The sequence below is a fragment of the Micromonospora sp. NPDC003241 genome, assembly GCF_053589795.1.
Map to the genome: position 1 here is coordinate 1 of NZ_JBSFSO010000027.1, position 57671 is coordinate 57671.

Sequence of the window (57671 nt, forward strand, 5' to 3'; positions counted from 1 at the left end):
CGGTGCCGCCCCGGAGGGCGTCCGGGTGGCACCGGGCGAACGCGGCGCCGCACCGACCATCACCGCCGCATGTGCCCCGGCCGGTGGGCCGGGGGCGGACGACGGGCGCTACTTGCTGACGCCGGCGGTGAGGCCGGACTGCACCTGGCGCTGGAAGACGATATACACGATCAACACCGGCAGCATCGCCATCGTCACCCCGGCGAACAGGCCGGACCAGTCGGAGCGGTAGCCCTGGTTGACCGAGAGCTCGATCAGGCCCTGGGAGATGACCTGGTTCTTCGGCTCACCGGCCACCGACTGCATGAGCAGGGTCGGCAGGTACCACTGGTTCCACTGGCCGAGCACGTTGAAGATGCCGATGCTGATCAGGCCGGGCTTGGCCATCGGCAGCATCACGCTGAAGAACAGCCGGCTGTGCGAGGCCCCGTCGACCATGCCCGCCTCCGCGATCGCGTTGGGCAGCGTCCGGAAGAACGAGTGCATGAAGAAGACGGTGAACGCCAGCGACCACGCCACGTAGACCAGGATCAGCATCAGGTGCTTGTTCGGGCCGAGGAACGGCAGCACCACACCGGTGTTGTAGACGCCCTTGAACAGCGGCACCGCGGCGAGGTAGATCGGCAGGGTCAGGCCGGACAGGAACATGTAGTAGATCAGCCGGTTGCCGGGGAACTCGTAGCGGGCGAGCACGTAGGCGGCCATCGAGCCGAGCAGCATGGTGAGGAAGACGCTGCCGGTCAACACCAGCACGGTGTTGAGGAAGAACTCGCCGATGTGGCCCTCGGTCCAGGCCCGGGCGAAGTTGTCCCACTGCAACTGCTCGGGGATGAGCGACAGCGGCTTGCGGATCACCTCCGAGTCGGTCTTGAGCGCCGACATCACCACCCACAGCAGCGGGTAGACCACCATGATCGCCCAGACGGCGAGGAACAGGTGCGAGAAGCCGTTGAAGAACCGTGCCCCGGCACGACCGCCACCGACGGCGGCGCGTTCGGCCGGCGTACGCCCCGGCGGCGGGGCCTGGTCGGGCCCGGCCTGGCCACCCGGGGTGTGGGTCACCGTGCTCATCGTCCAGGTCTCCTCAGTACTCGATCCGCTCACGACGGGTGATCCGGAGCTGGAGCGCGGCCAGCAGGATCGTGAAGATCGCCAGCGCCACGCCCATCGCGCAGGCGTAGCCGAACTGGCCCTTCTGGAAGGCGGTGAAGTTCAGCACCGACGCGAAGATCTCGCTGGCGTGGTTGGGCCCGCCCTGGCTGGGGGTCATCACGAAGACCAGGGCGTACATGTCCAGGGCGATGAAGCCCAGGTAGACCCAGGCCACCGAGACGGTGTCCCGCAGCAGCGGCAGGGTGATCCGGAAGAAGGTGTGGAAGCGTCCCGCGCCGTCGAGGATGGCCGCCTCGTAGACGTCCTTCGGGATCGACTGCATGGCCGCCGAGAACAGCACCATGTAGAAACCGGCGCCGCTCCAGACCGCGATCAGCAACAGCCACCACAACACCGCCGGTACGCCGAGGAAGGGCTCCGGGTCGTACATGAAGGTGATCGGGTCTTCCTCGCTGACCAGCCCGATCTTCATCAGGAGGCCGTTGATCAGGCCCTGGCTGTCGGCGCGGTAGATCTGCTGCCACATCACCGCGATGACGACCAGGGAGAGCACCTGGGGGAAGAAGAAGATCACTTTGTAGAACCCGGAGCCGAAGACGCCCCGGATGCCGGCCTTGTCCTCGCGTCCGCCCACGTTGAGCAGGAACGCGAGGAACAGGGCCAGCGCGATGGTGAACAGCGGCACGGTGATCAGGAAGAAGACGTTGTGCCAGAACGCCTTCCTGATCAGCTCGTCGGAGAACAGCCGGATGTAGTTGTCCAGCCCGACGAACTGCTGCCTGTCGGAGTAGCCTCCCCAGTCGGTCAGCGAGTACCCGGCAGCCTGCAGGAATGGCCACACCACGTAGAAGACGTAGAGGCCGACCGGCAGTGCCAGGAAACCCGTGACGAAACGGCCAACACCGTGCCGCATGTCTCTCACTTCCTCGTTCGGTTGGGTCCGGCGGGTGTCACGCGTCGCGGGTCTGCTTGGTGATGGACGAGTCCTTGGCGACCTTGTCGGCGGCGGCCTGCATCTTGTCGACGAACTGCGCGGCGGTGAGCCGGCCGGCCATCAGCTCCTGGGAGAGGTTCTGGCTCTCCTTGTCCAGGTCCGCGTAGAAGTTCCAGAACTTGATCGAGACCAGGTCCTTCGGCGCGTTCTTCATCAGTTCGTTGGCGCTGGCCAGCGCCGAGTCCTGGACGTTGTCGCCGGAGCCGGCGGTGGAGGCGAGCGACTTGGTCAGCTCGGCGAACTTCGCCGAACCGGCCTTGGAGAGCACCGCCCGCAGGAACTCCTTGGCAGCCGCCTTGTTCGGGGCCTTGCTCGGCACCACGATGCCCTCGCCCGCACCGGCGTAGACGTCGTTGGGCGCCTTGTCGGTGGCGCCCAGGCCCCAGTAGTCGGAGATCTTCATCTCGAAGCCCGGCGGGATGGTCGCCGCCATCTCGTTCTTGAGCCAGGTGCCGACCTGGATGAAGGCCGCCTTGCCGTCGAGCCAGGCCTGCTGCGACTGGGTGTGGTCGAGCTTGCCCGGGAGCACCAGCTTGTCCTTGACCAGCTTCTCCCACACCTCCAGGGCCGGCAGGATGCCGTCGGCGCGCCAGGCGTTCTCCTTGAGGTTGTCGATGTCGATGACCGCCTGCTTGCCGGCCGACTTCCAGACCGTGGCCATCAGGGCCCAACGCGGGTAGTAGCCGTGCACGGCGTCGTAGACGTACGGCGACAAGCCCTTGGCCTTGATCTTGGGGGCGAGGGCGAAGAACTCGTCGAAGGTCTTCGGCGGTGCCCAGCCCTCCCGGTCGAACAGAGCCGAGTTGTACCAGTTGCCCCAGACCGTGTAGGCGATGTTCACCACGTAGAACTTGCCCTGGAAGGTGCCGTCGGCGACGGTGCCGGGCAGCAGGGTGTCGGCGACGGTGCCCCCACCCTCCCAGGCCGGGGCGGCGAGCAGGTCGTCCAGCGGCTCGATGGCGCCCTCGTTGACCAGGGTGCTGATGTCCATCATGTCCGCGCCCGAGTTCATCACGACGTCGCTGGGCTGCGTCGCCATCTTGGGCTGCTCTTCGGTCTTGATCTTCTGGGTGGAGCTCATGTTGACGGTGATGTTCGGGTGCTTGGCGTTGAAGATCGCCTGGTCTTCCTTCGCCCAGGCGTCACCCAGCCCACCGTTGAAGATGACCACCTTCACGGCGCTGTCGGCCTGCACGCCGAAGGGGTTGTCGGTGCTCTTCTCCCCGGCGTTGTCGGTGTTCTCGCTGGGCGTGCTGCCCGCGCAGGCGCTGAGCAGACCCGCGGCCGGGGTCACCAGGAGGCCCGCGGCGGCCGCGCGGCGCAGCAGGGTCCGGCGGTTCAGATCGGGGGAAACGGTCATCTCTGACTCTCCTTGTGGTGTCGGGTCAGGCGGTACGCCGGAGACGTCCGGCGTACCGCGACTCGAGGGCGAGGTTGTGCTCGTCCCCACCGGGGACGTTGGCGGAGAGGTAGATAGGGGGTGCCTCTCCGGCCTGGTGGAACCGTCGTACGACCTCTGCGGTCAGCAGCTGCGCCAGCAGCGCCGAGGTGACCGAGGAGACCGCACAGACCGCGCCGCCGCCCTCGAGCGGCAGCAGTGCGTCGCCGTACGGCGCGCCGTTGTCCAGCACGACGTCGGCGAGATCGACGAGCCGCCGGCCGGACGGGTGGCGCGGGGCGACCCGTCCGGTGTGCTCGACCGAGGTGACCGCGATCAACGGGTGACCGCGACCGGTGACCAACAGGGCCAGTTCGACCACCGAGCCGTTGATGCCGGACTGGGACGCCACCACGAACACGTCCTGCGGCTGCGGCGCGGCGATCTCGTAGAGCTGGTGGGCGATGGCCGGGTCGCGCTCCAGCTTCGGGTCGGCGAGCACGTCACGCGGGGCGTCGCCGTGCAGCACCAGGTCGTGCAGGGTGATCCGGTTGGTGGGCACCAGCCCGCCGGCCCGGGCCACCAACTCGGCGGCGAACGCCTCGGAGTGCCCGGCGCCGAACGCCTGGAGCACCCCGCCGTCGCGCAGGCTGGCGGCGATCAGGTCGGCGGCGCGGCCGAGCGGCTCGTGCCCCCCGTCGACGAGACGGTCGAGGACGGGGCGGACGGCGTCCGCGTACCCCTGGGCGCTGATCATGCGCTGGCTCCCCTCGCGGCCTTGTGTCCGTCGACGGCCTGGGCGGTACGCCGGAAGGCCGCGTGTGCGCGGTCGTGGGTGCGCTGGGCGACCGCGATGTAGAGCAGGTCGAGGACGACCAGTTGCGGATGCCGGGCCGACAGCGCGTCCGGGCGGAACGTGGTGGCGTGACTGGCGGTCAGCAGCACGATGTCGGCCAGTTCGGCCAGCGGCGAGCGACGGAACCCGGTCAGCGCGATCGTGGTCGCGCCCCGGCTGCCGCCCTCGGCCACCATCTCGATGGCCTCCCGGGTCTGGCCGCTGTGCGAGATGCCCAGCGCGACGTCGCCCGGGCGCAGCAGTGCGGCGGAGGCGAGCCCGGAGTGCACGTCGTTCCACGCCCAGGCGGCCACCCCGATGCGGTGCAGGCTGAACTGCATCTCCTCGCCGACCAGGGCACTGCCGCTGGCGCCGAAGATGTTGACCCGGCTGGCCCCGGCGATGGCGTTCGCGGCCCGTTCCACCTCGTCGAGGTCGAGCAGCGCGGCGGTGTCGTGCATGGCCCGGGTGTCGGCCGCCATGATCTGTTCCAGGACCCGGTCCAGCGGGTCGCTGGGCTGGATCTCGCGTCCGATGTCGACGGTCCACCCGGCCGACCGGGCCCGGCCGGTCTCGGCCGCGATGCCCAGCCGCAGGTCGGCGTAGCCGTCGAAGCCCATCGCCCGGCAGAACCGGGTGACCGTGGCCGGTGAGGTGCCGCTGCGCTCGGCCAACTCGACGATGGTGGCCCGCGCCGCCGCCTCCGGGTCGCTGAGGACGTGCTCGGCGACCCGGCGCAGCGCGCCGGTCAGCTCGTCGGACCCGCTGCGCACCCGAGCGAGTATCCCGCCCGAGGCGACGCCGAGGGCGCTCCGCCGGTCAACCCGGTCGGCGTCGGCCACCGCGGTGCCCGCGGAGGTGTCCGCCTCGTGATCAACCATGGGACGCCTTTCGGAAAAGACTGTTAACTGATAGTGGTAAAAGTTCTTACTGAAGCCACCTCCGTGTCAAGACCGTGGGCGAAGTTTTCAAACTGTTACCTGGCGCACCGTCCGGGGCCCGATCCCCGTCTTGCTCTGGAGAGGCGCCGCGACCAGCATGAACGCAGATCGATCAAGGAGGTGGGCGCCGATGTCCGACACCGTCGTGATCGGCCTCGATATCGGCGGCACGTCCACCCGGGCACTCGTCGTGACCCTCGACGGCGCCCGCCTCGGCACCGGTCGAGCCGGCGGCGGCAACCCCACGAGCCACGGCGCCACCCGTGCCGCCGGGGAACTCCTGACCGCCCTCCGCGCGGCACTCGCCGGCATCGACCCGACCCGGGTACGCGCCGGCGCCATCGGGCTCGCCGGAGCGGGCCGCCTCCGGGCCGACCCGACCGGACTCGCCGCCTTCGCCGACGCCTGGCGGGCCGCCGGGCTCCACTGCCCGTACGCGGTGCACGGCGACGCCCTCATCGCGTACGCCTCGGGCACCGCCGCACCCCGGGGCACCGTTCTCGTCGCCGGCACCGGCGCCATCGCCGCCGAGGTCCGCGACCTGCGCCTGGACCGCGTCGCCGACGGGCACGGCTGGCTGCTCGGCGACGCCGGTTCCGGCTTCTGGCTCGGCCGAGCGGCGGTACGCCGGCTGCTCACCGCTTTGGACAGCGGCACCGACCCGGGCGACCTCGGCCGACGGGTGCTCACCGAACTGACCGGCTCCGCCGAGATCGCACCCCGCCCCCGGGACACCGTCGACGCGCTCGTGCAGGTCGTCACCCGCCGCCCACCGGTGGAGCTGTCCCGACTCGCCCCGCTGGTGCTCGACGCCGCCGCCTCCGGCGAGCCCACCGGGGTCGCGCTGCTGGACGCGGCCGGCACTCACCTCGCCGACACGGTCAGCCGGGTCCGACCGGCCGACGACACCGGCGTCCTGGTGCTCGGCGGCGGACTGCTGACCGGCGACACCCCGTTGGCCGCCGCCGTCCACGCCGAGGCCCGGCGACGCTGGCCGCACGCCCCGGTCCGACCGGCCGGGGACGGCGCCGCCGCAGCCGCCTGGCTGGCCGCCCGCGAACTGCCCGAGGTGACCGACCCGACCGCCCTGCACGCCCGCCTGGTCCCCCCACCCACCTGACCCACCCGCCCCCGACCACCTCGGCCAACGGCCACGCCACGACGCTCGCATGTGCACTCGCACTCGCGGCAACACTTCAGGACATCGACCGATGACATTGCCGAATGTGGCAGTCGAGCACTCCCGAAAGCAGCCGGTCCACCTTCCTCAACCGCCTTTGCTCTGCGTCAACCCGCGCAACGGAATCAGCGCGGATTTGTTGCGTCGGTTGACGCAGAGCAAAGGGCTGGGAGGACCCCATGCGCGGCGGGCCGTCGGGTGCCGTCCTCGGTTCCACGCGTCGGGGCGGACTACCGCGGCTGCGGCGGAGCGCCGACGAGCCGCGCGATCAGGCCGTCACCGATCCGGGTGACCGGCGGTCGGTGGTTGCGTCCTGTCGCGTACACCGAGGACCTCGTTGACGAAGTCGTCCTTGTTGCGGGCGTAGGCCGCGAGGTCAGCGCCGTGAGCCTGCGCGAGATCGCGCTTGAGTCGCTCGTACCGGGACCGGTAGTCCGCGCGTCCCCGCAGCGCATCGCGGAACGCGATCCGTCGCCGCCACAGCAGCGAGGTCGGTTCGGTGAGGTGGAGCTGATGAGTGCGCTCCCACCAGTTGTCGGTCGCCGGCTTGAAGAAATAGTGCGCTTCCTCCGGGCGGTGCACACCATTGCGGTAGCCGAGTGCGGTCACCACTTCGATGGCGGCAACCGCCTCTGAGAGGCTGCGGACCGGCGCCAACATGTCGATGATCGGTTTCGCCGCCAGGCCGGCAATCGACGTCGAGCCGATGTGCTCGACCGGCGCCACCAGCCACCGCTTCAGAACGGTTTCGAGGGCGACCCGCTCCTGCCCGAACAGCACCGCCCAGTGCGGGTCGTACGGGCTGAGGGTGACCGGAGTGCCGTCCACGGATCTCATCGTCCCATTCTCGGCGGCTCCGCCCGGACGGCGGTCAGCCGCCCCGGACAGCGGTCAGCCGCCCGTGGCGCGTCCCGGGCGCATACCCTCGGACCATGCGCCGCCTGGCCCGACTCGCCGCACGGACGCCGGCAGACCGCGAGCGCTACCTCGACCTGCTGCGGGCCTTGGCGATCATCATGGTCGTCCTCGGACACTGGGCGGTCGCGACGATCGGCTACGACGAGCACGGGCAGCCCGACGGCCATTCCGCCCTGCCCGCGATCCCGTGGGCCTATCCGCTGACCTGGGCGGTCCAGGTGATGCCGGTGTTCTTCCTGGTCGGCGGCTACGCCAACGCCGCCTCGCTGACCGCACACCGCAGCCGTGGCGGCGACGCGGCCGGATGGCTGCTCGGGCGCAGCGCCCGCCTGCTGCGTCCGACCAGCGCGTTGGTGCTGGTGTTGGCCGGGAGCGCGCTGGCGGCCCGGCTGGTCGGGGTCGAGCCGAGCATGGTCCGCACCGTCGTCTGGTTCGCCACGATCCCGCTGTGGTTCCTCGCCGCCTATCTCGTGGTGGTGCCGCTGACCCCGCTCATGTACGCGCTGCACCGCTGTTTCGGACTGGCTGTACCGGTCGCGTTGGCGCTGCTCGTGGCCGCCGGGGACGTCGGGCGGGCGATCGGCTACGAGACGGCGGCCCTGCCCAACTACCTGCTCGGCTGGTTGGCCGTGCACCAGGTCGGCTTCGCCTGGTACGACGCCCGCCGGGGGCACTGCGACCCGACCGGTGCGGTCCGGTGGACCCGCTGCCTGCCGATGTCCCGCCGTGCCGCCCTGGTCCTGGCCGTCGCCGGTCTGGGCGTCGCGGTGCTGCTCACCAGCGTGGGCCCGTACCCGGTCAGCATGATCAACCTGCCGGGACAGCGACTGGACAACGCGGCCCCGCCGAGCGTGGCGTTGCTGGCCGTGGCCACGGCCCAGCTCGGGCTGATCCTGCTGCTGCGCGAGCGGGCCGAACGGTGGCTGCACCGCAGCCGACCCTGGCAGATCGTGATCGCCGTCAACTCGGTCGTGCTCACCGTCTTCCTGTGGCACCTGAGCGCGGTGATCCTGCTGGTCGGCGCGCTGGACCGGCTGGGTGTCCTGCCCACCCCGCCGGCCGGGTCGGCGGCCTGGCTGGCCTGGCGGCTGCCCTGGGTACTGCTGCTCACCGTGGTGCTCGCCGCGCTGGTCGCGGTCTTCGGCCCGATCGAGGCCCGCACCGGCCGATCCACCGCGAGCCGCCGGGACGGGCCCGCCGCCCCGGAGCGACCCGACGCCGCCCGCCCGCCGGACAACGGGCGGCCGACCCGCCGGTGGGCGGCCGTGCGGGGCGTGCTGGCCGTCGCCGGTTTCGCCGCCGTCGGGTACGCCCTGGTGGCCAACAGCGCCACCGCCAAGACCGCGCCCGAGCCGCTCGGGCTGCCGGCCGCCGCCCTGGTCGCCTACCTGGCCGGCGCGGGTGTCCTGCGCCTGCTCAGGTCTGGGTGGGGAAGCCGAGGTTGACCCCGCCGTGGCGGGGGTCCAGCCACCTGCTGGTGACCACCTTGCCCCGGGTGAAGAACGCCACCCCGTCGGCGCCGTGCGCGTGCAGGTCACCGAAGAGGGACGCCTTCCAGCCGCCGAACGAGTAGTACGCCATCGGCACCGGGATCGGCACGTTGACACCGACCATGCCCGCCTCCACCTCGTGCTGGTAGCGGCGGGCCGCACCGCCGTCGTTGGTGAAGATCGCCGTGCCGTTGCCGTACGGGCTGGCGTTGACCAGGGCCACCGCCTCGTCGTACGAGCCCACGCGCAACACCGAGAGCACCGGACCGAAGATCTCGTCGGTGTAGATCGACATGTCCGGGGTGACCCGGTCGAACAGCGTCGGACCCAGCCAGAAGCCGTCCGGGTCACCGTCGGGCGTCACGTCCCGGCCGTCCACCACCGCCACCGCGCCGGCCGCCACCCCCGCCTCGACGTAGGACCGGACCCGGTCCGCGTGCGCCGCGGTGACCAGCGGACCCATGTCGCAGCCACGCCGCCCGTCACCGGTGCGCAGCCCGGCCATCCGCTCCGCGATCCGGGCCACCAGGTCGTCGGCGACCGGCTCCACCGCGACCAGCGCCGAGATCGCCATGCACCGCTCCCCCGCCGACCCGAACCCGGCGTTGACCGCCGCATCGGCGGCCAGGTCCAGATCCCCGTCGGGCAGCACCACCATGTGGTTCTTCGCACCGCCGAGCGCCTGCACCCGCTTACCGGCCGTGGTGCCGCGCTGGTAGACGTGCCGGGCCACCGGGGTGGAACCGACGAAGGACACCGCCCTGACCGTCGGGTGGTCCAGCAGCGCGTCGACGGCCTCGGCGTCGCCGTTGACCACGTTCAGCACCCCGTCGGGCAGGCCCGCCTCGGCGAACCACTCCGCCAGCAGCAGCGCCGCACTCGGGTCCTTCTCGCTCGGCTTGAGCACCACGGCGTTACCGGCGGCGACCGCCACCGGCACGAACCACAGCGGCACCATCACCGGGAAGTTGAACGGGCTGATCACCGCGACCACCCCGAGCGGCTGCCGCAGACTGTACGAGTCGACCTCGGTGGAGACGTTCTCGCTGAAACCGCCGCGCAGCGCCGACGGGATGCCGCAGGCGTACTCGATGACCTCCAGACCGCGCTGCACCTCCCCGGCGGCGTCGGCGAGCACCTTGCCGTGCTCGGCGGTGATCACGTCGGCGAGCCGGTCCCGGCGGGCGTTGACCAGCTCCCGGAAGGCGAACAGCACCGCCGTCCGCTTCGCCAACGACGCGTCGCGCCAGGTCCGCGCGGCGCGCTCGGCCGCCTCGACCGCGACCGCCACGTCCGCGACGGAGGCCAGCTCCACCTCTGCGGTACGCCGACCGGTGGCCGGGTCGAAGACGTCCCCGCGCCGGGGCGAGGCGCCACCCACCCGCTTGCCGTCCACGAAGTGCCCGATCAGGTTCAGGGCACCGCCTTCCGTTCGCGACTGCGGGGCTCGCAGAACCGGCTCACTCCTCGCGCTCACTGGTCAACCTCCCCGCTGCTGGCGGCCCGGATCGCCTCGACCAGGACGGCCAGCCCCTCGCGGGCCTCCTCCTCGGTGAGCGTCAGCGGCGGCCCCATCCGCAGCACGTTGCCGTAGAGGCCGCCCTTGCCGACGAGCAGCCCACCCTGTCGGCACGCCTCGAACACCCGCCCGGTCAGCGCCGGGTCCGGCTCGCCGGTGCCCGGCCGGACGAACTCCACGGCGAGCATCAGGCCCTTGCCGCGTACCTCGGCGACCTGGTCGAGACCGGCCACCTCGGCGCGCAGGCCGTCAGCGATGATCGCGCCGACCCGGGCGGCGTTGGCCTGCAGGTCGTGGTCGAGCAGGTAGTCCAGGACGGCGTTGCCGGCGGCGGTGCTGAGCGGGTTGCCGCCGAAGGTGGAGAAGCTGATCGCCGGGACCGCCTCCAGCACCTCGGCCCGACCGACCACCCCGGCGAGGGCGAACCCGTTGCCGACGCCCTTGGCGAAGGTGAGCAGGTCGGGGGTGACGCCGTGGGCCTGGTAGCCCCAGAAGTGCTCGCCGGTCCGCCCCCAACCGGTCTGCACCTCGTCGGAGATGAGCAGGATGCCGTGTTCGTCGAGGACCTTCTTCCAGCCGGCGAAGAGGCCGTCCGGCCCGTGCACGAACCCGCCGACGCCCTGGATCGGCTCGGCGATCAGACAGGCCACGTCGCCGGAGGTCTGGGTGGCGAGCACCTCACGCAGGTCCTCCACCGCCGCGTCGACCCGGTCGCCCTCGGGCAGCCGGGCCAGCAGGCCGCGCAGCCGCTCACCGGAGTGCAGCCAGGCCACCTGGAGTGGGTTGAGCGCGCTGGCCGACCAGCCCCGGTTGCCGGTGGCGCCCATCGTCGCGTACGTGCGGCCGTGGTAGCTGTTGCGGACCGCGAGGATCTGGTGCGAGCGGCGGTGGTTGGTGGCCATCAGCAGCGCCGCCTCGTTGGCCTCGCTGCCGGAGTTGGTGAAGAAGACCCGGGCGTCCGGGATCCCGGAGAGCCGGGCGATCTTCTCGGCCAACTCCACCTGCTGCCGGATCAGATAGAGCGCCGAGGTGTGCACGATGCCGGTGGCCAACTGCCGCTGCACCGCCTCCCGGATCTCGGCGATGTCGTAGCCGATCATGTTGGTCAGCACCCCGCCGAAGAAGTCCAGGTAGGTACGCCCCTGCGCGTCGGTGACCCGGCGCCCTTCACCGGAGACGATTTCGAGCGGCTCGGCGTAGTAGAGCGGCATCCAGGACGGCAGCACGGCCCGGTGCCGGGCCAGCAGATCGTCGGTCATCGTCGCACCCTTCGGTTCGCGGTCACCGCGACGGTGTCACCACCGTCACCGCCCGGACAAGAGCCAACGTGTCGCCCACTGGTCGGCAGCCGTTGACAGAACGTCAACGTTTTCCGTCGTCGGCAACGGATTCGACCACGTTTCCGGTGGCGGCCCTGGGCCTCGGCTTGCGTTTTCCGTCAGCTCTCCGCCGGTACGCCGGGGCGTGCAGGGCCACCGCCACCAGGGCGAAGCCCACCCACCCGGCGGCGATGGCGACCGCCCCGGAGACGTCCTGTCCCAGGTGGACACCGGTCAGGAAACCGAGCAGGGCGAGGCTGTTGCGCAGGAAGTGCCGGCAGAACGCGGGCAGGTCCCGCCGGACCTCCACCGCCACCAGCACCCCGGCGTACGGGAAGGTCACCACCAGCCCGCGCAGCAGTTGGCCGAGCAGCCCGGTCAGTACCGCACCGGCGAGGATCAGCAGCAGGCGTCGCACCGCCGACAGCCGGCCCGGCGGCCGTACCGCGCCGACGGGCTGAGTGTCCGACGTCGGTGCGAGCCGCGCGGCCGGGGCGTGCCCGGTGGTCGAGGTGTGCCGGATGGCCAGGGTGTGCCGCGCGGTGCGGCGGCGCAGGATCGTCACGGCCAGCAGCCACAACGCCAGGACGACGGCCAGCGTGGGAAGGAACGGCAGGACGAACGGCCGTACCGCCGCCGCGAGCGCCAGGTAGGCCACGACGCCGGCCGCGTCGGCCAGCAGGATCGGCCAGCGCAGCCGGTGGTGGGCCGCCGCCACGACGCCGAAGAACACGGTGAGCCCGACCACCCCGACCACCTGCGCCCCGTCGACGCGGTGGTCGGTGGCCAGCAGCGCCGCCGTCATCGGCACCGGCAGGGCCGCGACGAACGCCCGCCAGTGCAGCGGGCGGATCAGGCTCACCGCCCAGACCACCGCCGTGACCAGCAGTACGCCCTGTGCGGTCACCGGCGGGGCCGGGTCAGCCGTCGAAGTTCGCCAGCGCGGCGCACGCGGCGAAGGTGTCCCCGGCCCGGGCCACGTCGTCCGGGTGCACCGAGTACCGGTTCTCGGTGATCACCCCGTGGGCGCTCATGCCCGCCGTCCAGCACGCCGTGCCGTCCCAGCGGATCAGGTTGACGTGCAGGTCGGCGGGGACCGCGACGGTGGCCAGGAGCCCCACCCGGACCCCGGCGCGGCGCTGCGCCGCCACCAGCTCGACCACCTCGTCGGTGAGTTCGGTGTAGGTGAAGATCCGGGTGATCCGCACCCCACGGGCCAGCGCGGCCTGGTTCTCCGTCCAGTACTGCCGGCCGATGTCGCTGCGCCACCAGGCGAGCCGGGGCAACACGTTGGTCAGCGCCTGCACCTCCCGGACGCAGTCCCGGGTGGCCGCCAGCATGTCCTGGTAGTCGGTGCCGGGACGCACGATGCGACCCTGCCGCAACTGGGCCAGGTCGGCCTGGAAACGCGCGAACCGACGTTGTGTCTCCTCGGCCACCCCGCTCCCGGGATGACGGTCGATCGCCTCCCGCACGGCGGCGACCACCTCGGGGGTGGCCTGCACCAGCCACGGCGGACCGACCAGCAGCGTCCGCAGCTGGAACCGCCGCTCGGCGCGGGCCAGCGAGTCCACCAGCAGCGAGATGGTGATGCCCATCAGACCGGCCAGCAGCGATTCCACCCCGCTGGCCGCACCGGTCAGGTCCAACGTCACGGAGAGCGTGACCGACAACGCGATGCCGATCAGGGCGATCGGATCGGCGTGCGCCATCAGCCGGGCGATGCCGACCGGTGCACCGGACCCGCCGTGCTGTACCCGGCGCAGTGGTGATGCCATCGACCACCTCCCGTCACGGAATGTGGTCAGAGTACGACCTACCGGCAACGGGGCGGTCGCGTCGACCCGCCGACCCTGCCCACGTCACACCGCCCCTGCGGGCCGCTCGACCGTCGCGCCGGGCCGTCGGCCGGTACGATCCGATCCGTGCCCGAGCGTCCCGTCCCACCGCCCGTGGCCGCGTCACCCCCTGCCGCCGGACCGGCCGGACCACCGCCACCCACCGACACACCCGATCCCGTCCCGCTGCCGTGCAGCGACCCCGCCGACCCGGCCGCCGCGATCACCGACGGCATCAGCCGCTGGATCGACAGCCCGCCGATACGGGACCTGGTGACCTGCTTCGGCGGCCGATGGCCCGCCGGCGACCTCGGTGCCGTACTCGCCGCGCTCGACGAGTTCTCCGCCGCGCACTGGGACTTCCGGGCGGGCCGGGAGCGACCCGAGGCCCGGGAACCCGACCTCGACGCAAACCGCCGCACCCGGGTCCTCGCCGCCGCGGACACGCTCGGTCTGGTCCGGCCCCGGCCACCGGCCCGCACCCGGTACGCACACCTGGTGGTGCTGGGCGGCCTGGCCCACGCCTGCCTGCGCCGGGTGACCTACGCCGCCCATCTGCTGCGCGAGCGGGTCGACGTCACCGGCGAGGTGGCCGTGTTGGGCAGCTTCCGGCCGCTGTCCGAGATGGAACGCCGCACCCTCGCCGACGCCGACGTGGCCGGCGCAGACACCGAGGTCGACGTGCTCGACGCGGCGGTCCGGCGCACGTTCGGGCTGCGCGAACCGGACGCCACCGACGGCGTGGACGCCGGACATCCGCACCACTCCTGGTCGTCGCGGACCTACCAGCCGGCCGGGCTGCCGCCGGTGCGGGTGCTGGCCGCCCCGTCGAGCGAGCCGCAACGACGACGCGCGCACACCGCCGACACCCAGCGGTTCTGGGCCGAGCACGCCCGACTCTCCCCCGGCGAGCCGGTCCTGCTGGTCACCGCACCGATCTACGTGCCGTTCCAGCACTGCGACGCGTTGCGCACCCTGGCGGTGCCGTACGGCTGCGAGATCGACACCGTCGGAGTGGACCCCGCCCGGCCCGACCTGACCCGCCTGCCCGAGCCCACCCTCACCCCCGGCCGGTACCTCCAGGAGATCCGCTCGGCCATCCGCTCGATGCGGACCCTGCACACCACGCTGACCGAGGTCGGTCAGCCCGACGGCCGGACCCGCTGACGGTCAGGCCGGGGCGGTGGCGCGGACCGCCTCGGCGAAGACCTCCGAGCGGTGCTCGAAGTTGCGGAACCGGCCGTAGCTGGGCGCTGCCGGAGAGAGCAGGACCACGCCACCGGCCGGCGTGACCTGCCGGGCCAACTGGACCGCGTCGGCCAGGTCCTCGACCAGCTCGGTACGCACCTTCGGCAGCCCGTCCAGCGCCTCGACGATGCGCGCTCCGCTGTCCGGGATGCCGATCACGGTCAGCTCCCGCTCGGCCAGGTGCTCGCGCAGCGGGGTGTAGTCCACGCCCCGGTCGGTACCGCCGACGATCACGGTCAACGGCCGCCCGTCGTACGCGTCGATGGCGTGCATGGCCGCGTACGGGCTGGTCGCCAGCGTGTCGTCGACGAAGGTCAGACCGGACGGGTCGACGATCTCGGTCAACCGGTGGGCCAGCCCCTGGAAGCCCGCGACCGCCACGGCCAGGGTGTCCTTGCGCTCGACCAGGTCCACGCCGAGGGCGTCGAGCACGGCCAGCGCCACGCAGAGATTGCCCTCGTTGTGCCGACCGACCAACGGCAGCACCGCCCGGGGGAACAACGGCTGGTCGACCCGGTGGAACCAGGGCGTGCCGTCCGGGCCGGCGGCCACGTTCACCGACTCCGCAGTGCCGGCGCGTACCGCCGCACGGTCGCCCAACTCGACAAGCAGCCGGGGGTCGCCACCGTTGACGACCAAGGTGTTCGGCCCGTACGCCAGCAGGTTGAGCTTGTCCCGGTAGTACTCCCGCTCGCCACCGTGCGCGTCGAGGTGCTCGGGGAACAGGGCGGTGACCACCGCGACCCGGGGCGAGTCGGTCAGGTCGCTGCACTGGTAGCTGGACAGCTCCAGCACGTACAGCTCGGCGTCGGGCAGGTCCAGCGTCGGTACGCCGATGTTGCCGCCGAAGACGTTCGGCAGGTCCACCGCGGTCAGCAGGTGGTGGATCAGGCTCGACGTGGTGCTCTTGCCCTTGCTGCCGGTCACCCCGACGGTGCGCGAGCCGTGGTCGGCCATCCAGAGCGAGGTGCCCTGGGTGACGGTGGCACCCTGGCGGCGCAGCTCCACCAGCCACGGGTGGGTCTGCGGCACCCCCGGCGACCGGACCACCACGTCGGCGGCGGCCAACCGGGCGAAGCCCTCCTCGCCGGTGACCAGCGGGGCCGCCTCCGCCAGCGGCCCTTCCCAGGGCAGCGAGAGGAAGTTGGCGCTGTCGTCGACGGCGACCAGGTCGGCCGGGCCGTGGGCGGCGATCGCGATCACCGCGGCCCGGCCCTCCCGACCCGCCCCCCAGACGGCGACGGTACGTCCGCGCAGGTCAGACAGGCGCACAGCTTCTCCTCGGGTGCGACGGCAACGGGGCACGTGCGGGGTCCGGCGGAGCCGGGCACGGCCGGACGAACCAGGGCCTAGTATGGCGTGTGCCCAATACGCAGCTGGCGCGGATGGACGCGTTCACCTTCCCGTCCTACTCGATCGATCTCTCGACCGGGGAGGCGTTGTTCGACTACGCCCTGACCGGGCCCGAGGGCGAGCAGCGATTCACCGAGGTGATCACGCTCCCGGTGCCGGAGGAGTCACCGTCGGACGCCGCCGTGGCGGCGCTCGGCCGGGTGCTGGAGCTGCTGCACGTCGTGGCCGGCGTCAGCTACTACAAGGCCGCCGCGCCGGGGCAGGTGGTGCTGCCGGCGCCGCTGGGCCCGGCCGCCGCCGAGTTCGTCACCGCCGTCTACACCAAGGGCCTGGCCGAGTACGCCTACCGCAACCAGTTGCCGTACGTGCTCGAACTGTCCCCGGTGATCCCGGAGGGCCGGGTCACTCCCGTCACCGAGTACGACAACTCGGACCGTCGACCGCTCAGCGCGGTCGGCGGCGGCAAGGACTCGATCGTCAGCCTGGAGGCGATGCGTCGCGCCGGCCTGGACCCGGTCCCCTTCTCGGTCAACCCGAACCACGTGATCAACGCGGTGAACGCGGCCTCCGGGCTCACCCCGTTGGCCGCCCGGCGACGCCTCGACCCGGTGCTGTTCGAGCTGAACGCGGCCGGCGCCCGCAACGGGCACATCCCGGTCACCGCGATCAACTCGCTGATCGCGGTCGCCACCGCCGTGCTGCACGGGCTCGGTCCGGTGGTCATGTCCAACGAGCGCTCCGCCTCCGACCCGAACCTCATCTGGAACGGCCACGAGGTCAACCACCAGTGGTCCAAGGGCGTCGAGGCCGAGGGGCTGCTCCGGGCGGCGCTGGCCGAGCACGCCGGGCTCACCGAACCGTACTTCTCCCTGCTGCGCCCGCTGTCGGAGCTGCACATCGCCCGGCTGTTCGCCACCATCGACCGGTACGACGACGTCGTGACCAGTTGCAACGCGGCGTTCAAGCTGCGCGACGCCAGCGAGCGCTGGTGCCGCGACTGCCCCAAGTGCCGGTTCGTCTTCCTGGCCCTGGCCCCGTTCATGTCCCGCGAGCGGATCACCCATATCTTCGGCGGTGACCTGCTCGCCGACGAGTCGCAGATCCCCGGCTACCGGGAGCTGCTCGGCGTGGACGGGCACAAGCCGTTCGAGTGCGTCGGCGAGGTGGAGGAGTCGGTGGTGGCACTGAGCCTGCTCGCCCAGCAGCCGGACTGGCGGGACGCCCCGGTCGTCCGCACGCTGGTCGCCGCCGTACCGGACAGCGCGTGGGCCACGGCCGCCACCTCCGACGTCTTCACCCCCGGCGGCGGCCCCAGCTACGTCCCGCCCGCCTACACCAAGGCCCTGCACTCGCTCAGCGAGTGACGGGCGTCAGGCGAGCCGGTGCCGGATCGCGTACGCCGCCGCCTCGGTGCGGTTTCGCGCACCGATCTTGGCGAACGCGTTGTTGGTGTGTGTCTTGATCGTCGTCTCGGCGACGAACAGGGCCGCCGCGATCTCGGCATTGGTCCGCCCCGACGCGAGCTGGCCGAGCACCTCGGCCTCCCGCTGGGTCAACCCGTCCGGCAGCCGGTCCGGCACCACCTGCGCCGGCCGGGCCATCGCCTCGACCAGCCGGGCGGACACCACCGGATCGAACAACCCGTGCCCGGTCGCCGCCGCGCGCAACGCCATCCCGATCTCGGCCCGCCCGGCGTCCTTGGTCAGATAGCCGCACGCCCCGGCCGCGAGCGCCCCGGCGATCGACTCGTCGTCGGCGTACGTGGTCAGCACCACCACCGCCACCTCCGGGAAGTGCTCCCGGACCTGGGCGGTCGCGGCGATGCCGTCCAGCACCGGCATCCGCAGGTCCATCAGGACCACGTCCGGCCGGTGTTCGGCGACGAGGTCGAGGGCCCGCGCGCCGTCGCCGGCCGCCCCGACCACCGTCACTCCGTCGGTGAGTTCCAGCAGGGCGGTCAGCCCCTCCCGGACCAGTTGCTGATCGTCGACGACCACCACCCGCAGCACCGCGTCGCTCATGCCGGCACCTCCGCCGTCACACGCCATGCGCCGTCGACGACGCCCGCCTCCAGGGTGCCACCGACCAGCGCGATCCTCTCCCGCGCCCCGGTCAGCCCGTGCCCGCCCGGTCCGGGTCGGGTGGCGGCCGGGTCCGGGGCCGGGTTGTCCACGATCAGCCGGGTGCGCGGCCCGCGATAGTCCAGAGCCACGCTGACCGGAGCACCCGGGGCGTGCCGGGCCGCGTTGGTCAGCGCCTCCCGGACGGTACGCAGCAACGACACCTCCGCCCCCGACGGCAGGTCCCGAGGACTGCCCTCGGTCCGCAGCGTGATCGTCGCCGCATGGTCGGCACGGAACCCGGCCACCATGTCACCGAGGGCACGTGGCAGCGGCGGCACGTCGGTACGCAGCGCGGCCACCGCCGCCCGGGCCTCGGTCAGGCCGTCGTTGGCCAGCCGCCGGGCCCGGCGGATCCGCTCGGTCGCGCCCACGACGTCGCCCTGCTCGCCCAGTTGCGCCTCCGCGACCGCCAACTGCACACCCAGCGCACCCAGCGAGTGCGCCAGCACGTCGTGCAGTTCCCGGGCGATCCGGGTCCGCTCGTCCAGCGCCGCCGCCCGGGCCTGGGCCTGCTGGGTACGCGAAGTCTGCTCCAGCAGCAACGCGGTCTGCTCGGCCCGCAGCCGGTACTCGCGCCGGTGCAGGCTGAACAGCACCAGCACGGCGATCAACGCCGGCTGGGTCAGCATCGCCGTCGGTCCCCGTCCGGAGAACCAGAGGACGACCGACAGCACCGCGATCACCCCGCCGGTGAGAGCCAGGATGGCCGCCATCGGCATCCGGGGCAGCAGCACGAACGTGAACAGTCCCGCATACACGAAGATCAGCGCCGAGGCGTCGTCCGGCACCCCGGCGACGGTGGACGCCGAGAGCGTGACCAGGGCCAACGCACCTCGGGCGAGCCGGGGCCACCGGCGGTCGGCCACCAGGAACAGCACCCAGCAGGCGAGGGCGGCGGCGAGCACCGGCCGCACTCCGGCACCCGGCGGCGTCAGGTACAGCCACGCCCAGGCCAGCAGCGCGCTGAGCACGATCCGCACCAGCCAGCCGGTCTCCGGGTCGTCGGCCCGCAGCAGCCGTACGCCCCGGCGGGTCGCCCGCCGCAGTCCTCCGCCCACGATCACTCGCGTTCCCGCACCAGGGTCAGGATCAGGTCCAGCACCAGCAGACGGTAGGCGACGAACGCGAGCCCCACCACGCCGAGTACCACCAGAATCGCCACGATCACCCGACCGGTCATCCGGCCGCCCTCCTTCTCGATCACCCGCTCGATGACGGCTCCGGCCAGCCGGGTGCTCCGGTTGCCCTTGCCGTCGCCGGCCAGCAGATAGTTCGCGGCCCGTACGACGGTGCCGTGACGCTCGGTCCGGGGTGTGGTTCTGCCGTGGTTCCGCTCGGTCATGTCCCGGAACGCTACGAACCGCACCGGGTGGACCGGCACCGCCCCAGGGTGGAGATCAGGGTGGACCCCCCACCCCCACCCCCACCCCCACCCCCACGCCGTTGATCAAGAAGTTTGGGACTGCTGCCGGGCAGAATCTGACCCGAACCTCTTGATCAACGCGGCCGGGAGGTGGGGGTGCGGTGGGGCGGGGTGGGGGTCAGGAGGGGCGGATGGCGGTCAGGGCTAGGAGTGCGACGTGCAGGGAGAGGCAGGCGTCCACGGAGTCGAGGTCGACGTCGAGGATCCGGCCGATGCGGGCCAGCCGCTCGTAGAACGCCGGGCGGGACAGGTGCGCCGCGCTGGCCGCCGCCGACTTGTTGCGGCCCTGCTCAAGGTACGCCCGCAGGGTGCCGAGCAGTTGCTCCCGCGGGTGCTGGGCGTCGTACGCCAGCAAGGCACCCAGCTCGCGCTCGACGAACGTCTGCAGGCGCGGCTCGTCGCGCAGCAGGTGCAGCAGCCCGGCGAGCCCGACGTGCGGCAGCCGGAAGATCGGCAGGTCCCGCCGGTCGTTGCGGGCGGCCTCGGCGACCTGCCGGGCCTCGATCAGTGACCGACCCGCCTCCCGCAGGCTGCCCACCCCCGACCCGGCCGCGATGATGAGCCCTCCGGCCGCCCGACCCGGCTCGGCCCCTCGCCCGCCTCCGGCCGCCCGGGTCGACGCCGGGTCGGCAGGTCGGGGCTCGGGTCGGGTTCGGCGCAGGGCTGCGGCGAACGAGGCCAGCGCCCGATCCTCCGCCGCCGGGTCGGGCAGGGCCAGCAGTGTCCCCACCGCCTGGTCGTCCACAGCGCTGGTCAGCCCGGTCAGGTTCGCCTCCCGCACCGCCTGGCCGACCGCCTCGGCCAGGTCTCGCAGCCGGGCCGGGCCGGGGTCTCCGCCGTTGCCGGTGCCGCTGGGGCCGCTCTCCGGGTCGTCGGCCCGATGCCGGACCACCACCCCGACCAGGTGCCGACGTTCCAACACCAGCCCGAGCCCCCGGGCCCGCAGGGCCACCTCGTCCACCGGGCGGGAACGGTCCAGCAACGCGGTGAGCAGGGTGCGGTGGATCTGCCGTTCCAGCCCTTCGGCGTCCCGCCGGATCAGCCGGCCCAACGCCAGCGTCGACGCGGCCCGCTCGACCAGGATGGTCAACCGCGTCGGCGGCGAGAGCCCGCCGGTCACCGCGTCCCGCGCCGAGTTCCACTCGCCCCCGCCCGGCCAGCGCAGCAGCAGCCGCCCCCAGTCCTCCCCCCGCGCGCCGACCATGGTCACCAGCCAGCCACTGTCCGGGTCGTAGACCGTCCGCCCGGCCGGCCGGATCCGCCGCGAATGCTGCTCCCACCCGTCGAGCAGCAGTTCGGCGTTCTCCCGCGCCGGGTCGTACGCGAGCACCTGCCGGGACAGGTTCTCCAGCACCACCGGGCAGCCGGACAGCTCGGCGGCCTGCCGGACCACCTCGCCCGGGTCGGCACCCTCCACCGACAGCTCGGTGAACCGCTGGTGGATCTCCTCCGCCGCCCGCAACTCGGTGAGTTGCGCGTCCACGATCAGTCCGTGCACCGCCTCGGTGACCCGGACGAACGGGGTAGCCCGGCGCAACTCCACCAGCGGCAGCCCGTGCCGTTCGGCGGCGGCGGCCATCACCCGGGGCACCCCGGTGTGATACCGACGGCCCAGCTCGACCACCAGCCCGGAGACGCCGACCCCGGCGAGGTCCCCGATGAACGCCCGCAGCCCGGCGTCCTCGCCGGGCAGTCCGATGCCGGTGGTCAGCACCAGCTCGCCGCCCCGCAGCAGGGTGGCGATGTCCGGCACCTCGGCCACGTGCACCCAGCGCACCGGCCGGTCCAGCCCCGCCTCCCCGGCGACCAGACGCGGCGCACCGTGGCGGACCGGGTCCAGCGCGAGGACCTCACGGACGGTAGGGAACACGGGCGACACGGTACCCGCAGATCGACCCGGACCTCGACGGTCAGACGTCGTCGCGGCCCAACTCCCAGCAGGCCACGGCGGTGGCGGCGGCGACGTTGAGGGAGTCCACGCCCCGCCGCATCGGGATCACCACCCGGACGTCGCTGGCCGCCATCGCCGCCGACGTCAACCCGGCACCCTCCGCGCCGAGCAGCAGCGCGGCACGGGCCCGCTGCTCCGGCGCGAGCCGCTGGATCGGCACCGCGTCCGGGGCCGGCGTCATCGCCAGCACGGTGAACCCGGCGGCCCGCACCTCGTCCAGCGCCGCCGGCCAGGGCTCCAGCTTCGCGTACGGCACGGCGAAGACCTCGCCCATGCTCACCCGTACGCTGCGCCGGTAGAGCGGGTCGGCGCAGGACGGCGAGAGCAGCACCGCGTCCACCCCGAGCGCGGCGACCGCCCGAAAAATCGCCCCGAGATTCGTATGGTTGTTCACGTCTTCCAGGATCACCACCCGGCGGGCGGTGGCGAGCACCTCGGCGGCGCTCGGCAGCGGCGTGCGCCGGAACGACGCGAGGACCCCCCGGTGCACGTGGAATCCGGTGGCCTCGCGCAGCACGTCCTGGGTGGCGGCGTAGACCGGGGCGTCACCGGTGTCCAGGTCGGCGAGCTGGTCGACCCGCTTGGCGTCGACCAGGTACGACCGGGCCGGGTACCCGGCCCGCAACGCCCGGCGCAGCACCAGCTCCCCCTCGGCGATGAACAGGCCGTGCGGTGGCTCCCAGCGGGTCCGCAGCTCGACGTCGGTCAGCGCACGGTAGTCGCCGATCCGCTCGTCGTCCGGGTCGGTGATCAGGTGGACGGGCACCCGCCGATTCTGCCGGACCCGTCACGGTCCTCCGCACCGGCGTACCGCGTCATCCGAGGACCGTGATCCGGTCGGGTGGGACGTGGGCGGTGAGCCAGACGCCGCTGGCGGCTCGGTAGAACAGGTGGCCGGTCTCCCGCATGCCGGCGGCGTCGACGGTGAGGACCACCGGCTCGCCGCGCCGGGCCCCGACCGTGACGGCGGTCCGCCGGTCGCCGGAGAGGTGCACGTGGGTACGACCGCGCGGCCGGAGCCCGTCGGCGCGGATGCCGGGCAGGAAGCGGGCGACGGTGCCGTGGTAGAGCAGCGGCGGGGGCGGCACCGGCGTCAGGCGCAGGTCGACCGGGACGGTGTGGCCCTGGGCCGCCCGGATCCGCCCGTCGCGGACCTCGAACCGTTGTTTGTCGGTGTCGCCGGTCAGCCGGGCCAGCAGCGCACCGTCGATGCGCCGACCGTGGCGAGCCAGTGCGGCGAGCAGCACCTGCACGTCCACCCATCCGGCGGAGTCGAGGGTGATCCCGACGGCGGCGGGCTGGTGACGCAGCACGTACGCCAGGAACTTGCTGGCCGCGGTGGTTCGGTCGGTCACGGTCGTGGCCCGAGCCGGTCGAGCAGGTCCCGCACGACCGGCTCGCGTGGTGGGCGCCAGGCCGCCCAGTAGCGGATCCTCGGCAGACCGTGCACGGGGACGGCGCGCAGCCCGTCGGGGAGTTCCACGCAACCGTTGACGACGGTGGCGCCGACGCCGAGCGCCGACAGGTGCACGAGCAGGTCCCAGCCGTCGACCTCGGCGGCGACCTGCCAGGTGACGCCCGCGTCGAGCAGCGCACGGTCCAGCGCCCGCCGGTGTGCGCGCCCGGCCGGGGGGACGACGAGGTCCAGCCCGTCGAGGTCACGGAGTCGGACCTGCTGCCGCTCGGCCAGCGGGTGCCCGTCGTCGATCACGAGCACCTGCCGGTACGCGGCGATCTGCGTCGACTCGTACTGCCGTCCCGGTGGATCGTGCGCGACCACGGCGAGGTCGGCACGACCGGCGGAGATCGCGGCGAGGGCGGCGTCCCGGTCGGCGGTGATCACGTGGACCCGGCGGCCCTGGCGGCCGATCTGCCGGATCGGCTCGGCGATCACCCAGCGCAGCGTGCCCCGGCCGGCGGCGATGGTCATGGTGGGTGTGGCGTCCTGGTGCAGTTCCCGCAGGAACTCGTCGGTGCGGCGGCGGGTGTCCGACGCGTACGCGGCGAGGCGTTCACCGGCGGCGGTGAGGGTCAGCCGACGGCCGTCCCGCTCGTAGAGGTCCACCCCGAGCGCGGTGGCCAGTTTACGGATCTTCACGTGGAGCGAGGGCTGGCTGATATGCAGCGCCGCAGCGGCGGCGGTGAAGTTGCGGTGCTCGGCGAAGACCGCGAACGACCGCAGTGCGTCGGATTCCAGCAGGTCCCGCCCGTTCATAACGTACGACTATAGGAGGCTCACCGATCGATAGTTCTGCCCCGCCTCCCGGGCCCGCATCCTGGGTGGCATGAACGATCATGTGCCCCGGCTCGGCATCGACATCGGCCGAGTCGTCATCGACGGCCCCCGCCACCCCGGCAGAGGCGACACCGCCTTCTTCACCGGCGACGAGACCACCATGCTGGCCACCCCGGAGGTGCCCGGCGCCCTCGACACGATCGCCCGTCTCGTTCCCCGCTTCGACGGACAGGTCTGGCTGGTCTCCAAGTGCGGCCCGCGCATCCAGGCCCGTACGCTGCGCTGGCTCGACGCCCACGACTTCCACCGGCGTACGGGGGTCGACGGAGACCGGGTCCGGTTCTGTCGTGCCCGGGCCGACAAGCGGGGACACTGTCTCGACCTCGGCCTCACCCACTTCGTCGACGACCACCCCGAGGTGCACTCCGCCATCCGGGGCGCCGTCGCCCACCAGTACTTCTTCGGGCCGCAGCGCCGCCCGGTCCCCGGCTACGGGCATGCCACCCCCACCTGGTCCGACATCGAACGCCTCGTCATCCGGTCACTGCGGCGGAGCACCTCCGCGACGGGACCGAGGTGACCGCCACGCCCCTCGGTCGGCTACAACACCCGTAACGAGTGCACCAGCAGCAGCGGCACCTTGGTAGGACCCACCAACGACTGGTACGTGTACGCCTTCAACACCGTCACCTTCGCCTGGAACTCGTCATTCGCAGCGATGTCGCCGAGCACCTTCGGATCGCCGTACAGCATCGTGTTCGTGTCGTAGCCACCGTCGTCGGTCGTTCTCCGTGCGCCCACCATCGCGAGGAACCTGTCCTCACCCGTGGCATCGTCGAACTGGGTGATCTGGCCGTACACGACCAACCTCCGGCCGGTGTGATCGTCCGGCCGCTCGGCCACTCGTCTCCACTGCCGCTCGGTGATCGTCTCGAAGGTGTCGGGCAGGGCGGGCGCGGGAGCCGTGGAGGGCGGTGTGGTCGTCGGCGCGGCGGTGGACGTCTGCGGCGTCGTCGGCGGGCTCGCGGTGCTGTCCGCGACCTGGTTCGACCGGAAGGTGTACAGCAGCACGCCGCCCACGCCGATCCCGCAGCACAGGAGCAGTAGGCAAACGACAGCCCCGACGATCCACAGCACCACGTTCTGGTTCTTGTGGGACCCCGGCGGTGGCATGCCGGGGTACGCCGCCGCCGGCCCTGGAACGGCGAAGGGATGCGACGGCGGGTCGCCCGCCTCGCCGGGGTGCCGGGGGTACGCCACGGTGGCCTCCCGTTGTCGCCGGTGTGATGGACGGTGGTCGGCGGCCCGCTCGCTGTCTCCCCTGCCGCCCGAGCCGGCTACGTCAGGGCCACGCGACAGTCCACAACAGATTGTGAGCCGTCAGCGGACCCGAATCCATAGACGGTCCGGGATCTGTCAGCTACCGGCGATCTCCTCCAGCACGGGGACCACTGCGGTCGGCGCGGGCATCGCGGCGATCTCCGCCGCGACCTGCTGCGCGGCGACGCGCAGTGCCTCGTCGGTCAGCAGCCGAGTCAGGTCGGCCGCGCTGATCGCCTTCGCCTCGACGGCCAGTCCGGCACCCCGCCGGGCCAGCAGGTCGGCGTTGTATCTGCGATCGCCCGCTCCGGGGGTGGTCAGTTGGGGTACGCCCGCAGCCAGGCCGCCGAGCACGCTGCCCGCGCCGGAGTGGTGGACGAAGGCCGCCGCCGTCGGCAGCACCCGGTCGAGGGGTACGCGGTCGACTGCCCGCACGTTGGGCGGCAGGTGGCGCGTGCTCACCGGGCGTACGAGCACGAACTCGGCGTCGACCTGTGCGGCCACCCTGACGATCGCGGGGCCGGGGTCACCGTCGTTCGGGCCCTTCAGGGTGCTGCGGCTGACCAGGATGCGGGGCCGGTCGCCGGAGGTGAGCAGCCAGTCCGGGACCGGCCCACCGCCCGAGAAGGGAACCGGCCGCATCATGACCACCTTCCCGGTCGGGGCGTCGCGGAGGCTCGGCGGCGTGACGGCGATGGTCAGCTCGGGGCCGGGGATCTCCTGCTCGGCCAGCGCCGTGCTGGTGGTCACCGCCCGAAACAGGTCGGTGGCCGACCAGAGGGTGTTCTCCTGGAGCACCGACGGGATGGAGAGTCGTCCGGCCACGATGGCACCGGCCTCGCCCAGCGGCTCGTAGACGATCAGGTCCGGGCGTTCCCGCTCGGCCAGGGCCAACAGCGGATCGACCAGTGCCACGTTGGCACGACCGAAGAGTTCGCCGACCATGGCGTGGCCGGCCGTGCCGCGCAGCTCGGCGCGAGCGATGCCCGGATGGCGTAGCGCGACCCGGATCGCGCTTCGCGGCAGGCTGAAGGAGGCTCCGATGTCGGCCGTGCGCAGACCACGGAGATCGGGTGGGAAGCCCCCGCTCGCCACGATCACCTCGTGGCCGGCGTCGCGACAGGCCGCCGCGAGCGGGATCAGTGGCAGGACGTGGCCCTGCAGTGGCGCTGCGACGAACACGATGCGCATGAGCCGCAGCATAGAAGCTGCCGCACCGGCCGGACGTCGACCTCGTCGTCCGGTCGGTTCGGCGACCGTGTCGCACCCTGAGGCCATGATGTGGCCGGGGTGACCGCTGCGGCTCACCCGTGGACGCGAGAGGACCGCCGGATGGACGCCGGACCACCGACCCGCCTGGCCATCGACCATGACGACTACCACGCCGAGCACGTGGGACGGACCGGCGACGGCCGGCAGTTCTTCCTCACCACCCCGTTCGAGCCCGGCACCCACGGCAACGACGACGGCCAGGAGTTCGTCGCCCTCTACCTCTTCGATGCCGACGGCCGGTTCCTGGAGGCGAGGATCGACGCCTTCGGTCCGAGGGCGCTGATGGACCGCGAGGCGAGGCGGACGGCGTACGAGGCCCGGTTGGCCGAGTTGGGCACCGTCACCTTCGACCGCATCGAGGTCGAACCCTTCTCGGTCGACCGGTACGGCACCACCTTCGGGCTGATCCCCCGCGCGCCGGAGGAGGACGACGACACCTGGTGGGTCATCGTCGAGCCCGGCGACTACATGGCGTTCTACCCACCGTGGGATCTCGGCGAGTACGACACTTAGTCGTCGATGGTGAGTCCGAGCCAGGCGGCGAGGCTCTCGATCTCGGCGTGGACGTCGGCGGTCATCGCGGCGGTGAACGGGACGTCTTCGTGGACGGCGTTGACCACGATTCTGCCGCTCTTGCGGTCGGCGGTCGCGTCCAGCTTGCCGACGAGCCGGTCGTGGTGGAGGACGGGCAGGGCGAAGTAGCCCCAGCGGCGCTTCTCCCTGGGCTTGTACATCTCCAGGATGTACTCGAAGTCGAAGAGTTGCTCGGTGCGTACCCGGTCGTGGATCAGCCGGTCGAAGGGTGAGAGCAACGCCGTGCGGCCCTCGAACGGCAGCCCGACGTACGCCGGGTGGACCCGCCAGGTGCCCGGCACGCCCTCCACCACGATCTCCTCACCCGCGTCACCGACGTACGGCGACTCACCCGGGATCTGCGGGCCGGTGGACCGGGCGATGCCGAGGGCCGCGAGTCGGCGTTCGTTGCGGAGCCGGACCGCGACGTCGTGATCGAGTTCGGGCAGCTCGGCGGCGTAGACCCGGGTGGGGAGATCCCAGTAGCGCTGCCGGCCCCGGCGGCCGGAGATCGCGATGTGTCCGTGCAGCGCCAGGGATTCGAGCATCTTCGTCACGTTGCGGTTGTTGGTCCAACCCGACGACGGCCACGGCACGACACTGGTGTCGGGGATGTCCCGGGAGAGCAGCGGACCCGACTCCGCCAGCAACGCCAGGATGTCGCGGCGGAACGACTCGTTGCCGTGCAGCCACTCCCGGATGGTCGGGTGCATCTCGGCACCGCGGGTCTCGGCGATCATGGCGGGCAGGTCTCGGGGTGACCGGATGTAGGCGACCGTCTCCACGAGGGTCCGATCGGTCTCGACCGCCCGGATCAGGTCGGCGGGATCGTAGGTCGGGCCGATCCGGCTCCACAGCACCAGGTCCGCGCTCGGCGCGATGGCCGCCGTCGGGTCGATCTGGAGGAACGTCAGGCGCTCGACGACCGCCACCAGATCGGTCGGGCGCGGTGCCGCGAGTAGTTGCGCGTACACCGCGATCTGCCGCGCCTCTGCCCTGCTCAACCGAGACACGACCACCGGCCGACCCTACCCGGTCGACGTCCCGCCCCGCTGCGCTGGCAGTGGGTGGATTTGTTGTCGCTGTAGCGACAACAAATCCACCCACCACCCTGCGACCGGTCGGATCGGGTCGATATTGACGCCGACGCATCTCCTGATGATACTCGGAGAGCGCTCTCAGATAACGGGGTGCTCGCCGGAGCAGGCCGCTGTGGCACGACCGAAGGAGCAGCGTGATACCTCACCGTCGACGGATCGCCGGCCTCGCGTCCGCCGCGCTGATGTCCGCCCTGGTGCTCGGGTACGCGACCACCACCGCCGAGCGGCCGGCCAACGGGACGGACGCGCGGTTGGTCGGGCGGACCACGCTGGGCGGGGCCGACCCGAGCGTCATCCGGGTCGGCGGTCTCTACGTCTCGGCCAAGTCCGCCGACGGTGGCGTCGTGGTGCGTACGGCATCCACGCTGGAAGGCGTCGCCACGGCGACCAAGCGCCAGGTGTGGCGGGACACCGGCAACCTCGGCGAGGTGTGGGCACCGGAGATCGTGCACCACGAGGGCCGCTATCACATCTACTTCGCCGCCGGTCGTGGTGCGGCGCACCGGATGTACCACATCAGCTCCGCCACCGCCGACGCCGGATACTCGGCCGCCACCAAGGTCGCCCTGCCCAATGACCGGTGGGCGATCGACGGGGTGCCGTTCACCCACAACGGCCAGCGCTGGTTCGTGTGGTCCGGGTGGGCCGGCGACACCAACGTGGAGCAGAACCTCTACATCGCCCGGATGTCGAGCCCCACCACGACCACCGGCGGCCGCTTCGTCATCTCGCAGCCGCGTGAGCCGTGGGAACGCGTCGTCGGCAACCCATACATCAACGAGGCTCCCCAGCCGATCCGCGACCCGAATGGGCAGTTACACATCGTGTACTCCGCCAACGGCAGTTGGAGTAGCCGATACTGCCTGGCCGACCTGCGGCTGCGGTCAGGCGGCGACCCGACGTACGTCTGGGACTGGTACAAGAGCAACGGCTGCCTGTTCGGTTCGCACGCGGCGGACATGATGTCGGGTTGGCACCCGACGCTGCACGTCGACGGCCCTGGCCACCAGTCGTTCGTCCTGGAGCGGGGGGACATCGCCACCAGCCCACCGTCCGGCAACCGGTTCCCGACCATGTACCACGCGGTGGAGAAGGGCACACCGTACGCGTGGTCCAACCGGTACTGGTACACCGGCACCGCCGTGTGGTGGGGCAACACCACCTACCGCCGGGCCAACGTGCCCGGCGCCACCAGCGACATCGGGTACGGCCTCAAGTTTTTCGAGTGAGCGACGGCAGGTCGACGGCGGTGACGGTGTCGCCGAACAGCGAGGGCACCAGCAGCCGATCACCGTGCAGCGCCGCGTGGGACGGCATCCGCAGCAGGTCGGGTGCCTCGATCAGCGTGTCGACCCGGCCGTCGGGCGTGATCCGGACGACCCGGGAGCCCCGGGTGACGGCCAGGTAGCAGGTCCCGTCGGGGGCGACGGTGAGCCCGTCCGGCCCGTCGGCCAGCGCGCCGCCGGTGGCGACCGTCCGGCGGCCGGAGAGCCGACCGGGAGCCGTCACGTCGAAGGCGAGCAGGGTGTTGTCCCGGGTCAGCGAGACGTACAGGATCGTGCCGTCGGGGCTGATCCCGATGCCGTTGGGATAGACCAGGTCGGCGGCGGCCACCCGACACGTGTCGGTCTGCCCCGGTGCGGCGTAGCAGACCGAGCCGGTCGGTTCGCCGGCCGTGGCGGTGCCGGAGTCGGTGAACCAGACGCCTCCGGCGGCGTCGACGACGCAGCCGTTCGGGCGGAGCAGCCGCCGGCCGTCGGCGGTGCCGATGCGGGCGGTGACCGTGCCGTCGCGAGAGATCCGGACCAGTTCGGCCCGGGTCACGTCGCATCCGACGAGGCCGTCCCCGGCGCGGGCGAGCCCGAGGACCCGTCCGCCGGTGTCGGCGAACCACTGCGCGGAGCCGTCGTCGGGGTCGATCCGGACGATCGGGCCACGCCCCTGCGGGCTGCCGAGGGCGAGTCCGGCGTAGAGGTGCCCGTCCGCGCCGACGCAGACCGTCTCCGGGTGCGGCAGCAGCCGGGCCAGCGTGGCGATCCTCATCAGTCGTCCCCGGTGGACGGGTCGAGGGTGGCGGCGACGCCGGGTTCCTCCACCGGGCTGTACGCCTGGGCGCCCAGGCCGCCGTCGACCGGCAGCACCACCCCGGTGATGTAGGCGGACTCCGGTCCGGCCAGGAAGCCCACCGCGGCGGCGATCTCCGCGAGGGTGCCCGCGCGGCGGAGCGGGACGAGGCCGGTACGCCGGGCGACCTCCTCCGGGCCGGCGTCGTCCCAGTCCGAGGTGAGCACCATGGCGGGCGCGACCGCGTTGACCCGGATGCCGCGTCCGGCCAGGTCCAGCGCCAGGGCGCGGGTCATCGCCTCGAGGCCGCCCTTGCTGGCCACGTACGCGGCGTTGCCCCGGAACGCCCGGGACCCGCCGATCGAGGAGAGCTGCACGACGGCGGGCGCGTCCCCGACCGTGAGCAGCGGCAGCGTGGCCTGGACCAGCGCGAGCGGGGCGACGAGGTTCACCTCCAGCACAGCCCGCAGGTGCGCGGCCGTCTCCCGGCCCACCGGCGCCCGGGGCGGACCGACCGCCGCGTTGTTGACCAGGACGTCGAGCCCGCCCCAGTCGGCACGGAGCCGGTCGACGGCGGCCTCGACGGCCGATGCGTCGGTCACGTCAGCGGAAAGCCAGGTCAGCCCGGCGGTGGGCGGAGTGTCCAGCGCCGCAGCGGCCGGATGCTCGGGTCGCCGCCGGGCCGGTCCGGCGGTGGTCGAGGTCTCGGGCGGTCGGTCCAGTCCGGCGACCCGCCAGCCTCGGGCCAGGAAGGCGGCGACCAGTTCGCCGCCGATCGCCCCGGCGGCGCCGGTGACCAGGACCCGTCTGCTCATCGGGAGACCGCCGGAGCGGACACGACCGGGCAGGCCCACTGGTGTCGCTCCCCCACCAGCGGCGGCCGGTGCTCGGCGCACTCCGGTCGGGCCAGCCAACAGCGGGTGCGGAACGGGCAGCCCGACGGCGGGTCCGCCGGAGAGGGCAGGTCCCCGGTGAGCACGATCGGCTCCGGGCCCTGCTGCCGCCACGGGAACGGGTCGGGCGCTGCGGAGAGCAGCGCCTGGGTGTACGGGTGGGTCGGCGACTCGAAGACCTCTCGCGTCGGCCCCTGTTCGACGACGGTGCCGAGGTACATCACCGCGACCTGGTCGCTGACGTGACGCACCACGTGCAGGTCGTGCGAGATGAACAGGTAGGACAGGCCCATCTCGGCGCGCAGGTCGGCGAGCAGGTTGAGGATCTGCGCCTGGATCGACACGTCCAGCGCGGAGACCGGCTCGTCACAGATGATCAGGGCGGGCCGCATCGACAGCGCCCGGGCGATGCCGATGCGTTGCCGCTGGCCGCCGGAGAACTGGTGCGGGTACCGGTCGGCGTGTGCGGCGGTCAGCCCCACCTGTTCCAGCAACCGGACCACCTCGTCGGCCTGGTCGCGGCGCGGCACCAGGTCCCGGTGGATCAACCAGCCCTCGCGGAGGATCTCCCGGACGGTCAGCCGTGGGTTCAGCGAGGCGTACGGGTCCTGGAAGACGTACTGCACCCGGCGGGTGAGTTGGCGGCGCTCGGCGGCGCTGAGGCGGGTCAGGTCCCGGCCGTCGAAGCGGATGGTGCCTCCGGTGGCGCGTTCCAGACCGATCAGGGCGCGGGCCGTGGAGGTCTTGCCGCAGCCCGACTCGCCGACCAGCGCCAGCGTCTCGCCGGCCCCGATCCGGAAGGAGACGCCGTCGACGGCACGGACGTGACCGACCGTGCGACGCAGCACGCTGGACCGGATCGGGTAGTGCACCCGCAGGTCCTCGACCTCCAACAGGGCCGGCTCGGTGGGGTCAGGCATCGTCGCGTACCTCCTCGGAACGGTGGCAGGCCGCGGCGCGTCCCGGGCCGTCGGCGGTGGGCAGCACCTCCAGCGTGGGCCGCTGCTGCGTGCACAGGTCGACCCGCCACGCACACCGGGGGTGGAACGGGCAGCCGGGTGGCAGGGCCTCCGGCGAGGGTGGCGTACCCGGGATCGGGGTGAGCCGTGCGGTCGGCGCGGTGAGTGTCGGCACCGACTGGAGCAGGCTGCGGGTGTACGGGTGGGCCGGATTCTCGTACACCTGGCGTAGCGCGCCGGTCTCGACGATGCGCCCGGCGTACATGACCGCGATGCGGCTGGCGTGTGCGGCCACCACGCCGAGGTCGTGGCTGATCAGGATGAGTGCCATCCGGTAGTCGCGTTGCAGGTCGGCCAGCAGTTGCAGGATCTGCGCCTGGACGGTGACGTCGAGCGCGGTGGTCGGCTCGTCGGCAATGATCAGGCGCGGACGCAGGGCGATCGCGATGGCGATCATGATGCGTTGCCGCATCCCGCCGGAGAGCTGGTGCGGGTAGTCGTCGATCCGGCGCGCCGGGTCGGGGATGCCGACCCGGCGCATCAGATCGAGCGCCTCGGCGCGGGCCTTGGCCTTGGACAGGCCCCGGTGCACCCGCAACGTCTCGCCGATCTGCCGACCGATCGGGTGCACCGGGTTGAGCGAGGAGAGCGGATCCTGGAAGACCATGCTGATCTCGCCGCCGCGTACGGCGCGCATCCGCCGTGCCGAGGCCGTGGTCAGCTCCGTACCGTCGAAGGTGATCCGGCCGGCGGCGATCCGGCCGGCGGGCCGGGGCAGCAGGCCGAGGATGGCCTGCGCGGTGACGCTCTTGCCGCTGCCGGACTCGCCCAGCAGGGCGAGGGTCTCCCCCTCGGCGACGTCCAGGCTGACCCCGTCCAGAGCCCGCACCGGTCCCACCCGGGAGTCGAACTCGACGACGACGTCATGCAGGGACAGCAGGGACATCAGGTCCTCCTCGTCGGCCGGTGCACCCGACCGGTGCGGTCAGTTCAGCGAGACACCACGGAAGTCGGGCACGTTGGTCGGCGGCGGACCGAAGCCGCTGACCCGGTCGCGCCAGGCGGCCGAGGCGGTCAGCTCGAACGGCCAGGCACCGGGAGCGTCGGCCCAGAGGATCTCCTGTGCTCGCTGGAGCTTGCGTTGCCGCTCCTGCGGGTCGAGTTCCTCCGAGGCGTCGGCGATCACCCGGTCGTACTCCTCGTTGCAGTAGCCGAGTCGCTTGGCGGCACAGGTGTAGAGCCGGCCGAGTACGAACTCCGCGTCCTGGGTGACCACGACGCCGTCCTGGATGTTCATGTCCCAGTCGAGGGCCAGCAGGTCGTCGAGCCACTGCCCGGCTTCCTTCTCCTGCATCTCCACGTTCACGCCGACCTCCTTCCAGGCGCTGAGGATCGACTGGACCAGCGGGCGGATGTTGGCGCAGCAGTTCGCGCTCCACTGGATGCTGGTGCTGAAGCCGTTCGGGTAGCCCGCCTCCGCCAGCAGTTGCCGGGCCCGCTGCGGGTCGTAGGTGTAGCCGGGCAGCTGCGCCGCGCCGAACACCGGCTGCGGGACCGGCGCCTGAGCCAGGACGGCGCTCTCGCCGAACAGGTTCTCCTGGATGGAGGAGAAGTCGACCGCGTGCCACAGCGCCTGCCGGACCTTCGGGTCGTCCAACGGCTTGCGCGCGTTGTTCAGCCAGATGACGTAGAACGTGGCGCTCGGTCCGCTCTCCACGGTGACGTCGTCGAATCCGCGTACCTGGCTGAGCTGGTCCGGCGGCAGCGAGTACGTCACGTCGATCTCGCCGGTGCGCAGCGCGGTGAGCCGGGCGGCGTCCTCGGAGATCTCCTGGAACTCCAACCGCTCGTACTTGGGCGCGCCGTCCCAGTACGACTCGTTGGCCACCATGTGGGCCCGCTCGCCGGAACGGAAGTCCTCCAGCTTGAACGCGCCGGTGCCGACCGGGCGGCTCTCGATCTCGCCCGACTCGATCTGGGCCTTGCTGCCGATGTAGGCCATCGAGAGGTTGGTCAGCAGCGAACCGGTGGCCCGGCTGGTGATGATCTCGACGGTCTGCTCGTCGGGGGCCTTGACCTCCTCGATGGTGGCGAACAGCGGTGCCAGGGCGGTGCTCGCCGCGAAGAGCCGGTCCAACGACGCCTTGACGTCGGCGCTGGTCAACGGCGACCCGTCGTGGAAGGTCACGCCCTGGCGCAGGGTGAACCGGGTGGTGGTGTCGTTGACGTTCTCCCAGCTCTCGGCGAGCCGGCCGGTGATCTCGCCGCCGTCGCTGGCGACCAGCGGGTCGAACAGGTGCAGGGCCAGGGTCAGGGTGCTGCGGTCGGAGATGGCGGTGCCGTGCGGGTCGACCGAGAGCATCCGGATCGGCACCCCGACCCGCAGCGTCTGGTCCTGGTCGCCGTCACCGGAACCGCCGCCGCAGGCGGCGCCGACACCGACGAGGGTCATCGCGAGCAGGCCGGCCACCAGGGGCCGACGTGCTCTGCTTATCCATGTCATTGTCTCCTCCATCGTTCGCTCGTGAAGGGTCGGCCGCGACCTCACCGGTGCTTCAGGTGTGGATCGAGCCGGTCGCGGAGTTCGTCGCCGACCACCCCGCAGGCGACGACGAGCAGGGAGAGCGCGACACCGGGCAGAGTGGAGATCCACCACGCGTCGGCCACGTAGCCGCGGCCGTTGGCGATGGTCAGCCCCCAACTCGGGGTCGCGGTCGGAGTGCCGAGCCCGAGGAAGCTCAGGGCGGCCTCGGTGATGATCACCATGCCGAGTTCCACGGTGGCGACCACCAGCAGCGGCGCGGCACAGGCGGGCAGGATGCACCGCCAGATCAGGAAGAGCGGCCGGGCGCCGAGCACCCGGCTGGCGTCGACGTACTCGCGGTTGCGCACGGCCATGGTCTGCGCCCGGGCCACCCGGGCGAAGATCACCCAGATGGTCACCGCCAGCACCGCGATGACGTTGACCAGGCTGGGCCCGAGCAGGGCCGCGATCAGGATGGCCAACAGGATGGAGGGGAAGGCGAGCTGGATGTCGGCCAGCCGCATGAGCAGGCCGTCCACCCATCCGCCGACGAAGCCGGCGACGATGCCGACCACGGTGCCGAACAGGCCGGAGATCAGCAGGGTCGCCACCCCCACCAGCAGTGAGACCCGGGCGCCGATGAAGATCTGGCTGAGCATGCCGCGTCCGACGTCGTCGGTGCCGAACCAGGCCCGGGAGCCGTCGGAGAGCACGGCACCCGGCGGTTGCAGCCGGTCGGCGAGGTTGGTCTCGGTGACGTCGAACGGCACCAGGAACGGACCGATCGCGCCGGCCAGCACGGCCAGGCCGATGATGCCCAGGCAGGACCAGAACAACAGGGGCGGAGGGCGACGCCGGGACCGGGTCCGCAGCGCCGTGGTCGAGGTTGCGTCAGCCATCAGTTCACCACCCGCACGCGAGGATCGATGTACGCGTAGAGCAGGTCCACGACCAGGTTCACCAGGACGAACGCGGTGGTGACGAAGGCGATGGCGGCCTGGATCACGGTGTAGTCCCGGTTGCTGATCGCGTCCACGAGCAGCCGTCCCAGGCCGGGCCAGGAGAAGACCTCCTCGACCACGACCGTGCCGCCCAACAGCGCCCCGAGTTGCAGCCCGGCGACGGTGACCACCGGGATCAACATGTTGCGCAGGGCGTGCCGGAACAGCACCACGCTCTCGCGCAGGCCCTTGGAGCGGGCGGTCTGGATGTAGCCCTCGCCGAGGACCTCCAGCAGCCCGGACCGGATCAACCGGACCAGGATGCTGGTGAAGGGAAGCGCCAGCGTGACCGCCGGCAGGATCAGGTGTTGCGGTGTGCTGTTGCCGGCGCTGGGCAGCCATCCGAGCTGCCGGGCGAAGATCAGCAGCAGGATGATGCCGACCCAGAAGCTGGGCAGCGACTGGCCGATCAGCGACAGCACCGAGATGGCCCGGTCGGCGAGCCCGCGCGGACGCAGCGCCGCGGCGATGCCGAGCAGGAAGCTGGCCACCAGCGCGATGCAGATCGCGGTGAGGGCCAGGGTGACGGTGGCGGGCAGCCGTTCGATGACCATCTCGAAGGCGTCCCGGTTGTGCCGGAACGACTGTCCGAAGTCGAGTTGGGTCACCCGGCCGAGGAAGGTGGCGTACTGGATCACGACGTTGCGTTCCAGGCCGAGTTCCCGGCGGGCGTCGGCGACCTCCTCGGCGGTGGCGTCGGGGCCGAGGATGACGCTGACCGGGTCACCGGGCACCAGCCGGACCACCGCGAAGACCAGGGTGAGCGCGCCCCACAGGATGACCACGGCGAGCAGGAGTCTGCGGATCGTGTAGTTGATCAAAGGGTCACCACCTTCCGGTTCTGCCGCTGGGCGGGGTCACGGGCGGGACAGGGAGAGGGTCTGCTGCTGGCAGACGGCGCGGACGACGGCCGGGACACCCACCCGGCCGGTCCCGGAGTCCTTGCCCTCCCAGCCGCCGAAGGGCAGGTGCAGCTCCCAGTAGGTGGAGCGGTCGTTGACGACGACGCTGCCGAACTCCAGGTCGTCGAGGGCGTCCAGGGCCCGACCCAGGTCGGCGGTGAAGACGGCGGTGGACAACCCGTACCCGCTCCGGTTGGCCTCGGTGACCAGTTCCGACGCGGGCAGCGGGACGATCGGGGCGACCGGCGCGAAGGACTCCTGGCGGCTCAGTGCCGCGTCCACCGCGACGTCGCCGACCACGGTGGCCGGCAGGTACTGCCCGGTGGGGAAGCCGGACAGGTGCCGGCCGCCGGTGAGCACCCGGGCGCCGTCGCCGGCCGCCGCGCCGACCTGCTCCTCGAACCGGGTGGCCAGCGCGGCCAGGTGGACCGGGCCGAGCACGGTGGTCGGGGCGTACGGGTCGCCGGTCGGGTAGTCCCCGGCACGCGCGGCGACCGCCTCGGCCAGCGGACCGGCGATCCGCGCGTCGGCCAGCACCCGGCCCCCGGCACTGCAGATCTGGCCCGATGCGGTGAAGCAGGAGACGGCGATGGCGTCGGCGGCGTGCGCCAGGTCGGCGTCGGCGAGACGATGATCGGGCCGTTGCCGCCCAGTTCGAGCAGGAGCCGCTTGCCGGCGGCCCGTCGACCCACCGCCGTGCCGGTGGCGGTGCTGCCGGTCAGCCCGACCCCCACCACCTGCGGGTGGCCCACCAGGTACTCGGCCACGCTCGTGTCGTCCGTGGCGACCAGGGTCACCTGCCCCTCGGGCAGGCCCGCCTCGACCATGCACCGCAGCACCAGGTCGGCCGACGCCACCGTGGTCGGTGCCGGCTTCCAGACGGCGGCGTTGCCGGTGGCCACCAGGGGGCCGAGGTACTCGACCGGGATGTTGACCGGGAAGTTCCAGGGGGTGACCACGGCCCACACCCCGGTCGGCCGCCAGCGGGTGGTCACCAGCTTGTCGGTGGCGGCGACCGGTGGCGTACGCCCGGACAGCCGGACCGCCTCCTCGCCGGCCAGCCGGAAGCCCTCGGCGGCCTTGTCCACCTCGGCCAGCGTGCCCTGATAGGTCCGCCCGGTCTCGGCGGTGACCAGGGCGGCGATCTCCTCGCGTCGGGCGATCAGCCGGTCGGCCACGGCCAGGCAGCGGTCGCGCCGCGCGTACGGGCTGCTGCGCCGGTCGGCGACGACCGCCGCCGACGCGGCCCGGACGGCCTCGTCCACCGTGTCCGGTCCGGCGCGGTGCACCTCGGCCACGACCTCGCCGTCGACCGGGCTGCGCACCCGGTAGCGCGCGGCGGCCGGGTCGGTGTCCCGGCCGCCGAGCCAGGATCGGACGTCGGCGCTCACCAGGTGTCTCCGGCACCGACCGGTGCGCCGTCGGCGGCCAGCGAGGCGTGGATCATCTCGACCACCCGGACGGCGGCGAGGCCCTCCTCGCCGGGCACCGGCGCCGGTGCGCCCTCCTCGGCGGCCCGGACGAACTCCTCCACCTCGGTCCGGATGTTGGACACGCCGCTGGCGGCGCGGCTGGGCCAGTTGCGGGTGTCGCCGTTGACCGCGCCGTCGGCGGTGGCGTGCAGCAGGTCGACGTGCCCGAGGTCGATCTCGACGGAGCCGCGTTCACCGACCACCCGCAATCCGGCGAGCGCCCGGTTGGGTCGCCCGTCGGGCAGGGTCCAGTTGTTCTCCATCGAGCCGATCACGTCGTCCTCGTAGCGGACGGTGGCGTAGACGGCGTCGGCGTGGGCGGAGAGCACGGCCCGGCCGAGGGCGGAGACCCGGACCGCGGTCAGCCCGGTGACGAAGCGGACCAGGTCGGCGTCGTGGATGCCGAGGAACCACGCGACGCTGGTGCGTTCGGAGGGTCGTACGGCCACCGCGCGGGTGGTGTCGCGCCAGACGTCGACGTGCCACAGGGGACCGAGTTCGCCGGAGCGGACCAGCTCGCGGGCGCGGATCACCCGGGGGTCGAAGCGCAGGATGTGGCCGACCGAGAGGGCGTGCGGGTCGGGTCGGGCGTCGAGGATCTGCTGTGCGTCCGCAGAGCTGGTGGCCAGCGGCTTCTCGACCAGCACCCGCACCCCGGCCCGCAGGAACGGAATGGTGGTCTGCGGGTGCAGGTGGTCCGGGGTGCAGACGCTGACCACGTCGACCCGGTCGAGCAGTTCCTCGACGTCACGGTGCACCGGTACGCCGAACCGGTCGCGGAGCGGCTGTTCCGCAGCGGGATCCGGCTCGACCAGACCGACCAGGTCGACCCGTGGGTGCTGGTGGTAGATCCCGGCGTGGAGCTGACCCATCCAGCCCATCCCCACGACTGCCGCTCTCAGCATCGTCTCTCCGTTTCTCGCGGTCCCGGCGGGCCGATCAGCCCGACGACGGTCGGTTCTCGGCGGTGCCGGATGTGTCGGCGCACGGTTCGGTCGGCTCGGATGCAGCCAGTGCAACCTGTTGCAGGGATTCCTACCAGCCCATCCCACAGGCTGCAAGGGATGTTCTGAGAATGGAACGTCATGTACTGTCCGTGCAACCACGTTCCAATCAATGAATGGAGTTCGATGGAAACCCCGCCGGTCGAGGAGATCTGCCGCCGTTTCGGCAAGCTCTACGTGGCGGCGATCGCCGACGCGCTGGACGATGCCGGGCTGTGGCACCAGGTGATGACCGATGTGCTGCCGCTGACCACCGACATGGCGGTGGCGGGCGTGGCCTTCACCGCGCTGGGCCGCCCCGAACGAAGCACCGACCGTTCCGTACGTCTGGGCGCCCGGATGATCGACGAGCTCTCCGCAGGCGAGGTCGCGGTCTTCGACTGCGCCGGTGACCGGACGGTCGGCCACTGGGGCGAGCTGCTCACCAACGGCGCCATGGCGCGCGGCGCGGTCGGCGCCGTCATCGACGGCGGTGTCCGCGACACCGGCGCGATCCTGCCCCTGAAGTTCCCGGTCTTCAACCGGTTCCGCAGCGCCCGCGACGCCAAGGGCCGCTGGAACGTCGTCGACATGCAGTCCCCGGTGGTCTGCGGCGGCGTCCCGGTGCACCCGGGCGACATCATCGTCGGCGACAGCGACGGGGTGGTCGTGGTGCCCCGCGCCATCGCGATGGACGTGCTCGTCGAGGCCGAGGCGACGGTCCGCACCGAGACGGAGATCCGGCAGCGGGTCCGGGCCGGCGAGTCGGTGGGCGCCCTCTACCAGCAGTACGAACGGTTCTGACCATGGGCGGCAGCGCACCGTCCTGGGGCCGCCCGGATCCCCGGCTGACCGACACCGTGCGGGCCCTGCCCCGCGTCGGGATCCACCGCTGGCCGGTCACCTGCTGGCCGGCGCCCACCCTGCACCCGGCCGGCAACCCCGTCGTCATCGCCGAGGAGCACGGCGGGTTCGCCTTCGGCGGCAACAAGGTCCGCCAGGTCGACGTCCTGCTCGGCCAGGCCCGCGAGGCCGGCGCCGACACCGTCGTCACCTCGGCCGGACCACACTCCAACCTCTGCCGGGTGGTGGCCGCCGCCGCCCGCGCCGCCGGCCTCGACGTCCATCTCGTGCTGCGCGGCGAACCGCCGGCCGAACCCAGCCGCAACCAGGTGCTCTACGAGCTCGCCGGCGCCCGGCTGCACTGGGTGCGGACCACCGACGCGTTCGATCCCGTCCAGGCCGAGACCATGACCGCCATCGCCGACGAGGCCCGGGCGAACGGATCGACGACGGCCGTCGTCGACGTCCGCACCGCACCCGGAAGCACCCTGTGCGCGGTGGCCACCACCGCAGTCGTCGACGAACTCGCCGACACCCTCGCCGACCGACCACCGGACCGGATCATGCTCGCCGGCGGGGCCGGCAACACCGCCGGCGGCGTCCTGGCCGCGCTGGCCGCCCGCCGCGCCACCGTCGGCCTGGTGGTCGCCTCCGCACTCGCCCCGGCGGCCCAACTCCGGGCACTGGTCCGCGACCGGGCAGCCGCCGCCCTCGACCGGGCCGGGCTGCCCGCAGCCCTGCTCGACGAGGTGTCCCTGGAGGTCACCGACGGCCAACTCGGTGGCGGCCACGGGGTGCCCACCGAGGCGGCCGTCGCCGCGCAACGGGCCACCGCGCGGGCCAGCGGCGCGTTCCTCGACCTGACCTACAACAGCAAGGCGATGGCGGCACTGCTCGCCGACGACCGACCGGGTTCGTGGTTGTTCCTGCACACCGGCGGCTCACCCAACGTCTTCGCCCCGCATCCGTTCCCGTCCGACGTCCCGCACACCGACGAAGGAGCACCGCGATGAGCGACTACCGACTCCACCACATGACCTGGCCGCAGGTACGCGCGGCACTGACCACCGCCACCGTCGGAGTCATCCCGTTCGGCGCCACCGAACAGCACGGCCCCGCGCTCAAGGCCGGCATCGACTACCGGATCGCGGAACGGCTGGCCGAGGAGGTGGTCGCCGCCGCCGACGGTACGGCCCTGATGACGCCACCGATCCCGGTCGGCTTCTCCCCGCACCACATGGACTTCCCCGGCACCCTGACCGCCCGGGTGAGCACCCTCTGCTCGCTGCTGGAGGACTACCTGGCCAGCCTGGCCCGGCACGGCCTGGAACGGTTCGTCATCATGAACGGCCACGGCGGGAACCTGGCCTTCCTGCCCGCCTTCCTGACCGAGTACAAGCAGCGCACCGGACACACCGTGGCGGTGGTCCACTGGTCGATGATGGGCCGCGACGTGGTGGTGGACATCGCCCAGTCCGAGATGTACGGACACGCCTGCGAGGTGGAGACGAGCCTGGCGCTGCACCTGGTGCCGGACGTGGTGGTGACCGAGGAACTGGGCGGCCCCGCCCCCCTGCTGCCCTCGGCGCACGAGCTGCTGCGCGGTCAGGCCATCCCGGACCGGGCCGTCGGCGGGTTCACGCCCCGGTCACTGGCCGAGTTCAGCACCAACGGCGCACTCGGCGACCCGGCCAAGCACGACGTGGAGAAGGGCCGCAAACTCTTCGAGGCGGTGCGGGACCGCACGGTCACGCTGATCCGGCACCTCGCCGAGGCACCGACGGCAGGCGCGATCAGTGCCGAGCGGGCCGCCGCGATCAGCGCGGACTGGGGCGTACGCGGATGAGCGACACCGACGCCACCGCCCCCGAGCGCCGCCTCGCCGACCTCGGCATCACGCTCCCGCAGGCCCGGACCGCCTCCGGGGCGTACGACACCGTGGTGGTCAGCGGCGACCTGGCCGTGCTCTCCGGACACGGCCCGGTCCGCCCGGGACACCCGCTGCCCACCGGCAAGCTCGGCGCCGAGCTGAGCGTGCCCGACGGGCAGGCGGCGGTACGCCAGGCGACGCTGAACCTGCTCGCCACGCTGCGCGCCGCCGCCGGTTCCCTCGACCACGTGGAGCAGTTGCTGACGCTCACCGTGGCGATCAACGCCACCCCCGGATTCACCGAGCACGTCCCGGTCGCCGACACCGCCTCGGAGCTGCTGCGGGACGTCTTCGGTGAGCGGGGGCGGCACGCGCGGTCGGCGCTGGGGCACTCGTCGCTGCCCTTCGACGTCCCGGTGTCGCTGGCGCTGACCGCCCGGATAAGGGTCCGAAATACCCAGGACTGAAACCGAGATTGGCCCGGCCGGCCGCTACAGTGTCGATGCCGCAACCCGATATCAGAGGACGCACGTGACTTCCGACAACGGATCGAATCAGAGCATCCTGCGAGCAGTGGCGATCCTCGACGCCTTCCTGCTCGGGCGCCCCGAGTTGCGGGTCACCGACGTGGCGCGGCAGGCCGGGCTCGGTGTCTCCACCGCGTCCCGGCTGCTGAGCACCCTGGAATCCCTCGGCCTGGTCGAACGCGACCCGATCTCCAACCTCTACCGGCTGGGTCCGAAGACGGTGACCCTCGGCGGCGTGGCGCTCAACCAGTCCCCCGTCTACCGCGCCGCCCGACAGACCGCCCAGAACCTCGCCGCCGAGCACGGTCTCGGCGTCAACCTCGCGATCCGCCGCGACGACCACGGCTTCTATCTGGGCAACTTCGAGGGCCGCTCGGCACCCCGGGCGTTCTCGCTGATCGGCCAGTCGATCCCGCTGCACGCCACCGGCCTGGGCAAGGCACTGCTACTCGGCGTCGACCCGGCGCAGCGGCGGGTCCTGCTGGGCGACACCCTGGTCGGGTTCACCCACCGCACCATCACCGACCACGACCGCCTCGACGCCGAACTGGCCACCAGCGGGGCGCGCGGCTACTCGACCGAGGAGGAGGAACTCGCCCTCGGCCGGGCCTGCCTCGCCGCGCCCATCCGCAACGCCTCGGGCGAGATCGTCGCCGCGCTGTCCATCTCCGGCCCGCTGTCCGCGATCAACCTGGCCGCCCGCGAGGCGGCCCTGGCGACCGCGGTGATCGAGGCCGCCGACGCGGTGAGCGTCGCCCTCGGCCACCACGGCCCCGCCCGGGTCATCGTCAGCCAACGCTGATTCGCTGCCGGCCGCGCCTCCCGGCGTCAGGCGGTAGCGCACCAGGGTGCCCGTGCGGAGCAGCACCGCGCCCGCAAATCAGCCGCCGCACCGCGTCGGTGCCTCGGCGCGTACCCGCAGATCGCGTGGTTTTGTCCTGGGAAGCCGGGGAATGCCGGGCCCACCCTTCGCGGGGGTGAGCCCGACCGGAGAGGCGGACCAGGTGAGCGCAGACCACACCCTCGTACCGGCGGACCCGTGGCCACTGCCCCGGGACGCCACCGTCGCCGACCACATCGTGCAGCGGCTCGCCTGCTGGGGTGTGCGGCGGTACTTCGGCTTCCCGGGTGACGGCATCAACGGCATGACCTCCGCCCTGCAACGCACCGACGAGCAGGCACAGTTCGTCCAGGTACGCCACGAGGAGACCGCCGGCTTCGCCGCGTCCGCCCACGTCAAGTACGGCGGCGGGCCGATCGGGTGCGTCCTGGTCACCAGCGGACCGGGTGCCATCCACGCCCTCAACGGCCTCTACGACGCCAAGCTGGACCACCAGCCGGTGGTGGCGTTGGTCGGACACACCGCCACCACCGCCGAGGGCGGCGGCTACTACCAGGAAGTGGACCTGCTCGCGCTCTACAAGGACGTGGCGGCGGCCTTCCTCGCCCAACTCGACCACCCGTCCCAGGTACGTCATCTGGTCGACCGGGCGTGCAGGACCGCACTGGCCCGGCGTACCGTCACCGCGCTGGTCCTACCGCTCGACGTGCAGGACCTCGCCGCCATCCCGAACCCGCCACACGCGCACGGCTACTACCACACCAGCAGCGTGCCGAGCAGCGGCCCGACCGTGCCGCCGGAGGCCGACGTCCGGCACGCCGCCGAGGTGCTGGGCAGCGGCGAGCGGGTGGCCATGCTGGTCGGGCAGGGCGCCCTCGGCGCCGAGAACGAGGTCCGCGAGATCGCCCACCGGCTCGGTGCCGGGGTGGCCACCGCGCTGCTCGGGTTCACCGCGGTGGACCACCGGGAACCCTGGGTCACCGGCGCCATCGGCCTGCTCGGCACCCGCCCGAGCTGGCAGCTCATGAAGGAGTGCGACCGGTTGCTGATCGTCGGCAGCAACATGCCGTACTCGGAGTTCTATCCGGCACCCGGGCAGGCGCGGGCGGTGCAGATCGACAGTGACGGCACCCAGCTCGGCCTGCGCTACCCCACCGAGGTGAACCTGACCGGCGACGCCGCACCCACTCTGCGGGCCCTGCTGCGCGAACTCGGGCCGGGACCGGGACCGACCCGCTGGCGGCAGACCATCGCCGGTGCCACCGCCGCCTGGCGGCAGGCCCAGCGGGACCTGGCCGCACAGCAGGCCGACCCGGTCAACCCGCAGATGATCTTCGCCAGCCTCAGCGAACGACTGCCCGACGACGTGATGCTCGCCGTGGACTGCGGCACCGCCACCGCCTGGTACGCCCGCCACCTCCAGGTCCGACCCGGAATGTTGGCCAGCCTCTCCGGCACGCTGCTCTCCATGGGTGGCGCGATGCCGTACGCCCTGGCGGCGAAGTTCTCCCACCCGGACCGACCGCTGATCGCCCTGATCGGCGACGGCGCGATGCAGATGAACGGCGTCAACGAACTGATCACCGTGGCCAAGTACTGGCGCGGCTGGGCCGACCCCCGGTTCGTGGTGCTGGTGCTCAACAACCGGGACCTGGCGTTCGTGAGCTGGGAGCAACGCTCCACCGAGGGCACCCCGATGTTCCCGGACAGCCAGCAACTGCCCGACATCGCCTACCACCAGTGGGGCGAGGTGCTGGGATTGCGCGGCGAACTCGTCGACCACCCCGACCAGGTGCCGCAGGCCTGGGACCGGGCGTTGCGCGCCGACCGTCCGACGGTGATCAACGCGCTGGTGGACCCGGCGGAGCTGATGATGCCGCCGCACTTCACCGCCGAGCAGGCCCGCAAGACCGCCGCCGCGATGCTGCGCGGCGACACCGACTGGGCGGGCATCATCCGCCGCGGCCTGCCGAGCGTGGTCAGCACGTACCGCCCACGGCGCTGAGCTGATGTTAGGAGGGGTCCCCTGCTATACACCAGGCGATAGCAGGGGACCCTTCCTTACATATATCCGGCGGTCAGCCTCGGCCCTGGAACCAGCGGCGCAGGTCGGCCAGCGGACCGTCGCTGGTGCGGCGGTCGGCGACCGGATCCCGCTCGACCGGTCGGCGCGGCGTACCCACCAACTCCCGGCTCGGTGCGGTGAACGCCTGCTCGGGCTCGCCGTCGACCGCGGTGGCGATGATCCGGGCCACCCCGTCGATCACCCGGGACTGCACGGTGGCGCCGACCGAGTCGTTCGGGTCGTCCGGGTTCGCCGCGATGCCGGCGACCGCGACCTGCGGGGTGTACGCGACGAAGCTCTCCGTGGCGGCGCCGTCGGAGCTACCGGTCTTGCCGGCCACCGGGCGCCCCTCCAGGATCCGGTTCACCGCCGTGGCGGTGCCGCCGTTGCACTGCCCGAACGCGGACTGCTGGCCCACCGGGCAGCGGGCCGCGTCGGTGGCGGCCCGGGCCACGTCGGCGTCGAGCACCTCCCGGCAGGACGGGTCACCCACCGGCAGCCGCGCACCGTCCGGGCCGGTCACCGACACCACCGGCAGCGGCGCGCAGTACGTCCCCTCCGCCGCCACCGTCGCGTACGCGTTGGCCACGTCGAGCGGGGTGGTGACGGACACGCCGAGGGTGAACGCGCCCCAGTCGGCGGCACGCTGGTCGGCGAAGGTCGCGTCCGCCTCGGCCCGGAACGTGATGCCCAGGCGCTGCGCCATCTCCACCACCTTGTCCGGCCCGACCTGCTCGGCCAGCCAGACGAAGTACGTGTTCACGGAGCGACCGAAGCCGTCCCACATCATCCGGTACCCGTCCATCCAGGCCGGGTTGGCGTTGGCCGGGCACCACCGGCCGTCGCAGCTGCTGTTCCCCTCCGCCGGGTAGCGGGTGGGCAGCCGGCTCGGCGCGTCGTACCCGGTGGCCAGCGGCCGGCCGGACTCCAGCGCGGCGAGCATGGTGAACAGCTTGAACGTCGAGCCGGCCTGGTAGCCGGTCACGCCGGGTCCACCGGAGATCAGCGGGTTCACCGTGTTCGGGTAGTTGGCCTGCCCGTCCGGGTTCTCCGCGAGGCTGTAGTGACGGTTGACCGCCATGGCGAGCACCCGGCCGGTGCCGGGCTCGACCGCCGCGATCGGCAGGGCGCGCGGGTTGCGGTACCCGTAGACGCTAATGGCCTGCTCCTGCGCGGTGGCCTGGATCTCCGGGTCGAGCGAGGTGACCACCGTGTAGCCGCCCCGACGCAGCGCCTGCTCACGCTCGGTGGGGGTGTCGCCGAACTGCGGTTGCTCCATCCACCACCGGCGCAGGTAGTCGCAGAAGAAGCCCCAGCCGTCCCGACCACCGGCGGTGGCGGCGCAGCCGTTGGCCTGCTCACTGGGGTTGAGGCGCAACTCCTCGGCCTTGGCGTCGGCGGCCTGCTCCGCGGTGATCGCACCGGTCGCGACCATGGAGTCCAGCACGTACGCGCGCCGGGCCAGCGCCGCGTCGGCGTCACCGTCGATCGGGCTGTACGCCTCCGGCGCCTGCACCAGACCGGCCAGCAGCGCCGCCTCGGCGAGGGTCAGGTCCGCCGGCACCGTGGAGAAGTAGCGCTCACTGGCGGCGGCGATCCCGTACGCCCCGGAACCGAAGTACGCGATGTTGAGGTAGCGGTTGAGGATCTCGTCCTTGCCGAGGCGCTGCTCCAGCGCGTTGGCGTACCGGATCTCCTGGAGCTTGCGCCCGACGGTCTGCTCGGTGGCCGAGGCCCGCTCCTCGGTCGTCCGGCTCGAGTCGGTCTTGAGCACGTTGCGCACGTACTGCATGGTCAACGTCGAGCCACCCTGCTCGGTGCCGCCCTCGGTGACGTTGGTGACCAGGGCGCGCGCCATGCCCCGCAGGTCCACCCCGCTGTGGTCGTAGAAGCGCCGGTCCTCGGCGGCCACGATCGCCTGCCGCATCACCGGCGTGATCTCGTCCAGCGTCACGTCGGCCCGGTTGACGTCGTAGAACGTGGTGATCAGCGTCTTGCCGTCGTTGGCGTAGAGGTAGGAACGCTGCGGGGTGGCCGGGGTCTGCAGCACGCCCGGCAGTTCGGCGTAGCTGCCCAGCGCCGCCTTGGCGGTCAGCCCGAACACCAGGTTCACCGGCAGCATGAGGCCCGCCACGACAAGGCCGACGAGCCCGCCGGCCAGCAGGACGGTGAACAGTCGCGACAGTGGCGTAGGGGTGGCCATGGTCACCAGGATTGCCGCGAATGCCACGATCCGACCACCGAATCGGCCCAGTTGTCAGGCAATTCACGGCCAGCTGCCAGCGGCCTCTGCGCTGGTCAGCCCGAGAACACCCGATGCCAGCTGATCAGACCGGGCAACAGGAGCACCGCGCCCACCAGGGACAGCAGGGTCAATCCCAGCGGTAACCGGGCACCACGTAACGCCTTGCGCAGGTGCACCTCGCGTACCTCACTGCGTTCCGCAGGGCTGAAATCCCGGTCGATCTCCAGCTCGGCCTCCCGTTCGGCGGTCTGCAACAGGTGCGCGGCCCAGGTGGTGAGCCCGGCGGCGATCACCCAGAGCGCCGAGTCCAGGGCCACCTTGGCGGTGGAGATCGCCGGATCGGGCGGACCGGTCGACACCGAGGTCAGCATGTTGATGCCGGCACCGGCGAAGAGCCCGGCCAGGAAGTTCAGCGTCGACGGCGCCGGTATCGGCAGGCTCATCGTCAGCCCCTGGCCGAGCTGTCGGGCCAGGGCAGGTCCGGCCAGGTCGTACCGCAGACCTCCCGGCCCATCGTGTCGAGACGCCGCAACACCTCCAGGGTCACCACCCCGTCGAGGGCGGCGGTGAGGTCACCGAGTTCGGTCCGGTACGCCACCATCTGTTCGACCACCTTCTTCATCGTCGGCGTCTGTGTCCGCCCGTCCCGCTTGGCGATCCGATCCCGGATGGTCCCCTCGATCTGGTCGACACCCCGCCGCCAGGCACGCAGGTGGCGCTCGGCCAGGAGCAGGCCGGCCGGTGGCGTGACCGGCTCCGGCGCGACGACCGGCTCCCGGAGTTCGGCCGGCTCCGTCCGCTGGTGGTTGAGCACCTCGCCATAGAGCTTCAGGCTCTCCAGCTGCACGATGCGCCAGACCGTGTCGGCGAGCTGGGCGGCCACGAACGGGATGCGCAGCCGCTCCTCCGGCGCCGTCGGCAGCAGCGTCGGCCCGGTCATCGCGGTACGCATCCGCTGGAACAGCGTCTGCAGGTGCTCCCGCGTCCCGCTGGCGGTCTCGGTGCACAGCAGGGTCGCCTCCAGCACCTGCGACAGGTCGATCTCCCGGCCGGGCACGGTCCACTCCCGTTCCCGCCCCGTCAGCCAGGTGTGCGCCACCTGCATCGCCGGGCGCATCGGCACTCCGGCGCGGACCAGGGCGCTCAGGCACATCGCGGTGGTGGCCTCTTCGCGGTTCCACGTGCCGGTGCCGCTGCGCCACCAGTTCTCGAACGGCCCACCCTGGTCCACCTGGCGCAACAGCCAGTTGCAGGCGTCCCGGACCACCGGATGGTCCACGCGCAGGTCGGCCTGGCACAGCCCGAGCACCACCCGCGCCGTCACCCAGGGCACCCGGGCCGGATAGAAGTTGCCCTCCGCCTCCTGCGCCCGGGTGGCCATCTCCACCAGCAGGTCGATGCGGTCCTGGTCCTGGTGTTGGGACGGCGCCGCCCCCTCGAACCCGAGCAGCAGGCCCAGCACCCAGTTGCGGTACATCCGACCGTGATCCAGGCTCTCGGCGGTCAGACCGGCCAGGTGCGGCATCGCCCCCAGCAACGCGTCCTCCTCAGCCATCGACCGCTGGATCTCGACGAAGTCGGCGTAGTCGGCGGTGTGCCCGTCCACCGGCTCGGGCAGTGAACGCTCCGGGTCGTCGTAGCGCCAGCGGCCGCGGATCCGCTCCGCGATCGCCTCCCAGGCGTCGATGTGGTTGAGCTGGTGCAGGGCACTGGCCGCGAAGACCGCCGCGCCCAGGTTGTCGCCCCAGGTCGAGTCGTCGACGCTTCGACGGCTCAACGAACGGCCCAGCCGGATCAACGTCTCCCAGGTGGTCAACAGGTACAGGCTGTCCGGGCGGGCCTCGTCCGGTGAGACGAGGCTGTCCAGCCGCCCCAGCGTCGCCTTCATCAACCGGTCACCGCCGCGTTGCAGATGCGTCCAGACGATCCGCTCCGGTCGGCGCCACTTCCGGTCGGCGTTCCACTGGTTGCGGGCGTGGTTCATCACCAGCCGTGCCCGCCGCCGCGACCCGATCTGGTACGCCCCGTCGATCTGATAGATCAGCTCGGCGTCGCGTAACTGCTGCAACGGGGCGCGCAGGTGACCCGCCTCGCGCACCGCCATCTGCAACTCCAGCACGCCGAGGCAGGCCAGCCGGTAGAGCGCCTCCTGCTGCCCCGGGTCGGTGACCTTGCGGGTGTAGTACTCCTCCAGGTCCTGCTCGGTCGGTACCCGGCCGCCGGGAGTGGCGTCGTACAGGTCGATCGCGGTCAACGCGATGTGCGCGTCGTCCTGTGCCAGGTGGCGCACCGTCTGCCGGTCCGTGTCGTTCAGGTCGCTGTCGACCAGCAGCTGGTTGACCAGCAACCGCCCCTCGGCCAGCACCGGGTGCAGCGCGTTGGTCGGCTCGCCCCGACGCAGGATCGCCGCCGCCGACTTCCAGCTCGTCGCCAACACCTGCAGACGGAGTCCGAAATCCGACCGCATCCGCTCCAGGCAACCGAACATCTCGTTGCGGACCGGCAGGTTGGCGTGCAGGTTCTCCAACACCACCAGGTAGTTCCCGGTGCTGCTGCGCCGTTGCTTCAACAACGCCAGCACCACCGACGCCGGGCCGTCCGCCGGGTCGCTCAGGTTGAGCCACACCACCCCGTCGCCCCGGGCCAGGCGCTGCTCGGCGACGTTGGCCACCAGCGCCGACTTGCCGCACCCGTGGTCCCCGATCACCACCACGTCGTGACCGACGTCGAGCGCCTCGTCCACCCGGATCGAGCTGGAGGTGATGCGATGCAGCCGGATGTAGTAGTCCAGCGTGCTCTGGCTGGGCAGCTGCGCGTGTCCGACCCGCTTGGGCCGCCACGACGCTCCCAGCGGCTCACCCCACTCGACCAGCGCGTAGCTCAACAGCACCAGCGGGCCGACCCCCGCCGCCGAACTACTCGCCGCGCGCACGGCGGCCTCGGGAAGCCGTACCCTGGTCGGCCCTTCGGGTGCCTCGATCTGGACCACGAGCGCGTGACCGGCGCCCGCGGCGAACTCGATGGTGACCTCGGGCTGGACCTGCAACGCCGCGCGCCGTCCCTCGGGCACCTGCGCGAGCAGGTCGAGTCGGGCGGCTCCGAGCAGCTCGAACGCGTCCGGGGCCGGCCCGAGTGCCTCGACGGTCTTCCACTCACCGGGCGGTTCGTCCGTCACGACGCAGCCCCCCCTCCGACCGATCACCCTGGGTCAGCCGACAATCACCAGGACACTTCGATGCTAGCCGCCGGACCCTCCACTGTCGCCGGACAGCTCGGCGCAGACCCGCAGGTACTTGGTGCGGACCAATTCGCCGTAGACATCGCCGACACCCGCGTCGGAGAGCGTGAAGCCACCACGCCCGAACGCCGTGCGGATCTCGTCCGCGTCACCCAGGTCGTAGCTCTCCATCCGGGTGGCGTACTGGCGCACCGCCGCGGACAGCTCCTCCAGATGCACCGACAGCAGTCCACGCCAACTGGCGGCCCGTTCCCGGAACCGCAACTCGAAGTCGTCGACCAGATCGGACACTCGATGCCGGTCGTCCATCTCCTGGTCCGAGTCGGGCCAGGAGTTGCCGTGGTGCAGACGCACGGTGGTGACCACCGACCCGCCGGGCCGCAGCAGCTCCGACCAACTGCCGATCACCGTGGCGGCGGCGTCGCGCGCGAACCGGGTCAGGAACGCGTCGGCCACCACCAGGTCGAACAGGCCGCCGTCCACCAGCCGGCGTACGTCGTCCTGCCGGGTGATGTCGGCCTTGTGCACCTGGACGTCGGCGCCCACCTGGGTGGCGTACCAGTGGCAGGCCAGCAGCGGAGTCTGGCACTTGTCCACCACGTGCACCTCGAAGTCGGCCAGCCGAGGACCGTCCGTCGACCGGATGGCGTGCAGCACGTACGCCAGGGTGGTGTAGTCGGCGGTGCCGCTGATCAGCACGCGACGGGCACCGGCGCGCACCGCCTCGGCGAGCTGCCGGTGATAGAACTCCGCGTGCCACTGCGGGCTGCTGACCATGTCGAAGAGGCGGAGGTACTGCCAGGCGGAGTGATACCAGGAGCAGTTCTTCTTGTCCTGGTGCGACGGGCCGCACGACATCGGCGCCATCGCGTACAGCATGCTGGCGGTCTTCAACAGCGACCGGGTCAGCTCCGGCCCGGGCGGACGGTGCGGCGCCTCGTCGGCGGTGGGCACCCGCCGCATCAGCTCCTCCCAGAGCAACGACGCCCGTTGCACGTCCTCGGTGTCCTGACTGACCACCCAGGACACCACGCCGTCGCCACCGACCTCCTGGCGGACGACCACCTGGCGGTCGATGAGCCACATGTCGGTCATCGGCACCTGCACGGCCTCACCACTGATCCGCACCGGCACCTTCACCGGATGCAGTTCGTTGGCGCGGTCCTCGTCCACCTGACGGTCCACGTCCCCGCTGCCCACGTCCTCGCCGGGCACCAGGTACATCCGCCGGACCACGGCCCGCTGTGCCAACTGGCGGAACACCGCCCGGGAGAACAGGTCGGCGGGCCGGCCTACCGCGGAGTACGGCACGATCTGGCACAGCTCCCGGTGCACCCCGGAGGCCAGTCCCTGGATCAGCTCGTCGATCGCCGCGCCGGGCAGCCGCACCCGTTTGGTGTCGGTGCCCTCGTACGACGCCCGGAAGAACAGGTTCGCCCGGCGCGCCCGTTCGATCAACTCGGCCGGGGTCACCCCCCGCTCCGGCGCGCTGTTCGGATCGGCCATCTCGGCGACTCCCCTCACCGCAGCGACGCCGTGACCACCAGGTGACTGCCACCCGGCGCGGACACGACATCGCGGACCTGCCAACCCGCTTCCCTGACGGCGCCGATGACGTCAGAGGGGCGGAACCTTCGGGACTGGAAGCAACGGATGCGGTGCCCGGCGGGCAGTGGGTGGTCGCCCATCACCACCGATCGGCGCAGCACCGCCTCGCCAATCACCACACCGTCCTGCCAGCTCAGCACGAACTCCAGCTCGGCGTCGGTCAGACCGGCGGCGAGCAGTGGTTGCAGCGCGGCGGCGCGGAACTGCGACGACCGGTAGGGCGCGAGGACGTCCTGCGGTGACTCGTCGGCCGGGCCTGCCGCGACACTGAGCAGCAGCACGTCGCCGGGGCGCAGCGCGGCGGTGATGTTCGCCAGCGCGGTCGCGGGCTGCTCGACGTTGCCCAGCGTGTGGCCGAGCAGGCAGCCGACGACGGGCTCCGCCTCGGTACGCCAGCGTTCCACGCCGCGCGAGGTGCCGGCCTCGATGTCCCACACGTGGGAGTCAACGCTCATCCGGTCGCCGCCGAAGCGGGTCAGTCGGTCGCAGGCGATCCCGAGCAGCGTCTCGCTGAAGTCGAGGGCCAGGTACCGCCGGCAGGTCCGACCCCGGCTGGCCAGGCGGGACAGGAAGGCGCGACTGCGACCGCCGTTGCCCGGACCGATCTCGGCCACGGCCAGCGCCCCGGCGGCCACCACCCCGGCGGCGATCAGGGCGTCGGCCTCGTGCCGCGCGGAGGCCAGCATGCTCAGGTAGCCGGCCGAGCGGGCGTACGCGTCGTGGGTGTGGGCGGCGCTACCGGCGTAGGCGAACTTGAGCGGGACCCGGCCGGCCCGGATCGCCTCCATCGCAGTCAGCCGATGCTGCTCGCACTCGAAACGGGGGAGCTCGGTGCGAGGAGCGGAATCCGACCGGGAGTCGACCAGCGGCGAGACGGATCGAACGGGCAACGGACCACCCAGCACGCCCCATGCGCGTATCGCCTCTGCCACAACGTCCTCCGACGAGGTCAGGGCCGACCGTCGATTGCTCAACAATAGGGTTCGGACGCAACTCCGCGCACCTTTAGGAGTGCTGCCATTTCGCAATCTGCAATACGCCCACTCAGCGGCCGATCCAATTAGCACAGAAGCAGGACCCGGGAATCAATCCATCAGCCGACGTGAATTGGGCCGAACGGAGGATGGAGAGGCCCGGGCCGCAATTCTCACGAGACCTCACTCCGTCCCGCCGCCGTACGCGGCCAACTCGGCCACGGCGGCATGGGCCACGGCGCCGAACGTCGTCGGCGTGAAACGGTGCACGCGTTGCCAGCCGCCGGACAGCCCGCCGACGTCGTCGACGCCCTGCTCCACCAACAGCACCAGCGGTTTGTCCAGGGCCAGCGCGGCACCCTTCTCCTCGATGAGGCAGGCGTGGGTGGCGTACTGCCGGCCCGTCCCGTCGATGGGCCGCTCCCGCGTCATCAGCGAGACGACGTACCCGGCGCCCCGGATACCGTCGAGCACCGCCGCGTCCTGGCCGTTGTCGCAGTCCCGCCCGCTGCGCACGGCGAACCCCCGCCCGGCCAGCAGGTCACGCAGCAGGCGTACGTAGTCGTCGTCCCGATCGTCCGAACAGGACAGGAAGACGGTGCCGGCCGGGTCCGGCCCGTCGGGACGAGCCGCGCTCTCCCGCACCTCGTCGAGCAGCCGATCGGCCCGCATCCGGTCCCCGGCGAGCAGCCGGAACGCCTGACACTTGATCAGCACCTCGTTGGCCTCGGCGGCCAACCCCGCCGGCGCGGTCCGACGGTCCAGGGTGAACATGCCCTTCAGGCGCGCCCGCTCACCGTGATAGAAGACCGACGCCTGGGCCTCGACCTCGGCCAGGTCGACGTGCAGGACGACGGCGACACCGTCCTCCGACCGGTCCAGGGCGAGCTCACCGGTGGCGACCAGGCCCGTCGACAGTGGATCGAGGACGATCACGTCGAAGTCGTCGACCGTCGCGTGCCGCGCCGCCGCGTCCAGGTTGCCGGCGACCACCAGACGCCGCACCAGGGGACTTCGGGTCAGTTCCTGGTACAGCCTCCCCGCGTCGGTGTCGCACAACAGCACGGACAATCGGGGAAACGTCGACACGAAACCGGCTCCATGAATGTCTCAGCCCTGGGAAATGAGCACCCATGGTGGCACGGCGACGATCGAGTGCACCTCGGCGTAATGACCGCCCCGACAATGGCCGAACAGTGCCGGCGATCACCGGCACGCCCGTCGACGGCGATCAGGTGTTTCTCCCGAGCCGCCGAAGTGGGCACCGACACCGTCGAGTGGTATGGCAGGCGGTCCGGAAGCCGACAGAGTTCCGCGGCCGGGTCGTCAGGCCGTGCCCAGCGGTCCGGCCCCGCCCGGGCCCGCCGATCCCAGACCGGTCGGACCCGCCGTCGCGACACTGGCACTGGTGGCGTCCCGCAGGATCTCCCGGGGCAGCAGCCGACCGGACCGGTAGGCGATGCCGATGCCGGCGATCAGCACGAAGATCGCCCCGAAGGTCTGCAGGGAGCCGATCAGTGCACCACCGAGACCGAGCAGCGGACTGGCGATCATCAGCATGGTGCCGTCACCCATGCTGAACATCCCCGACCGCGCCACCGCCCATCCGGTGAGCAGCCAACCGACGCTGTAGAAGGTCGCACCGACCAGCACCAGCGACCGGGCGGTGGCGCCGAAGACCGGGGTGTCCTCGGCGAACCCGGCGAAGGGCAGCATCAGCACCGTGCCGGCGATGCTGACCAACAGCCCGGCGACGGCACTGCGGCGACTGCGGGTGGCGGCGAGCAGGCCGGCCAGGCCGAGCAGGGCCAGCAGCCCGAGCCAGATGGCGGCGACCCAACCGATCAGGTACACCGCGCGGCCGTCGGCCGGGTACGGGTCGTTGCCCACCCCGCCGTCGCTGGCCATGGCCACCGCGCCGTAGAGGATCGCGTACGCGGGCAGCAGCCAGACCGCGGCGCGGGCCAGGCGGCGCAGCGACCAGGCCCAACTCGCGTTGGTGGCCGGACCGGGTGGTCCCGGATCGTCGACGAAGGGCAGGACGCCGAAGCCCCCACCGGTCCGTCGGGTGCCGAGCGGCCCGGCGGGATCGTGTGCCCCGGGTACCTCCGGCGGGGACCACAGCCGTTTCAGCGGATCCATCGGTCACCTCGCTCATCCACGAGCGGTGCCGGGACACGCCGAAGCGCCCCGATGCCTGGTCACCACCCGCCTAGGACCGATGGTGGCAGGCACCGGAGCGCCTCATGAGCATTTCTCGCATTTGCCCGGACGCAGGCCCGGACCGGGTCACCCCGGCCCGGACCCGTCCCGGATCAGCCTCGCTCGCGCTGGTCGGCCGGGTCGTTGAGCAGACTTCCCGGGGAGACCGGCTCCGGCGCGGGCAGACCCTGCGGCTCCTTGCCGCCGGTGGCCTGCGCCTCGGCGACGCGTACCTCGTTGTGGATCTCCTGGGCCGCCCGGGCGGCGGCCTGCGCGGCCTCGGCCGCCTCCCGCTCCACCGCGCTGGCGTCGGCGGACGCCTGCTGGGTGGGTGCGTCGCCGACCATCTGGTTCAGCCCGCCGAGCGCGCCGCCCATGCCCTCCAGGGCCTTGGTCAGTTCGGCCGGCACGATCCACACCTTGTTGGCCGTGCCGTTGGCGATCTGCGGCAGGGCCTGGAGGTACTGGTAGGCCAGCACCTTCTGGCTCGGGTTGGCCTGGTGGATGGCGTCGAACACGGTCCGGACCGCCTTGGCCTGACCCTCGGCCTGCAGGATGCGGGCCTGCCGGTCACCGTCGGCGCGCAGCACCGCCGCCTGCTTCTCACCCTCGGCCGAGAGGATCTGCGACTGCTTGTGGCCCTCGGCGTTCAGGATCGCGGCCCGGCGGTCCCGCTCGGCGCGCATCTGCTTCTCCATGGAGTCGCGGATGCTCGGCGGCGGCTCGATCGCCTTGATCTCCACCCGGGTCACCTTGATGCCCCACCGGCCGGTGGTCTCGTCCAGCACCCCGGAGAGGTGCCGGTTGATCTCCTCACGGCTGGTCAGCGCGCGCTCCAGGTCGAGCGAACCGATCACGTTCCGCAGCGTGGTGACGGTGAGCTGCTCGATCGCCTGGAGGAAGTTGGAGATCTCGTAGGTGGCCCGGACCGAGTCGACGACCTTGAAGTAGAGCACGGTGTCGATCGAGACGACCAGGTTGTCCGAGGTGATCACGGGCTGCGGCGGGAAGCTGACCACCTGCTCGCGCATGTCCACCTTCGTCCGCACCGCGTCGACGAAGGGCACCAGGATGTTCAGCCCGGGGTTGAGCGTCCGCTTGTACCGGCCGAGCCGCTCGACCACGTCCTGACGCTGCTGCGGCACGATCCGCACCGACTTCGCCAGGGTGATCACCGAGATCAGGGCAAATGCTATCAAAAGGACGGGTATGACTAGTTCCATCCGTTCACCTCTCCGCTTCGGGTAGCTCGCCGGGCGCCGCAACGTCCCGCCAGACCAGGGCTACCGCTCCCTTGACCTGAATAACCTGCACCCGTTCACCGGGTGCCAAAACCTGCGTGGCGTCGTAGGCCCGCGCGCTCCACACCTCGCCGTCGATCTTCACCATGCCCGCAGCAGCGTCGACCTGCTCCAGCACCAGGGCCGACGAACCCTCGATCGCCTCCACCCCGAAGGCGGTCTCGCCGGTCTCCATCGCGGTCTGCTTGTGCCGCTGGATGACCGGCCGCGCCGCGAGCACGGTCAGCGCCGACACCACGGCGAAGACGACAGCCTGTATCGCCACCGGCGCTCCGAGCGCGGCGGCGCCTGCGGCGGCGAACGCACCGACCGCAAACATGATCAAGAACAGGGTCGCCGTGAAGATCTCAGCGACCGCTAGTACCACACCCAGCACGATCCACAGCACGGCATCCACGTACTGATCGTGACATGACAATGCACGTGTCATCGAACTGTCATGATCGGAGGCGCCTGACCATCGCCCCCGAAGGAGCCTTCGTGTCCCTGCGTCCGGAAACGATACGACACGTCGACGCCCTGGTAGCCGACGCGCAGTCCGCCGGCCACGTGCCGTCGCTGGTCGTCGGCGTGGTGCGGGACGGCACGCTGGCGCACCTGGCCGCCGCCGGCGAAGATCCCCAGCCGCACGCCGACCTGCAATACCGCATCGGCTCGATCACCAAGACCATGACCGCCGTGCTGATCATGCAGGAACGCGACGCCGGACGGCTGGCGCTCGACGATCCGCTGCGACGGCACCTGCCCGAGGCCGAGGCCGCCGGGCCGATCACCCTGCGCCAGTTGCTCGGGCACGCGGGCGGGCTGCAACGCGAGCCGGACGGTCCCTGGTGGGAGCGGAGCGAGGGCGCCGACCTGCACACCCTGCTGGCCGACTTCGGCGCCCCGAAGATCGCGCTGCCCGCGTACCGCACCCACCACTACTCGAATCTGGCGTTCGGCCTGCTCGGCGGCGCGCTGCAACGGATCACCGGCACCGGATGGGCACAGCTGGTGCGGGAGCGGATCCTGACGCCGTTGGACATGCACCGCACC

At 71.9% G+C, this 57671-nt stretch carries 52 protein-coding genes and 1 pseudogene (1 of these 53 running past the window's edge); 14 read left to right on the top strand and 39 right to left on the bottom strand.

All coding sequences use genetic code 11. The annotated features are described in order from the left end of the window. Positions 1-108: 108 nt before the first annotated feature. From ACWDVW_RS20625 to ACWDVW_RS20645, 5 genes are read right to left on the bottom strand one after another with little or no spacing between them, the layout of a single operon-like run. The gene (locus ACWDVW_RS20625) at positions 109-1071 is read right to left on the bottom strand and encodes a carbohydrate ABC transporter permease (RefSeq protein WP_449951253.1); all 963 of its coding nucleotides are present in this window, start codon (positions 1069-1071) and stop codon (positions 109-111) included. A 13-nt stretch (positions 1072-1084) separates the two neighbouring features. Beyond that, the gene (locus ACWDVW_RS20630; RefSeq protein ID WP_131055513.1) at positions 1085-2026 is read right to left on the bottom strand and encodes a carbohydrate ABC transporter permease; all 942 of its coding nucleotides are present in this window, start codon (positions 2024-2026) and stop codon (positions 1085-1087) included. A gap of 37 nt (positions 2027-2063) precedes the next feature. Next, complete coding sequence (ngcE, locus tag ACWDVW_RS20635) at positions 2064-3467, bottom strand: N-acetylglucosamine/diacetylchitobiose ABC transporter substrate-binding protein (RefSeq protein WP_449951256.1); 1404 nt, start codon at positions 3465-3467, stop codon at positions 2064-2066. Positions 3468-3492: 25 nt separating this feature from the next. Further along, entirely contained in the window at positions 3493-4242 is a 750-nt protein-coding gene (locus tag ACWDVW_RS20640; RefSeq protein ID WP_396743239.1) for a sugar isomerase domain-containing protein, read from the bottom strand. Further along, the gene (locus tag ACWDVW_RS20645; protein ID WP_449951259.1) at positions 4239-5201 is read right to left on the bottom strand and encodes a MurR/RpiR family transcriptional regulator; all 963 of its coding nucleotides are present in this window, start codon (positions 5199-5201) and stop codon (positions 4239-4241) included. Before ACWDVW_RS20645 ends, ACWDVW_RS20640 begins: the two co-directional genes overlap by 4 nt. 190 nt (positions 5202-5391) lie before the next feature. On the opposite strand from ACWDVW_RS20645, the gene ACWDVW_RS20650 reads away from it, so the two are divergent. Continuing rightward, on the top strand, positions 5392-6381 hold the full coding sequence (locus tag ACWDVW_RS20650) for an N-acetylglucosamine kinase (protein WP_449951260.1): 990 nt from the start codon (positions 5392-5394) through the stop codon (positions 6379-6381). Positions 6382-6717: 336 nt separating this feature from the next. Here the strand turns inward: ACWDVW_RS20650 and ACWDVW_RS20655 are convergent, their stop codons facing one another. Next, entirely contained in the window at positions 6718-7269 is a 552-nt protein-coding gene (locus ACWDVW_RS20655) for a GrpB family protein (RefSeq protein WP_449951262.1), read from the bottom strand. A gap of 104 nt (positions 7270-7373) precedes the next feature. Here ACWDVW_RS20655 and ACWDVW_RS20660 point away from each other — a divergent pair, with 104 nt between their 5' ends. Further along, a complete protein-coding gene (locus ACWDVW_RS20660; RefSeq protein ID WP_449951265.1) occupies positions 7374-8804 on the top strand; it encodes an acyltransferase family protein in 1431 nt (476 codons plus the stop codon). On the opposite strand, the gene ACWDVW_RS20665 is transcribed toward ACWDVW_RS20660, so the two are convergent. The 4 genes from ACWDVW_RS20665 to ACWDVW_RS20680 all read right to left on the bottom strand — a co-directional run bounded on the left by ACWDVW_RS20665 (position 8776) and on the right by ACWDVW_RS20680 (position 13465). Continuing rightward, positions 8776-10266: a CoA-acylating methylmalonate-semialdehyde dehydrogenase gene (locus tag ACWDVW_RS20665; RefSeq protein WP_449951424.1), complete on the bottom strand. Its 1491-nt coding sequence runs from the start codon at positions 10264-10266 to the stop codon at positions 8776-8778. The genes ACWDVW_RS20660 and ACWDVW_RS20665 overlap by 29 nt on opposite strands. Positions 10267-10322: 56 nt before the next feature. Next, positions 10323-11627, bottom strand: coding sequence for an aspartate aminotransferase family protein (locus ACWDVW_RS20670; protein WP_449951268.1), 1305 nt, complete (start codon positions 11625-11627; stop codon positions 10323-10325). 103 nt (positions 11628-11730) lie between these two features. Next, positions 11731-12594, bottom strand: coding sequence for a hypothetical protein (locus ACWDVW_RS20675; RefSeq protein WP_449951271.1), 864 nt, complete (start codon positions 12592-12594; stop codon positions 11731-11733). Positions 12595-12607: 13 nt separating this feature from the next. Then, on the bottom strand, positions 12608-13465 hold the full coding sequence (locus tag ACWDVW_RS20680) for a hypothetical protein (protein WP_449951274.1): 858 nt from the start codon (positions 13463-13465) through the stop codon (positions 12608-12610). Between the two features lie 147 nt (positions 13466-13612). On the opposite strand from ACWDVW_RS20680, the gene ACWDVW_RS20685 reads away from it, so the two are divergent. Beyond that, complete coding sequence (locus ACWDVW_RS20685) at positions 13613-14692, top strand: hypothetical protein (protein WP_449951277.1); 1080 nt, start codon at positions 13613-13615, stop codon at positions 14690-14692. Between the two features lie 3 nt (positions 14693-14695). On the opposite strand, the gene murD is transcribed toward ACWDVW_RS20685, so the two are convergent. Then, the gene (gene murD / locus ACWDVW_RS20690) at positions 14696-16045 is read right to left on the bottom strand and encodes a UDP-N-acetylmuramoyl-L-alanine--D-glutamate ligase (RefSeq protein ID WP_449951280.1); all 1350 of its coding nucleotides are present in this window, start codon (positions 16043-16045) and stop codon (positions 14696-14698) included. 89 nt (positions 16046-16134) lie between these two features. On the opposite strand from murD, the gene ACWDVW_RS20695 reads away from it, so the two are divergent. Next, entirely contained in the window at positions 16135-17490 is a 1356-nt protein-coding gene (locus tag ACWDVW_RS20695; protein ID WP_449951282.1) for a hypothetical protein, read from the top strand. 6 nt (positions 17491-17496) lie between these two features. Here ACWDVW_RS20695 and ACWDVW_RS20700 read toward each other — a convergent pair whose 3' ends face one another. The 7 genes from ACWDVW_RS20700 to ACWDVW_RS20730 form a co-directional block, all read right to left on the bottom strand. Then, entirely contained in the window at positions 17497-18147 is a 651-nt protein-coding gene (locus ACWDVW_RS20700; RefSeq protein ID WP_449951284.1) for a response regulator, read from the bottom strand. Then, positions 18144-19313, bottom strand: a complete 1170-nt coding sequence (locus tag ACWDVW_RS20705) for a sensor histidine kinase (RefSeq protein ID WP_449951287.1) — start codon at positions 19311-19313, stop codon at positions 18144-18146. The genes ACWDVW_RS20700 and ACWDVW_RS20705 overlap by 4 nt, the downstream gene beginning before the upstream one ends. After that, positions 19310-19591 (bottom strand): hypothetical protein, encoded by a 282-nt coding sequence (locus tag ACWDVW_RS20710; protein WP_449951290.1) that lies wholly within the window; start codon positions 19589-19591, stop codon positions 19310-19312. Before ACWDVW_RS20710 ends, ACWDVW_RS20705 begins: the two co-directional genes overlap by 4 nt. A 199-nt stretch (positions 19592-19790) precedes the next feature. Next, positions 19791-21542, bottom strand: coding sequence for a PucR family transcriptional regulator (locus tag ACWDVW_RS20715; RefSeq protein WP_449951292.1), 1752 nt, complete (start codon positions 21540-21542; stop codon positions 19791-19793). Positions 21543-21582: 40 nt separating this feature from the next. Further along, positions 21583-22389, bottom strand: coding sequence for a TrmH family RNA methyltransferase (locus ACWDVW_RS20720; RefSeq protein WP_449951294.1), 807 nt, complete (start codon positions 22387-22389; stop codon positions 21583-21585). A 49-nt stretch (positions 22390-22438) separates the two neighbouring features. After that, positions 22439-22978: an RNA 2'-phosphotransferase gene (locus ACWDVW_RS20725; RefSeq protein WP_449951296.1), complete on the bottom strand. Its 540-nt coding sequence runs from the start codon at positions 22976-22978 to the stop codon at positions 22439-22441. Further along, complete coding sequence (locus ACWDVW_RS20730) at positions 22975-23838, bottom strand: LysR family transcriptional regulator (RefSeq protein ID WP_449951298.1); 864 nt, start codon at positions 23836-23838, stop codon at positions 22975-22977. The genes ACWDVW_RS20725 and ACWDVW_RS20730 overlap by 4 nt, the downstream gene beginning before the upstream one ends. A gap of 70 nt (positions 23839-23908) precedes the next feature. Here ACWDVW_RS20730 and ACWDVW_RS20735 point away from each other — a divergent pair, with 70 nt between their 5' ends. Next, entirely contained in the window at positions 23909-24439 is a 531-nt protein-coding gene (locus tag ACWDVW_RS20735; protein WP_449951301.1) for a hypothetical protein, read from the top strand. 20 nt (positions 24440-24459) lie between these two features. Here ACWDVW_RS20735 and ACWDVW_RS20740 read toward each other — a convergent pair whose 3' ends face one another. Together ACWDVW_RS20740 and ACWDVW_RS20745 are read right to left on the bottom strand one after the other, a co-directional pair. Next, on the bottom strand, positions 24460-25119 hold the full coding sequence (locus tag ACWDVW_RS20740) for a hypothetical protein (protein WP_449951303.1): 660 nt from the start codon (positions 25117-25119) through the stop codon (positions 24460-24462). A 156-nt stretch (positions 25120-25275) separates the two neighbouring features. Continuing rightward, positions 25276-26370 (bottom strand): glycosyltransferase, encoded by a 1095-nt coding sequence (locus ACWDVW_RS20745; protein WP_449951306.1) that lies wholly within the window; start codon positions 26368-26370, stop codon positions 25276-25278. A gap of 141 nt (positions 26371-26511) precedes the next feature. Between ACWDVW_RS20745 and ACWDVW_RS20750 the strand changes: the two genes are divergently transcribed. Beyond that, positions 26512-26964 carry a hypothetical protein gene (locus ACWDVW_RS20750; protein WP_396743158.1) on the top strand — a complete coding sequence of 151 codons (453 nt, stop codon included), beginning with the start codon at positions 26512-26514 and terminating at the stop codon, positions 26962-26964. Here ACWDVW_RS20750 and ACWDVW_RS20755 read toward each other — a convergent pair. Next, the gene (locus tag ACWDVW_RS20755; protein ID WP_449951309.1) at positions 26961-28043 is read right to left on the bottom strand and encodes a DNA glycosylase AlkZ-like family protein; all 1083 of its coding nucleotides are present in this window, start codon (positions 28041-28043) and stop codon (positions 26961-26963) included. The genes ACWDVW_RS20750 and ACWDVW_RS20755 overlap by 4 nt on opposite strands. Before the next feature lie 215 nt (positions 28044-28258). Here ACWDVW_RS20755 and ACWDVW_RS20760 point away from each other — a divergent pair, with 215 nt between their 5' ends. After that, a complete protein-coding gene (locus tag ACWDVW_RS20760; RefSeq protein ID WP_449951312.1) occupies positions 28259-29353 on the top strand; it encodes a glycoside hydrolase family 43 protein in 1095 nt (364 codons plus the stop codon). Here ACWDVW_RS20760 and ACWDVW_RS20765 read toward each other — a convergent pair. The 9 genes and pseudogenes from ACWDVW_RS20765 to ACWDVW_RS20805 form a co-directional block, all read right to left on the bottom strand. Further along, the gene (locus tag ACWDVW_RS20765; protein ID WP_449951314.1) at positions 29337-30167 is read right to left on the bottom strand and encodes an SMP-30/gluconolactonase/LRE family protein; all 831 of its coding nucleotides are present in this window, start codon (positions 30165-30167) and stop codon (positions 29337-29339) included. The genes ACWDVW_RS20760 and ACWDVW_RS20765 overlap by 17 nt on opposite strands. After that, positions 30167-31003, bottom strand: a complete 837-nt coding sequence (locus ACWDVW_RS20770) for an SDR family NAD(P)-dependent oxidoreductase (RefSeq protein ID WP_449951315.1) — start codon at positions 31001-31003, stop codon at positions 30167-30169. The genes ACWDVW_RS20765 and ACWDVW_RS20770 overlap by 1 nt, the downstream gene beginning before the upstream one ends. Beyond that, positions 31000-32001, bottom strand: a complete 1002-nt coding sequence (locus ACWDVW_RS20775) for an ABC transporter ATP-binding protein (protein WP_449951318.1) — start codon at positions 31999-32001, stop codon at positions 31000-31002. The genes ACWDVW_RS20770 and ACWDVW_RS20775 overlap by 4 nt, the downstream gene beginning before the upstream one ends. Next, positions 31994-32986, bottom strand: a complete 993-nt coding sequence (locus tag ACWDVW_RS20780; RefSeq protein WP_449951321.1) for an ABC transporter ATP-binding protein — start codon at positions 32984-32986, stop codon at positions 31994-31996. The genes ACWDVW_RS20775 and ACWDVW_RS20780 overlap by 8 nt, the downstream gene beginning before the upstream one ends. A gap of 39 nt (positions 32987-33025) precedes the next feature. Continuing rightward, entirely contained in the window at positions 33026-34543 is a 1518-nt protein-coding gene (locus ACWDVW_RS20785) for an ABC transporter substrate-binding protein (protein ID WP_396743137.1), read from the bottom strand. A gap of 41 nt (positions 34544-34584) precedes the next feature. Beyond that, complete coding sequence (locus ACWDVW_RS20790) at positions 34585-35463, bottom strand: ABC transporter permease (protein WP_449951324.1); 879 nt, start codon at positions 35461-35463, stop codon at positions 34585-34587. Further along, on the bottom strand, positions 35463-36386 hold the full coding sequence (gene nikB, locus ACWDVW_RS20795) for a nickel ABC transporter permease (protein ID WP_449951326.1): 924 nt from the start codon (positions 36384-36386) through the stop codon (positions 35463-35465). The genes ACWDVW_RS20790 and nikB overlap by 1 nt, the downstream gene beginning before the upstream one ends. Before the next feature lie 36 nt (positions 36387-36422). Next, positions 36423-37858: pseudogene (locus ACWDVW_RS20800) on the bottom strand (aldehyde dehydrogenase family protein). Next, positions 37855-38844 carry a Gfo/Idh/MocA family protein gene (locus ACWDVW_RS20805; protein WP_449951329.1) on the bottom strand — a complete coding sequence of 330 codons (990 nt, stop codon included), beginning with the start codon at positions 38842-38844 and terminating at the stop codon, positions 37855-37857. The pseudogene ACWDVW_RS20800 and the gene ACWDVW_RS20805 overlap by 4 nt, the downstream one beginning before the upstream one ends. A 225-nt stretch (positions 38845-39069) precedes the next feature. Between ACWDVW_RS20805 and ACWDVW_RS20810 the strand changes: the two genes are divergently transcribed. From ACWDVW_RS20810 to ACWDVW_RS20835, 6 genes are all read left to right on the top strand, one after another. Then, a complete protein-coding gene (locus tag ACWDVW_RS20810) occupies positions 39070-39726 on the top strand; it encodes an RraA family protein (protein WP_161595072.1) in 657 nt (218 codons plus the stop codon). Positions 39727-39728: 2 nt separating this feature from the next. Further along, positions 39729-40778 carry a pyridoxal-phosphate dependent enzyme gene (locus tag ACWDVW_RS20815; RefSeq protein WP_449951332.1) on the top strand — a complete coding sequence of 350 codons (1050 nt, stop codon included), beginning with the start codon at positions 39729-39731 and terminating at the stop codon, positions 40776-40778. After that, on the top strand, positions 40775-41611 hold the full coding sequence (locus tag ACWDVW_RS20820) for a creatininase family protein (RefSeq protein ID WP_396743116.1): 837 nt from the start codon (positions 40775-40777) through the stop codon (positions 41609-41611). Before ACWDVW_RS20815 ends, ACWDVW_RS20820 begins: the two co-directional genes overlap by 4 nt. Further along, a complete protein-coding gene (locus ACWDVW_RS20825; protein ID WP_449951335.1) occupies positions 41608-42102 on the top strand; it encodes a RidA family protein in 495 nt (164 codons plus the stop codon). Before ACWDVW_RS20820 ends, ACWDVW_RS20825 begins: the two co-directional genes overlap by 4 nt. A 64-nt stretch (positions 42103-42166) precedes the next feature. Next, entirely contained in the window at positions 42167-42964 is a 798-nt protein-coding gene (locus tag ACWDVW_RS20830) for an IclR family transcriptional regulator (protein WP_396743110.1), read from the top strand. A 202-nt stretch (positions 42965-43166) separates the two neighbouring features. After that, positions 43167-45008 carry a thiamine pyrophosphate-requiring protein gene (locus ACWDVW_RS20835; protein ID WP_449951338.1) on the top strand — a complete coding sequence of 614 codons (1842 nt, stop codon included), beginning with the start codon at positions 43167-43169 and terminating at the stop codon, positions 45006-45008. A gap of 73 nt (positions 45009-45081) precedes the next feature. On the opposite strand, the gene ACWDVW_RS20840 is transcribed toward ACWDVW_RS20835, so the two are convergent. From ACWDVW_RS20840 to ACWDVW_RS20880, 9 genes are all read right to left on the bottom strand, one after another. Beyond that, entirely contained in the window at positions 45082-47271 is a 2190-nt protein-coding gene (locus tag ACWDVW_RS20840; RefSeq protein ID WP_449951426.1) for a transglycosylase domain-containing protein, read from the bottom strand. A gap of 95 nt (positions 47272-47366) precedes the next feature. Further along, positions 47367-47756, bottom strand: coding sequence for a hypothetical protein (locus ACWDVW_RS20845; RefSeq protein ID WP_350696671.1), 390 nt, complete (start codon positions 47754-47756; stop codon positions 47367-47369). Positions 47757-47758: 2 nt separating this feature from the next. After that, on the bottom strand, positions 47759-50488 hold the full coding sequence (locus ACWDVW_RS20850) for a hypothetical protein (protein WP_449951342.1): 2730 nt from the start codon (positions 50486-50488) through the stop codon (positions 47759-47761). 63 nt (positions 50489-50551) lie between these two features. Further along, complete coding sequence (locus ACWDVW_RS20855; RefSeq protein WP_449951345.1) at positions 50552-52057, bottom strand: class I SAM-dependent methyltransferase; 1506 nt, start codon at positions 52055-52057, stop codon at positions 50552-50554. A gap of 14 nt (positions 52058-52071) precedes the next feature. Continuing rightward, on the bottom strand, positions 52072-52947 hold the full coding sequence (locus ACWDVW_RS20860; protein WP_449951348.1) for an L-histidine N(alpha)-methyltransferase: 876 nt from the start codon (positions 52945-52947) through the stop codon (positions 52072-52074). A gap of 369 nt (positions 52948-53316) precedes the next feature. Next, positions 53317-54222, bottom strand: a complete 906-nt coding sequence (locus ACWDVW_RS20865; protein ID WP_449951351.1) for a hypothetical protein — start codon at positions 54220-54222, stop codon at positions 53317-53319. Positions 54223-54459: 237 nt separating this feature from the next. After that, positions 54460-55275, bottom strand: a complete 816-nt coding sequence (locus tag ACWDVW_RS20870) for a hypothetical protein (RefSeq protein WP_449951355.1) — start codon at positions 55273-55275, stop codon at positions 54460-54462. Between the two features lie 173 nt (positions 55276-55448). Continuing rightward, complete coding sequence (locus ACWDVW_RS20875; RefSeq protein ID WP_357218385.1) at positions 55449-56558, bottom strand: SPFH domain-containing protein; 1110 nt, start codon at positions 56556-56558, stop codon at positions 55449-55451. 4 nt (positions 56559-56562) lie between these two features. Further along, a complete protein-coding gene (locus ACWDVW_RS20880) occupies positions 56563-57033 on the bottom strand; it encodes an NfeD family protein (protein WP_449951358.1) in 471 nt (156 codons plus the stop codon). 83 nt (positions 57034-57116) lie between these two features. Here ACWDVW_RS20880 and ACWDVW_RS20885 point away from each other — a divergent pair, with 83 nt between their 5' ends. Further along, on the top strand, positions 57117-57671 hold the 5' portion of the coding sequence (locus tag ACWDVW_RS20885) for a serine hydrolase domain-containing protein (protein WP_449951360.1). Its footprint extends 765 nt past the window's final position; 555 of the gene's 1320 nt are visible here — the first part of the coding sequence; the start codon lies at positions 57117-57119; its stop codon lies off the right edge, out of view.

Excerpts from the sequence above, each read along its gene's own strand:
- ACWDVW_RS20680 (WP_449951274.1), bottom strand. The coding sequence starts at position 13,465 with ATGGCATCACCACTGCGCCGGGTACAGCACGGCGGGTCCGGTGCACCG.
- ACWDVW_RS20845 (WP_350696671.1), bottom strand. The coding sequence starts at position 47,756 with ATGAGCCTGCCGATACCGGCGCCGTCGACGCTGAACTTCCTGGCCGGG.
- ACWDVW_RS20630 (WP_131055513.1), bottom strand. The coding sequence starts at position 2,026 with ATGCGGCACGGTGTTGGCCGTTTCGTCACGGGTTTCCTGGCACTGCCG.
- ACWDVW_RS20735 (WP_449951301.1), top strand. The coding sequence starts at position 23,909 with ATGAACGATCATGTGCCCCGGCTCGGCATCGACATCGGCCGAGTCGTC.
- ACWDVW_RS20765 (WP_449951314.1), bottom strand. The coding sequence starts at position 30,167 with ATGAGGATCGCCACGCTGGCCCGGCTGCTGCCGCACCCGGAGACGGTC.
- ACWDVW_RS20650 (WP_449951260.1), top strand. The coding sequence starts at position 5,392 with ATGTCCGACACCGTCGTGATCGGCCTCGATATCGGCGGCACGTCCACC.
- ACWDVW_RS20750 (WP_396743158.1), top strand. The coding sequence starts at position 26,512 with ATGGACGCCGGACCACCGACCCGCCTGGCCATCGACCATGACGACTAC.
- ACWDVW_RS20855 (WP_449951345.1), bottom strand. The coding sequence starts at position 52,057 with ATGGCCGATCCGAACAGCGCGCCGGAGCGGGGGGTGACCCCGGCCGAG.
- ACWDVW_RS20700 (WP_449951284.1), bottom strand. The coding sequence starts at position 18,147 with ATGAGCGACGCGGTGCTGCGGGTGGTGGTCGTCGACGATCAGCAACTG.
- ACWDVW_RS20840 (WP_449951426.1), bottom strand. The coding sequence starts at position 47,271 with ATGGCCACCCCTACGCCACTGTCGCGACTGTTCACCGTCCTGCTGGCC.
- ACWDVW_RS20770 (WP_449951315.1), bottom strand. The coding sequence starts at position 31,003 with ATGAGCAGACGGGTCCTGGTCACCGGCGCCGCCGGGGCGATCGGCGGC.
- ACWDVW_RS20815 (WP_449951332.1), top strand. The coding sequence starts at position 39,729 with ATGGGCGGCAGCGCACCGTCCTGGGGCCGCCCGGATCCCCGGCTGACC.
- ACWDVW_RS20745 (WP_449951306.1), bottom strand. The coding sequence starts at position 26,370 with ATGCGCATCGTGTTCGTCGCAGCGCCACTGCAGGGCCACGTCCTGCCA.
- ACWDVW_RS20810 (WP_161595072.1), top strand. The coding sequence starts at position 39,070 with ATGGAAACCCCGCCGGTCGAGGAGATCTGCCGCCGTTTCGGCAAGCTC.
- ngcE (WP_449951256.1), bottom strand. The coding sequence starts at position 3,467 with ATGACCGTTTCCCCCGATCTGAACCGCCGGACCCTGCTGCGCCGCGCG.
- ACWDVW_RS20875 (WP_357218385.1), bottom strand. The coding sequence starts at position 56,558 with ATGGAACTAGTCATACCCGTCCTTTTGATAGCATTTGCCCTGATCTCG.
- ACWDVW_RS20625 (WP_449951253.1), bottom strand. The coding sequence starts at position 1,071 with ATGAGCACGGTGACCCACACCCCGGGTGGCCAGGCCGGGCCCGACCAG.
- ACWDVW_RS20870 (WP_449951355.1), bottom strand. The coding sequence starts at position 55,275 with ATGGATCCGCTGAAACGGCTGTGGTCCCCGCCGGAGGTACCCGGGGCA.
- ACWDVW_RS20790 (WP_449951324.1), bottom strand. The coding sequence starts at position 35,463 with ATGGCTGACGCAACCTCGACCACGGCGCTGCGGACCCGGTCCCGGCGT.
- ACWDVW_RS20825 (WP_449951335.1), top strand. The coding sequence starts at position 41,608 with ATGAGCGACACCGACGCCACCGCCCCCGAGCGCCGCCTCGCCGACCTC.
- ACWDVW_RS20710 (WP_449951290.1), bottom strand. The coding sequence starts at position 19,591 with ATGACCGAGCGGAACCACGGCAGAACCACACCCCGGACCGAGCGTCAC.
- ACWDVW_RS20820 (WP_396743116.1), top strand. The coding sequence starts at position 40,775 with ATGAGCGACTACCGACTCCACCACATGACCTGGCCGCAGGTACGCGCG.
- ACWDVW_RS20860 (WP_449951348.1), bottom strand. The coding sequence starts at position 52,947 with ATGGAGGCGATCCGGGCCGGCCGGGTCCCGCTCAAGTTCGCCTACGCC.
- ACWDVW_RS20670 (WP_449951268.1), bottom strand. The coding sequence starts at position 11,627 with ATGACCGACGATCTGCTGGCCCGGCACCGGGCCGTGCTGCCGTCCTGG.
- ACWDVW_RS20640 (WP_396743239.1), bottom strand. The coding sequence starts at position 4,242 with ATGATCAGCGCCCAGGGGTACGCGGACGCCGTCCGCCCCGTCCTCGAC.
- ACWDVW_RS20775 (WP_449951318.1), bottom strand. The coding sequence starts at position 32,001 with ATGCCTGACCCCACCGAGCCGGCCCTGTTGGAGGTCGAGGACCTGCGG.
- ACWDVW_RS20785 (WP_396743137.1), bottom strand. The coding sequence starts at position 34,543 with ATGACATGGATAAGCAGAGCACGTCGGCCCCTGGTGGCCGGCCTGCTC.
- ACWDVW_RS20805 (WP_449951329.1), bottom strand. The coding sequence starts at position 38,844 with ATGCTGAGAGCGGCAGTCGTGGGGATGGGCTGGATGGGTCAGCTCCAC.
- ACWDVW_RS20730 (WP_449951298.1), bottom strand. The coding sequence starts at position 23,838 with ATGAACGGGCGGGACCTGCTGGAATCCGACGCACTGCGGTCGTTCGCG.
- ACWDVW_RS20780 (WP_449951321.1), bottom strand. The coding sequence starts at position 32,986 with ATGTCCCTGCTGTCCCTGCATGACGTCGTCGTCGAGTTCGACTCCCGG.
- ACWDVW_RS20660 (WP_449951265.1), top strand. The coding sequence starts at position 7,374 with ATGCGCCGCCTGGCCCGACTCGCCGCACGGACGCCGGCAGACCGCGAG.
- ACWDVW_RS20645 (WP_449951259.1), bottom strand. The coding sequence starts at position 5,201 with ATGGTTGATCACGAGGCGGACACCTCCGCGGGCACCGCGGTGGCCGAC.